The organism is Kribbella sp. NPDC002412 (genome assembly GCF_053592935.1).
Map to the genome: position 1 here is coordinate 1 of NZ_JBSFBL010000019.1, position 57,099 is coordinate 57,099.

Consider the following 57,099-nt stretch of genomic DNA (forward strand, 5'->3'; position numbering starts at 1 on the left):
GTCCCGGACTGCCTTGATCAGTGTCGTGGTGCCGCAGAACACGCCGCCGTCCGAGCGCGGCGCAGCCGCGCGATCGGCGGGGTGACGCAAGCTCGGGAGAGGTGGGGATCTGATGGGTGCGATTCAGATCCCAGCGCTGAGCTTGGTCGTGCTGGTTGGGGCTAGTGGGTCGGGGAAGTCGACGTTTGCGCGGAAGCACTTCCGAGGCACCGAGGTGCTTTCCAGTGACTTCTGCCGAGGGTTGGTCTCGGATAACGAGAACGATCAGGCGGCTTCCAGGGACGCGTTCGAGGTGTTGCACTTCATCGCGGGGAAACGGCTGGCGGCCGGGCGGCTGACGGTGATCGACGCGACGAACGTGCAACCCGAGGCGCGCAAGGAGCTGGTCGCGCTGGCCCGGGAGTACGACGTGCTGCCAGTGGCGATCGTCCTGGACCCGCCCGAGCGCGTCTGCATCGAGCGCAACGATCAGCGGCCGGACCGGCAGTTCGGCGCGAAGGTGATCACCCGGCAACGGTCGCAGCTGAAGCGCGGCCTGCGCAGCCTGAAGCGCGAGGGCTTCCGCACCGTGCACATCCTGGACAGCGTCGAGCAGATCGATGCCGTCAGCATCGAACGCACGCGGCTGTTCAACGACCTGACCGACCAGACCGGCCCGTTCGACATCGTCGGCGACATCCACGGCTGTCGCGCCGAGCTCGAGCAACTGCTCACCGACCTCGGCTACAACCTCGTCCGCGACGACACCGGCCGCCCGATCGACGCCGTACACCCGGATCGCCGGGCGATCTTCGTCGGCGACCTGGTCGACCGCGGTCCGGACAGCCCCGGCGTGCTGCGGCTCGTCATGGGGATGGTGGCCAACGGCCACGCCTACTGCGTGCCCGGCAACCACGAAGAGAAGTTGCTCAAGGCCATCAGAGGCCGCAACGTCAAGATCAGCCACGGTCTCGAGACGACGCTGGAGCAGCTCGCCACGGAGCCGCCGGAGTTCCGCGAGACCGTCGAGACCTTCATCGACGGCCTGATCTCGCACTACGTGCTCGACGGCGGCCGGCTGGTCGTCTCGCACGCCGGCCTGGTCGAGCGGATGCACGGCCGTGCCTCCGGCCGGGTCCGTTCGTTCTGCCTGTACGGCGAGACGACCGGCGAGACCGACGAGTTCGGCCTGCCGCTGCGCTACCCGTGGGCGAACGAGTACCGCGGTCGCGCGATGGTCGTCTACGGACACACCCCGACGCCCGAGCCGGAGTGGATCAACAACACGATCTGCCTCGACACCGGCTGCGTGTTCGGCGGATCGCTCACAGCACTGCGCTACCCGGAGCGTGAGCTGGTCGCGGTCCAGGCCGCCGAGGAGTACTACGCACCTGCCAAACCGTTGCATGTGGCAACCGCACCGGCCCGCGAGCCCGACGTACTCGAGCTGACCGACGTCACCGGGCGCCGGGTGATCGAGACGGCCACGCACGGGCGGCTCAGCGTCCGGGCCGAGCAGGCGGGTGCTGCGCTGGAGGTGATGAGCCGGTTCGCGATCGATCCGCGCTTCCTGCTGTACCTGCCGCCGACGATGAGCCCGGTCGCCACCTCGCCGGAGCCCGGGGTGCTCGAGCATCCGCTGCAGGCCTTCGAGACGTATCGCGCGCAGGGTGTCACCGAGCTCGTGTGCGAGGAGAAGCACATGGGGTCGCGCGCGGTCGTGCTGCTGACCCGTGACGACGACGTCGCGGAGAAGCGCTTCGGCCTCGCCGGACGTGGAGCGATCCACACCCGCACCGGGCGCTCGTTCTTCGACGGATCGCTGACTGACGAGCTGCTCGCCCGACTCCGGTCGGTCGCCTTGTCCGCTGGGATCTTCGACGAGCTCGACACGTCGTGGCTGCTGCTCGACGCGGAGCTGCTGCCGTGGAGCGCCAAGGCCGAGGACCTGCTGCGGAACCAGTACGCCTCGGTTGGCGCAGCCGCGCGTACGTCGTTGCCCGCAGCAACCGCCGCGCTGGAAGCGGCCGTCGCGGCGGGTCTCGACGTGGGGGACCAGCTGGCCCGGATCCGTCGCCGTGCTGAGAACGCTTCGCTGTTCATCGAGGCGTACCGGCGGTACTGCTGGCCGACTGACGGGGTCGACGGCGTGCGGCTGGCGCCGTTCCAGGTGCTCGCTTCGGAGGGTACGACGTACCACGAAAGGCCGCACGCCTGGCACCTCGGGATCGCGGACCGGCTGGTCGAAGCGGACCCATCTGTGATCACGACGACGCGCCGGCTGTTCGTCGACGCCGGCAACTGGGACGCCGGGGTGGCGTGGTGGGAGGAGCTCACCGCCGCGGGTGGTGAGGGGATGGTGGTGAAGCCGGCCGCGAACCTGACCCGGACCGCGAAGGGTCTCGCCCAGCCGGGACTGAAGGTGCGGGGCCGGGAGTACCTGCGCCTGATCTACGGCCCCGACTACACCGAGCCGGCCAACTTCGACCGCCTCCGTGACCGCAACCTCGGCCACAAGCGCTCGCTCGCACTCCGCGAGTACGCCCTCGGCCTGGAAGCCCTCGACCGCGCCGCCCGCGGCGAACCCCTCTGGCGGATCCACGAATGCGTCTTCGCCGTCCTCGCCCTCGAGTCCGAGCCAGTCGACCCCCGGCTCTAACGCAACCGCCGGATCACGACGAACGCGGCCGAACCGACGAGCATCAGCGCGGGGAGAGCCGCCCAGCTGGATTCGACGACGACGATCGCGCCCACTGCGCACGATGGGAGGAGGGCGAGCAGCACGGGGACGACGGATCGGGGGTCGGCACGGTGGACGCCGCGGAGCACCAAGGGAGCGGCGATCCACAGGAAGTAGAGCGGGACGAGCCAGCCAGCGCCGCTGCCGGAGATCACCGGGACCCACGCGCCGAGTGACAGTGCTACGACCCCGGCCGACACCGGGATGTAGCGGAGGACCGCGGTCGGGCGGGCCAGGACGAGGTAGATCGCGATTGCCGTCAGTTCGACGCAGCCGGTGGCGACGACGGCTCGGAAGACCGCGCCGTACTCGGGGATCGTGTCGATGCAGGGCACGATGCCCCGGCAGCGTGGTGGGCCGAACGGTCGCCAGGCGGTGAAGAGCCAGACGAGCGGCAGCGTCAGCGCCGTCACCACGACAGTGGCGCGGAACAGACCGGCCGCCGGTCGGCGGGTGGGGCGGCGGAGGTCGAACGGCGGGGCGGTCATGCCGAACACTGTGGCGTACGGGCGGAGGCACCTGTAGCCGGCGGTGAGGGGCAGATGCGGCCGGCGTCGCGAGGGCAGATGTGTCCGGCGTGTAAACGTCTTCCGGAATCTCTTGGCAAGGTGTGACATTGCACTTAGGGTCTGTGCAATGTCACACGGCACTGGAGAGGGCGAATGAGCGGCGTGGTGGGTCCGGTGGAGCGGGTGGAGCTGACAGGCGGGCTGCTGGGTGGGTGGCAGCGGCGGAACCGGGAGGCGACGATCCCGCACTCGATCGGCGAGCTGCGCAAGGCGGGGAACCTGGACAACCTGCGCCGGCTGGCCGACCCGTCGGTCGGCGGCTACCGCGGGCGGTACCCGTTCCTCGACACCGATCTGTACAAGACGCTCGAAGGGCTCGCCTACGAGCTCGGGCGGGACGACGCGCCGGCTGGGGCGAGGGAGTTCTTCGACGAGATGGTCGGGCTGCTCGAGCAGGCGCAGGCCGAGGACGGCTACCTGAACTCGTACTTCCAGGACCCGGACCAGCCCAAGCAGCCGTGGTCCGACCTCGGCTGGGGACACGAGCTCTACAACCTCGGGCACCTGATCCAGGCCGCCGTCGCGGCGAACCGCCGGCTGGGCGACGGCCGGCTGCTGACGATCGCGACCCGGTTCGCGGACCTCGTCGTCCGGAAGTTCGGCAAGGACGGCGAGGAGGTGGTCGACGGGCACCCCGAGGTCGAGATGGCGCTGGTCGAGTTGTATCGAGAAACCGGCACCGCGGACTACCTGACGCAGGCGCAGCTGTTCGTCGACCGGCGCGGCCGGGGCAAGCTGAAGCACACGATCTTCCCGGCCGAGTACTTCCAGGACAACGCGCCCTTCCGCGAGCTCCCGTCGGTCACCGGGCACGCCGTACGGATGGCGTACCTCGCCGCCGGCGCCGCGGACGTGCACCTCGAGACCGGCGACCCGACCCTGCTCGCGGCGCTCGAGCGGCTGTGGGACGACATGGTCGCGACCAAGCTGTACCTCACCGGGGGACTGGGCAGCCGGCACTCCGACGAGGCGATCGGCGACCGCTACGAGCTGCCGTCCGAACGCGCGTACGCCGAAACGTGTGCGGCGATCGCGACGATGCAGTGGGCCTGGCGGATGTTCCTCGCCACAGGCAAGGCGTCGTACCTCGACGTCTACGAGACCGTGCTCTACAACGCTTACGCCGTTGGGCTTTCGGCCGACGGTACGGCGTTCTTCTACGACAACCCGCTGCAGCGGCGGCCGGATCACGAGCAGCGGTCCGGAGCCGAGAGTGGTGGGGAACCGCTGCGGCGCTCGTGGTTCGGCTGCCCGTGCTGCCCGCCGAACATCATCCGCTGGATGTCCGAGCTCCAGGACCACGTCGCCGCGCAGACCGCGGACACCCTCTACCTCGGTGTGTACGCCGATGCGCACGTCTCCATCGACGACCTCGCCGTGTCGGTGCGGACCGACTATCCGTGGGACGGCGAGATCGTCGTCACTGTCGACAGAGCAGCCGACACTGAGCAGGCGATTGCGCTGCGCATCCCGTCGTGGGCGGTTGGCGCCCAGGTGGACGGAGTGGACGCCGCGCCGGGGTGGGCCGTGGTGCGGCGGCGATTCGTTGCCGGGGACACCATTCGGTTGAGTCTGCCGATGCGGCCGCGGGCGCACGGATCGCATCCATACCTGGATGCCACCCGGGGTGGGATCGCTGTCGCTCGTGGACCGCTTGTCTATTGCGTCGAGCAACAGGACGTGGACGCGAAGGTGGACGACTTGCTCGTCGCACCCGGGGTGGTGGGGGCGGCCTCGGCCCGGCCGGAGGCGATCGCCGGCGTCGAGGCCGTCGTACTCGAGGCAACCGCTGGTGTTGCGGCGGCTCCGGCGTACGAGCTGTATCCGGTGGTCACCGATCAGGCAGCACCGACCGCCGTCGACGAAGTGCCGGTGACGTTCGTCCCGTACTTCCTCTGGGGGAACCGTCAGGCACTGGCCATGCGTGTGTGGCTGCGCGCCGCGAACTGAAAGAAGGCACATGAAGAGATCGATGCTGGTGGGGCTCGTGCTGTCCGGCGTGCTGGCGCTGAGCGCCTGCTCCGGTGGTGGCGCGACCGGCGTGGCCGAGTCGGCCGGGCCAGGCGGCAAGGCCGCGCAGGGCGGTACACTCCAAGTGCTCGCGAACGCGGGCTTCTCGCACCTCGACCCTGCCCGGGGTTTCGACGGTGGCGTCAACAACTTCTACCGGCTGATCTACCGGACCCTGACCACCCAGGGCGCCGCGCCCGGCGCCGAGGGCACCAAGATCGTCCCCGACCTGGCGACCGACACCGGCAAGCCGTCCGACGGCGGCAAGACCTGGACATTCACCTTGAAGGACGGGCTGTTCTTCGAGACCGGTGCGCCGATCACCAGCGCGGACGTGAAGTGGGGTGTGTCCCGGGCGTGGGACCCGGAGCTCGGCATCGGGTCGCCGTACGCGAAGCAGCTCATCGACGCGCCGGCGACGTACCAGGGCCCGTACAAGTCGGGTGACCTGGCAAGTATCGGGACCCCGGACCCGAAGACCGTCGTCTTCCACCTGAAGAAGCCGTACGCCGACTTCGGCAGCGTGGTCGCGCAGAACTCGTTCGTCCCGGTGCCGAAGGGCCAGGGCGCGGGCAACCAGCTGGACAGCAAGCCGATCGCCTCCGGCCCGTACAAGCTCGCCGAGTACAAGCCGGGCGCGTCGCTCAAGCTGGTCCGCAACGACAAGTGGGACAAGAAGACCGACGATGTCCGGACCGCGAACCCGGACGCGTTCCAGTGGACGTTCGGGCTCGACCCGGCGACCATCGACGAGCGGATGATCGCCGGCCAGGGCACCGACGCCGACGCGATCGCGGGCACCATCCAGGCCGCCACCGTGGCCCGGATCCAGACCCCGCAGCTCAAGCAGCGCACGATGTCCGGCCTCGGCGGCTGTACGACGTACATGGGCCTGAACACCACGAAGAAGCCGCTGAACGACGTCCGCGTCCGGCAGGCGATCAACCTGGCGGTCAACAAGCAGACGGTGCGGGACGCCGCCGGTGGTTCGACGCTGGCCGACATCGCGACCAGCATCCAGCCGCCGACCGTGGCCGGCCGGGTGGACTACGACCCGTACCCGAGCCCGGACCACAAGGGTGACATCGAGAAGGCACGCGCGCTGCTCACCGAGGCAGGTGTCGCGAACGGGTTCACGCTGACCCTCGACACCCGGACGCAGCCGAAGCTGCAGGCGATGTCGGTCGCGGTCCAGCAAGCGCTGGAGCCGCTGAAGATCACCGTCAAGATCAACCCGATCGACACCTCGACGTACTACGAGGTGATCGGCACACCGTCGCAGCAGAAGGACATGGCGATCACCGGCTGGTGCCCGGACTGGCCGTCCGGCGCGACCTTCCTGCCGCCGCTGTTCGACGGCCGCAACATCACCGCCAAGGGCAACTCGAACCTGGCCCAGCTGAACGACAAGGGCGTCAACGCCAAGATCGACGAGATCGCCGAGCTGACCGACGTGACCGCGGCGAACCAGGCGTACGGCGAGCTGGACAAGCAGATCATGGAGCTCGCGCCGGTCGTCCCGCTGCTGTACGAGAAGGTGGTGATGGTGGTCGGCGGCAACATCGCCGGCGCCTACCTGCACGACGGCTTCTCCGGTGGGATCGACCTGGTCTCGGTCGGCCTCGCGGACGCCGGGAAGTAGCCGATGACCGCTACTTCGGTACTGCTCGAGGTCGAGGAGGTGGGGACCCCGGCTCCGGCCGCGGGTCCCCCCACCTCGGGCCGGCGGATCCTCACCACGATCACCCGGGACAAGGGCGCGCTGGCCTGCCTGGCGTTCCTGGCGATCGTCGTCCTGATGGCGGTCGCCGCGCCGCTGATCACCGAGCTCAGCGGCTGGGGGCCGTACGAGTTCGACTCGGCCGCGATCAACTCCGACCTCGGCGGCGTGCCGCACGGCGCGCTCGGCGGGATCAGCGCCGACCACTGGTTCGGGGTCGAGCCGCAGAACGGCCGCGACCTGTTCGCCCGGATCGTGTACGGCGCCCGGGTCTCGATCACCATCTCGCTGTCCGCGACCCTGCTGACCGGGATCCTCGGCGTCGTGCTCGGCATGCTGGCCGGGTTCTACCGCGGCTGGGTCGACCAGGTGATCTCCCGGCTGATGGACTTCCTGATGGCGTTCCCGGCGCTGATCTTCATGATCGCGATCCTGTCCTCGCTGCCGGCCGGGAACCGCCCGGTGCTGCTGGTGGTCGTGATCAGCGTGTTCGGCTGGCCGTACCTGGCCCGGGTGATCCGCGGGCAGACGATGACGCTGGCCAACCGGGAGTTCGTCGAGGCAGCCCGGGCGTCCGGGGCGAAGGACTCCGCGGTGGTGTTCCGCGAGATCCTGCCGAACCTGCGCGGCTCGATCATCGTGATGACGACGCTCGCGATCCCGGGCTACATCGGCACCGAGGCCGGGCTGTCCTTCCTCGGCGTCGGCGTCTCGCCGCCGACCGCGTCCTGGGGCCAGATGATCTCGAGCTCGGTGAGCTGGTACTCGGTCGACCCGATGTTCTTCGCGATCCCGGGCACGTTCCTGTTCCTCACCGTGCTGTCGCTGACCGTGCTCGGCGACAAGATCCGCTCGGTGGTCGACCAGGGGGAGGCCGCCGCGTGACGCGTTACGTGCTGGGCCGGCTCGGCGGAGTGGTGCTCATCCTGCTGGCCGTCTGCCTGTTCACCTACCTGATCTTCTTCAAGCTCTCCCCGGATCCCGCGGTGATGATCTGCGGCAAGACCTGCACACCGGAACGCATCGACTCGATCCGCGCCGTGCTCGGTCTCAACCAGCCCATCCTGACCCAGTTCTGGGAGTTCCTGCAGGGCATCTTCGCCGGCCGCGACTACGGGTCCGTGCACTGCTCGGCGCCCTGTCTCGGGTACAGCTTCCAGACCAACGAGTCGGTGTGGACGATGATCACCGCGCGGCTCCCGGTCAGCATCACAGTCGCTGTCGGCGCCGCCGTACTGTGGCTGCTCGCCGGTGTGGTCGGCGGTCTGATCAGTGCGATCAAGCAAGGCACGTGGTGGGACCGTACGGCGATGGCGCTCGCGCTCGGCGGGGTGAGTGTGCCGAACTACGTGCTGGCGCTGGTGCTCCAGTTCGTGCTGGTGGTGAAGCTGCAGATCCTGCCGTTCCCGTCGGCGCCGGCGTTCGCGGACAACCCGATGCTGTGGTTCGAGTCGTACCTGATGCCGTGGACCGTGCTCGCGGTCGGCTACGCCTGTCTGTACGCGCGGCTGACCCGGGCCAACGTGATCGACACCCTCGGCGAGAACTACTACCGGACCGCGCGGGCCAAAGGGCTGAGGCGGCCGCTGATCCTGCGCAGACACGCGCTGCGCCCGGCGCTGACGCCGATCACCACGATCTTCGGGATGGACTTCGCCGGCCTGCTCGGCGGGGCGCTGATCACCGAGACCGTGTTCGGGCTGAACGGCATCGGCAAGATGGCCGCCGACTCGATCGCCAAGAACGACCAGCCGGTGATCATGGCGGTCACCCTGCTGGCCGCGTTCTTCGTTGTCGTCGGCAACGTCGTGGTCGACCTGGTGTACACCGCCCTCGACCCTCGCGTGAGAGTGACGTCGTCATGACCGATTTGTTCGTGGTGGAAGACCTCACCGTCACGCTGCCGACCAGCCGGGGTCCGGTGGACGTGGTCAAGAACGTGTCGTTCACGGTCGGCCGGGACGAGACGCTCGGCATCGTGGGCGAGTCCGGGTCCGGCAAGTCGATGACGGCACTCGCCGTACTCGGGCTGCTGCCAAGAGGCGCGCGGACGACTGGCAGCATCCGGCTCGACGGAGCCGAGTTGCTCGGGCGGACCGAGCGGGAGCTGCAGTCGGTGCGTGGCAACTCGATCGCGATGGTGTTCCAGGATCCGTTGTCGTCGCTGAATCCCTACTACACCGTCGGTCTGCAGATCGCGGAGATGTACCGGGCGCACCGCGGTGGCTCGGGCCGGGCGGCGCGGAGGGTGGCGACCGAGGCGCTGGAACGGGTCGGCATCCCGGGCCGGCGGGTCGACCACTACCCGCACCAGTTCTCCGGTGGCCAGCGGCAACGGATCATGATCGCGATGGCGTTGTGCTGCTCGCCGTCGCTGCTGATCGCGGACGAGCCGACGACCGCGCTCGACGTCACCGTGCAGGCGCAGATCCTGCGGCTGATGGCCGAGCTGCAGTCGACCACCGGGACCGGGCTGATCTTCATCACCCACGACCTGGCGGTGATCAGCTCGATCGCCCAGCGGGTGCTGGTGATGTGCGCCGGCGACGCGGTCGAGTACGGCGCCGCCGAGCAGGTGTTCTCGGACCCGCGGCACGAGTACACGCGCACGCTGCTGGACGCCGTACCGAGAATCGACGACGAGGTGGCGTTGTGAGCTTGCTCGAGATCCGGGGTGTGACCAAGCAGTTCGTCTCCCGGGGCGACGGGGTGATGGGCCGCAGGGCGGTGTTCACCGCGGTCGACGACGTCAGCTTCGACGTCGAGCTGGGCGAGACGCTGGCGATCGTGGGGGAGTCGGGCAGTGGGAAGTCCACCACCGCTCGGATCGCGGCCCGGTTGCTGGAGCCGACGCGGGGGACTGTGACGTTCGACGGGCAGGACGTGACCCGGGCCAAGGGTAACGAGCTGGCCAGGTTCCGGAACAACGTGCAGGTGGTGTTCCAGGACCCGTTCTCGTCGTTGAACCCGCGGTACACCGTCGAGCGGATCGTGACCGCGCCACTGACCTACCAGGGCATCGCGCCGAAGGGCGGCCGGCGGGCGTTCGCGCAGGAGCTGATGGAGCGGGTCGGTCTGAACCCGGACCACTGCCAACGCTACCCGGCGCAGTTCTCCGGCGGCCAGGCGCAGCGGATCGGGATCGCCCGGGCGCTCGCGGTCGGCCCGAAGCTGGTGATCTGCGACGAGGCGGTGTCCGCGCTCGACGTGTCGATCCAGGCCCAGGTGCTGGAGCTGCTGATGCGGCTGCAGCGGGAGAGTGGGTTCAGCTACGTCTTCATCGCGCACGACCTGGCCGTGGTCCGGCAGATCTCGCAGCGGGTCGCGGTGATGAACAAGGGCAGAATCGTGGAGCTGGGATCCCGCGACCAGGTGTTCGGCGAGCCCCGCGACGAGTACACGAAGACGCTGCTGGCCGCCGTACCCCGGATCAACCCGGAGTGGGACCGGCGGCGGCGGGCGAAGGAGGCTTCATGATCAGCTACACGATCCCGGGGATGCACGTCCGGGAGCACAGCGTCGAGGTGCCGCTGGACTGGTCGGATCCGGGCGAGACGATCACGCTCTTCGCGCGCGAGCTCGTCGACCCGATGCGCCAGGACGACGACCTGCCGTGCCTGCTGTTCCTGCAGGGTGGACCGGGTGGCAAGGGCCCGCGTCCGGTCGAGCCGTCCGGATGGATCGGGCAGGCGCTGAAGACCTACCGGGTCGTCCTGATGGACCAGCGGGGCACCGGTCGCAGTACGCCGATCTCCGGCCGGCGGATGGCGTCCTTCGGCACCGCCGAGGAGGGCGCGGACTACCTGGCCTGCTTCCGGGCGGATTCGATCGTGCGCGACGCCGAGCACTTGCGTACGACAGTCTTCGGCGGCGGCAAGTGGTCGACACTGGGCCAGAGCTACGGCGGGTTCCTCACGCTGACCTACCTCTCCCAAGCCCCCGAGGCTCTGACGGCCTGCTACGTGACCGGCGGACTGGCCTCGATCGATCCGTCGGCGGCCGAGGTGTACCGCCGTACCTATCCCCGGGTGGCCACGAAGAACCGCGAGTTCTACAAGCGGTACTCGCACCATGTCGAGACGGTCGGCGCGATCGCGGACCGGCTGACGGCGTCCGACGTACGGCTGCCGGACGGCGACCGGCTGACGGTACGGCGGCTGCAGTCGCTCGGCATCGACTTCGGGATGAAGCCCGGGTACGAGCGCATGCACTGGCTGCTCGACGAGGCGTTCGACGGTGACGAGCTCTCGGACACGTTCCTGAGCCAGGTGATGGACCGGTCGTCCTATGCGCACGGGCCGCTGTTCGCGGCGCTGCAGGAGAGCATCTACGGGTCGGGCGCCGGCGCGACGGCCTGGGCGGCCGAGGCGGAGCGGGCGCTGCACCCGGAGTTCGCGGAGGACGCCCGGCCGCTGCTGTTCACCGGCGAGATGATGTACCCCTGGATGTTCGAGGAGATCCGGATCCTGCGGCCCTTCCAGGCGGCGGTCGAGGCGCTCGCGTCGCGTCCGCAGTGGTCGCCGCTGTACGACCTGGACCGGCTGGCGGCGAACGACGTGCCGGTGGCGGCCGCGGTGTACTTCGACGACATGTACGTCGACTCCGGGCTGCAGCTGGACACCGCCTCGCGGGTGGGGAACCTGCAGGCCTGGGTGACCAACGAGTACGAGCACGACGGGCTGTCTGCCGAGCGGGTGTTCAACCGCTTGACCGAGTTGGTGCGTTCGGTGGGCGGCGGCGTCCGGGCGGGTTGAGCGGCCCGTTCGAGGCTCGGTGCTTCAGAATGGGGCCGACGATGCGGGCGAGGGAGGTGAGCGGATGTCGGCCGACTCGATCGGGCCGTTGCCGAGTGTGCGGCGGCTGGCGCAGCGGGAGAACCTGCGCGACAGCGTGGCGAACGCGCTGCGGGCCGCGGTGATCTCCGGCGAGCTGGTGCCGGGGGAGGTGTACTCGGCGCCGATGCTTGGCGCGCGGTTCGGGGTGTCCGCGACGCCGGTGCGCGAGGCGATGCTGGACCTGGTCCGCGAGGGCCTGGTGACCTCGCTGCGGAACAAGGGCTTCCGGGTCACCGAGGTGTCCGACGCGGACCTGGACAACCTGGCGTCGCTGCGGCAGCTGATCGAGCCGCCGACGATCCGGGACGTCGTACCGGTGATCCCGGAGGCGGATTTCCCACGGTTGCGGGAGCTGGCCGAGGCGATCGTGGTCGCGGCCGAGGCGGGGGACCTGATCGCCTACATCGAGGCGGACCGGGTCTTCCACGTCACCCTGCTCGCGTACTCCGGCAACCAGAAGCTGGTCGACGTCGTGTCGGACCTGCGCTCCCAGACCCGCCTGCTCGGGCTCACGCCCCTGGTCGAGAGCGGCCGCCTGGTCCAGTCGGCGGCCGAGCACCACGAGCTGATGGACCTGGTCGAGGCCCGCGACGGCGGGGGCGCCGAGCAGCTCATGCGCCGCCACATCGGCCACGTGCGCGGCCTGTGGGCCCGCTGATGGCAGCATGCGGACAGTAAGGAGATAGGTACGGCGCTACGCGGCAGTCTGCTCGTATGAGTTACGCGCGGTGGTCAGCTGTCGTCCTGGTAGCGCTCGTCCTGGCAGGGTGTGGCGGTCAGAACGAGCCGTCCCAGGCCGGTCCGGCCGTGGAGTCGTCGACCCCGACGCCCGCGCCTTCCCCACCCCCGACTTCGGCGCCGACGCCCACCCCGACGCCGAAACCCAAGCCGACTCCGACGAAGGCGCCGGTCCCGATGCCCGACTGCTCGGGGTCGTTCAAGAACGGCCGGTTCACGTTGTCCGGCAGCAACATCTTCATCAGCGATCAAGGCTTCCGCTGTGGGGGCGGCGAGCTGATCGGGTATGAGCGCCGGAAGAGCAGCGTGCGCTTCTACTACGGCGCGAAGACCGTGACGCTCGGACCGAAGAAGTCCGCGAAGCTCGGCAGCTACCGGATCAGGGTCGGCCTGGCGAACAGCAAGCAGGCGACCTTCACCGTCGACGTGCTCAAGACAGCTTGAGCGCCGCCGCGGTGGCGGCCGCGGCCGGAGCGCCGTACGCGGTGGCGAGGCGCTCCAGGAAGCTCGGCCGGTCCAGGGTGTACTCCTGGGTGCCGACCGTCTCGAGGACCGTGGTGGCCAGCGTGCAGCCGACCTGCGCGGCGGCCTCGTGGTCCAGGCCCGCGGCACGGCCGGTGAGGTAGCCGGCCCGGAACGCGTCACCGCCACCGGTGGGGTCCACCAGGCCCGGGGTCGGGACGGCCGGGACCTTGGCCAGGATGCCGCCGGTGTTCTCGATCACCACGCCGTCGCCGCCGTGGGTGGTGACGCGGACGCCGACCCGCTCGAGGATCTCGTCGTGGCTCCAGCCGGTCTTCTGCGCCATCAGGCCGGACTCGTACTCGTTGCTGAACAGGTACTCCGCGCCGTCGATGAGCCGCTTGATGTCGTCGCCCTCCATGCGGGCCAGCTGCTGCGACGGGTCCGCGGCGATCGCGATCCCGTTCTCCTTGGCCAGCGTGGTGTGCTTGAGCATGCCTTCCGGGTCGTCCGCGCCGATCAGGACCAGGTCGATCCCGCCGACGGCCGCGTGGATCGCGCCGAGGTCGAGCTCGCGCGCCTCGGCCATCGCGCCGGTGTAGAAGGAGGCGATCTGGTTCGCGTCCAGGTCCGTCGTACAGGTGAACCGGGCGGTGTGCACGTTCTCGCAGACGCGGACGTGGGACACGTCCACACCGGCCTCGGTGAGCGCCGCGCCGTACTCGGCGAAGTCGGCGCCGACCGAGCCGACCAGCAGCGACGGCTGGCCGAGCTGGGCCATCCCGTAGCAGATGTTCGCGCCCACGCCGCCGCGGTGGACGACCAGCTCGTCCACCAGGAACGACAGGGAGACCTTGTGCATCTGCTCCTCGAGGAACTGGTCCTTGAACCGGCCCGGGAACGTCATCAGGATGTCGGTCGCGATCGAACCGGCGACGGCGATGCGCATACGGGGTGCTCCTCGGTGGGGTGGGTGCGCGGCGTTTCGGCAACCCATAGAGACTACAGGCGACCGATCTAATACACCGAAGGCAGGATTTCGATGGGTAATCAGGTTCTGGTGACCGACGAGCTACACGACTACATGGTCGCCCACGGGATGCCGCTGGACGAGATCGCCGCCGACCTGGTGGCCGAGACCCGGCAGCTCGGCGAGGTCTCCGGCATGCTCACCACCGCCGACCAGGCGGCGCTGCTGACCACGCTGACCCGGCTGATCTCCGCCCGCCGGGCAGTCGAGATCGGCACCTTCACCGGGTTCTCCGCGCTGGCCATCTCCCGCGGGCTGCCGGACGACGGGCAACTGATCTGCCTGGACGTCAGCGACGAGTGGACCTCGATCGGGCGGCGCTACTGGGAGCGGGCCGGGGTCGCGGACAAGATCGACCTGCGGATCGGCGACGCGCACCAGTCCGCGGCCGAGCTGGACGGCTCGTTCGACCTGGCCTTCGTGGACGCCGACAAGCCCGGGTACATCGACTACTTCGAGCGCCTGGTCGAGCTGGTCCGGCCGAACGGGCTGATGCTGTTCGACAACACGCTGGCCCGCGGTCACGTGGTCGGGCAGCACTCGGACGACCCGGTCGACCGCAAGGAGTTCAACGCCCACATCGCCAAGGACGACCGGGTCGACGTGGTCATCCTCGGCATCGGCGACGGGCTCACGCTGGTCCGCAAGAAGTGAGCAACGCCGCGGCGCGGTTGAGCGTCAAGGAGTTGCAGCACAAGTACGGCGACCGGCCGGTGATCGAGGGCCTGACCTTCACGCTCTCGGCCGGTCAGGCGATCGCGCTGGTCGGCCCGAACGGCGCCGGCAAGACCACGGTGCTCAAGTGCATCGTCGGCTCGGCCGAACCGGCGGCGGGCACGATCCTGCTCGACGGTCTCCCGATCGACGAGCGCGCGGACGCCGTACGGCGGGACGTCGCCACGCTGCTGGACGACCTCGACTTCTTCCCGGACCTGACCGCGGCCGAACACCTCGACCTGCTCGCGCGGGCGCACGGCAACCCGTCGCCGGAGGACCTGGTCGACACCACGCTCGACGACATCGGCCTGCTGCCGGCCGCCGACCAGTTGCCCGGATCGCTGTCCTCGGGTCAGCGCCGTCGCCTCGCGCTGGCGACGGCGCTGGTCCGGCCGCGCAAACTGATGGTCCTCGACGAGCCGGAGGCTCGGCTGGACACCGACGGCGTGCAGTGGTTGTCGAACCGGCTCATCGAGGAGAAGAAGTCCGGCACGTCGATCCTGTTCGCCAGCCACGACCCGGCGCTGGTCGAAGCCGTCGCGGACTCCGTCGTCACGCTGACTCCGCTGCCATGAGCTCTGCAGACGGGCCGGTTGTCTTCGACCCGGCCGACTTCGGCGCGATCCCGTCGCCGCGCTCGCTGCGGTCGTGGATGCGCAAGACCCGGCGGCGCCGGGCGGACCGGTCGTTCTGGCAGGTCTTCGAGGACGTCTACCTGGTTCTCTTCACGCTGGCGATGGCGGGTGCGTCCGGCGGGAACGTCGTACGGCAGCTGAACGAGAACGCCGCGCAGTGCAGGGCATGGTCCTGCGCCGAGCTGACGTTCTGGATGCCGTGGATCGTGCTGCCGTTGCTGGTGGCAACCACGCTGCGGGTGTCGCTGAGTGTGGGGCCGGTGTCGGCGTCCCGGGCCGGCGGCTTCTGGCTGCTTGCGTCGCCGGTGAACCGGTCCGGCTTGCTGCGTCCGGCGTACTGGGTGGTCATCGCGGTGGTTGCGGTGGCGGGGTTCCTGGCGTCGGCGCTGGTGTGGGCGTTGCTGGGGTCGATGTGGACGGAGGTGGTGTCGGCATCGCTCGTGATCGCGGCGCTGCTGGTCTGCACCGCATGTGTGGCGGTCTGGGTGCAGCAGACGGCGCGGCGGTCCCGATGGGCGCTGCGGGTCGCGGACGTGCTGCTCGTCGCCGCGGTGGTTCCAGCACTGTTGCTGGCTGTTCAAGAGCCGCAGCAGACCACGCTGAGCGCGGAGTTCGTCGGCTTCTCGACCATCGGGCCCTATACAGAGCCTCCGCTGCTGACTACTGCGGAGACCCACCTGCTGCTCGTCTTCGTGGTCGCGGTGATCCTCACCGTGGTGCTGGTCGTCGTCACGGCGCAGACGCTCGACAAGCTCAGCCGGACCAGCGTGATCGCGGGTGGCGAGCTGCTCGCCGGACTGGCCGGTGCGGCCAGCAGCCTCGACATCAGCATGCTGGCCGACGTGGTCGCCGGGCGGCACTGGCGGCTGAAGGGACGCGTGCGGTCGCGGCGGGGTCGCGGGTCGCGTGGCGGAGCGCTGGTCTACCGGGAGTTCCTGCGGATCCTGCGCTGGCCGCGGCGGCTGGTGATCGCGTTCGCCCTGCTCGTCGTCCCGTACGCCGTGGCGGGCACCGGGTTCGACGGGGTCGTGCCGATCGCCGCCGGGTTCGCCGGGTTCGTCGCCGTACGCCCGATGATGGACGGGTTGCGCTCGGTGTGCCGCTCGACCGGGCTGGCGCGGGCGCTCGCCATGGACCTCCGCGAGCTTCGCGTCCTCATGGCCGTCGTCCCTGGCCTGTTCGCCGCGCTGTGGGCGTTGCTGGCCCTCCCTGCCCTGGGCAGTGGTCCGGTGGCGTTCGCGGTTTCCGCCGGCGTCATCTCCGGCGCCGTCCGCCAGGCCTCGGCCCGCCCGCCGTCGTACGCAGGCCCGCTGGTCGCCTCCCCGATGGGCGCCATCCCACCCGGCATGTTCTCCCAGCCGATCCGGGGCTTCGACCTCCTGCTCCTCTGCCTGGCCCCCACCCTCTTCGACCTCAGCTCCACCTGGATCCTGGCCATCCCCACCTTCGTCCTCGTGGTGATGTTCGCCGTCCGCCCCAAGACGGACTAGGCCATCCGGTCGGTGAGACGGCCAATCTGTAGTAGATCAGGTGGAATACAGTCCTTTGGGTCGGTCGTCTGCCTGGAGGGTTCTGATGAGTGTCGAGACGCTGTGGTACATCCCGAATCAGGTCGATCCCGGGCATCGCGGGGACGATGCCGTGGAGGGGCACAACAGTCTTGAGCGGTTGACGGAGCTGGCTCGGCTGACCGAGGACCACGGGTGGGGCGGGGCGCTGCTCGGGACGGGCTGGGGGCGGCCGGACACGTTCACGGTGGCTTCGGCGCTGGCCGCGCGTACGACGTCCTTCCAGCCGCTGATCGCGATCCGGCCGGGGTACTGGCAGCCGGCGCACTTCGCGTCGGCCGCGTCGACGCTCGACCAGCTGTCCGGCGGGCGGGTGCTGGTCAACATCGTGTCCGGGCAGGACAACCTGGCCGCGTACGGCGACTCCGAGGGCGATCAGGCGCAGCGGTACGCGCGGACCAAGGAGTTCCTCCAGCTGGTACGGCGGTTGTGGACCGAGGAGGACGTGACGTTCGCCGGCGAGCACTTCTCGGTCAGCGGATCCACGGTCGCGACGCGTCCCGTCGTACGCGAAGGAAGGGCGCACCCGCGGCTGTACTTCGGCGGTGCGTCCGACGCCGCCCAGCGGGTCGCGGCGACCGAGGCGGACGTGCAGCTGTTCTGGGGTGAGCCGCTGGACGGGGTCGCCGAGCGGATCAGCAAGCTGCGGGCGCTGGAGTCCAAGTTCGGGCGTGAGCACGCGCCGCTCGAGTTCGGGTTGCGGATCACCACGCTCGTTCGCGACACGACCGAGGAGGCCTGGGCTGATGCGGAGGCGAAGGTCGCGAAGATGGCGGAGGCCCACGGCGCCACCCCGCGCGACCGGCGCTGGTTCAAGGCGGTCGGCCAGCAGCGGTTGCTCGACCTGGCCGAGCGCGGCGAGGTCCTCGACGACAACCTCTACACCGCGCCCGGCAAGTACGGCGGCGGTGGCGCCGGCACGACCTGGCTGGTCGGCTCGGCGGAAGACGTCGCCAAGTCGCTTCGCAAGTACCAGGACCTCGGCATCACCCACTTCGTCCTCTCCGACACGCCGTACCGCGAGGAGATCGTCCGCGTCGGCGACCAGCTCCTCCCACTGCTCCGGAACTGAGGACTGCCCCCTTGGGCTGATGGGATGGACCCGGTGTGCCAGGCCGGTGTGAATCACTTGACGATCGCATGCCGATTGTGATCGGTTGATTACCGAGCGCCAGTGGCGGGTAGGGGTGCTCAGTGAGGCAAGTGAGGGAGCACTGATGGTCGAATACTTACCGCGGTCCGCCTGGAACGCGCGGCCGCCGAACGGCGGCCCCGGGAACCTGACGGTCTCGCGGGTCCAGGGCGCGGTGATCCACTGGCCCGGAACCGGGACCACCACCGGCATCCACAGCAAGGCGGCGGTCGCGTCCGCGCTCCGCGGCTGGCAGAACTACCACATGGACAGCCGGGGCTGGTCGGACATCGCGTACCAGGTCGCGGTCGACCAGGCCGGCCGCGCCTGGACGCTGCGCGGGCTGCGCGTCCAGTCCGGTGCCAATGGCAACAATGATCTGAACGAGCGGTACGGCGCGGTGCTGCTGATCCTGGTCACCGGCGAGCAGCCGACCGCCGCGATGAAGGCGACCACCCGCGGGGTGATCGCCGACTTCCGCCGGATCTTTCCCGGCGGCACCGCGATCCGGCCGCACTCCGCGGTCCGGCCGGACGGCACCGACTGCCCCGGCCCGGCCGCCCGCGCCGCGATCGCCCGCGGCGACTTCACCCCGACTTCCTCGGAGGACGACATGACCCCCGCCCAGATGCAGGAACTGAAGAACTTCATCGAGGCCCGCAGCCAGGCCTACGCGCTCTGGGTGCACCGCCAGCTGCGCAAGGACCTGTCGGCGGTGGTGAAGGCGTACGCGCTCGACATCAAGAACTACGAGCGCCAGACCGACGCCGCCGACGCCCAGCGCGCCGCGGCCGCCGTCTGGGCCACCGCGCCGGACAACCTGGTCAGCGACCCGAAGCCCGCCCCGGACCCAGAACCGGAACCCGAGCCCGGCACCGAGCCCTACCTCCTCCTGCCCGAGCCCGATCCCATGCCCACCGTCGACACCGCCCCGGAAGCCGAGACCGCCCCGGACGGCCAGCCCTCGACGGACGGCCACCCCTCGACGGACGGCCAGCCGGAGGCCGGCGCCAACCCAGAGCCCAACCCGGCGCCGCAGCAATAGACGGCCTCACCGTCAGCGCCCTGCGGCCGCGAGCACTCGCAGGGCGTTGAGGGTGATCATCTCGTTCGGCCCGCTCCGCCCCCAGTCGACGACCTCGGGCAACCGGGCGCTGCCCGGCGGGTTCCACCACTGCCGCCCGGCGTACCACCGACCATCCGCGTGCCGCTGCCCTTCCAGTTCGTCGAGCGCGTCACCGGCCCGCTCGTCGGCGATCATCCCGAGCCGCGACAACACCAGCAACGCCTGCAGGATGTCGTAGTGCCAGTACGCCGGATAGCTCGGCTGCAACCACCTCTTGTCGATGACCTCGCCGGTCGACAGGCTGCGAAACACCCGGTGCTCCAGAAACAACTCCCCGGCCCGTACGGCGCCGTCACGCGCAGCGGTGTCGCCGGTCGCGCGGTGGTACTCATGCAGCCCCCACGCGGCCGCAAGCGTCTCGTGAAACGACGAGCGCCGACCTGACGCCTTGCGGTCGCAGTTCCACCCGCCGTCCGGCCACTGCCACTCCAGCAACCCCTCGGCCAGTTGCTGAACTCGCGGATCGCCGGCCATCCCCAGCCGGCTGCAGGCTCCGAGCGTATTCCCTTCGATCGAGCCACACCGCCGTACGAGTCCGTCCACGACAGTCACGCCGTACCGCAGCGCCCGGGTCCGCTCGGCCAGGTCGTACTCCGCCGCAGCCACGGCGCGCGGTTCCCCGGGTGGCACCTCCAACTCCACCAGCGACACAATCCGCCAGTGCGCCCCGGTCCACTTGTTGTACGCCCGCCCATTCCCGCAGGCGTCGGTCAGCAGGGCCGTCACCTTGGCCCCACTCAGCACATCCTCGCCATGCGGCTCGCCCACGAGCTCCCGCCGAGCGATGCCTCGCACCGCCGGCTCCGCGGACTCCAGCAACCACTCGACCGCGTCCATCCGCTCATTCTGTGTCGGTGCGTGGTGGTTGGGTAGGCGGGTGGATATTGCGGAGTTGTCGGAGCGGTTGGAGAAGTTGTCGGTGCGGTACGGCGAGGTGCTTGGCTTCGAGCGGGATCCGGACTGGTTCCTGCTGAAGCTGCAGGAGGAGATGGGGGAGCTGACGCAGGCGTACCTCCAGCACACCGGTCGCGCCCGGGCGAAGGGCCAGACCGCCGACCAGATCCGCGCGACCTTCCACCAGGAGTTCGCCGACGTCTTCTGCCAACTCCTCCTGCTCGCCCGCCAGCACGACGTCGACCTCCCACGCGAGATCGAGCACAAGTGGCTCGCCCGAGAGGTCTAGCCGTGGTCTGGTGAAACCGGCGGCGGTGGTGGGTGGACGCTGGCCTCATGGTTGCTGAGCAGGGGAGTGCCGCGGAGCGGGCAGCCCGCGGGAAGGCGGTGCGGAGCTATCGCGAGGCGATCCGCGGGTTCGCGGCTCAGCCGATCCTCGCTGTCTGGTACGCGCGGCTGGCCGACGTACTCGACCAGCTGCGGCAGCTGGTCGCGGACTATCGCGACACGCTGCAGGCGGATCGACGGCGGCTGCTCGATCACTTCCGGCTCGTCGACGTCGGGCACAAAGTGGTCGGTGTCGGCAGCGTCGGCACCCGGGCGTGGATCCTGCTGATGGCGTCGACGATCGAGGACGAATTCCTTGTCCTGCAGGCGAAACAGGCTGGACCTTCGGTCCTGAGCGAGTACGCCGGTCCCTCGGAGCACGGCCATCAGGGCGAGCGCGTGGTGGCCGGTCAGCGCCTGATGCAGGCCGCCAGCGACATCTTCCTCGGGTGGCTGCGCGCCGAGGCCGCGGACGGCGTGCAGGACTACTACGTCCGCCAACTCCGGGACTGGAAGCTCTCCGTCGACGTCGAGAACATGAACCCCGAAGGCATGGAGCTGTATGCCCGCCTTTGTGGCTGGACGCTGGCCCGGGCCCATGCTCGCTCCGGGGACCGCTTCGCGATCGCGGGGTACCTGGGCAAGTCCGACCGCCTCGACGAGGCGGTCGCCGGCTTCGCCGCGACGTACGCGGACCAGAACGAGCGCGATCGCGCGGCGCTCGCCGCGGCCGTCGAGTCCGGCCGGGTCGCCGCGCGCCATTGACATCGTTGTCTGGTACGACGACGATACTGCCGCGAGATCCGATGAAACGTTTCCAACCTCGGTCAGCCGAGCCGCCCTGAAGCACTCGAGGAGATCCGATCATGAGTCGTTCGCGCGTTCTGTGCGCATTCCTGGCCGGCGCGGTCGCGCTGACCGTCGGGCTGGTGTCGCCACCGGCCGCCGGAGCCGATGCAGGGGTAGGTGCCGGCGGCCCGACGGCCACGGCACGGGCCCGGGTCGCAGCCGACGTACTGATGAGCTCGTACGAGCCGGTGAAGGCATGGTTCCCGTCCAGCTGGTGGAACTCCGCCGTCGCGTTGCAGACGATCGGCGACTACATGCAGCGCACCGGCGATCGCCGGTACCTGCAGCAGCTGGACAACACGTTCGAGAAGGACAAGGGCGTGTTCCCGGCCGGCTACCTGTCGGGTGATCCGCTGCTCGGCAACTTCACCAGCCGCGCCATCGACGACTCCGAGTGGTGGGCGCTGACCTGGATCCAGACCTACGACCTCACCAAGAACCCCAAGTACCTCGACATGGCGGTCACGATCGCGGAGTACGTCGAGGACTACTGGGACGACACCTGTGGGGGCGGTGTCTGGTGGGACGCCGAGCGGACGTACAAGAACGCCGTCACCAACGGGCTCTGGATCCGGCTCACCGCCGAGCTGCACAACCGGATCCCGGGTGACCGGCACTGGCTCGGCCGCGCGCAGGAAGGGTGGAACTGGTTCACCGGCAGCGGCATGATCAACTCTGCCGGTCTGGTGAACGACGGCCTGAACACCGGCACGTGCCAGAGCAACAACGACACGGTGTGGACCTACAACCAGGGCCTGGCGATCGGAGCCGGTCTCGAGCTCTACCGAGCGACCCGCAACCCGCAGCTGCTGACGACGGTACGGCGGCTGGCCGATTCGGCGATCGGCGCCGGGGGACTGGCCTCGAACGGCGTCCTGACCGAGTCCTGCGAGGCGCCGGGCCGGTCCTGCGACGACAACCAGAAGCAGTTCAAGGGCATCTTCCTGCGCTACTGGATGGATCTCACCGACACCACCCACGACGCCCGGTACGGCGCGTTCCTCGCCGAGCAGGCCGCCTCCGTCTGGGACAACGACCGCGATGCGGCCGGCCGGCTGGGCCTGCGATGGGCAGGAGGCAGCCCGAACGTCTTCGACTGGCGTACTCAGGCCAGTGCGCTCAGCGCCCTGATCGCCGCCGTACCGAAGCCGGCGCCGACGCATTCCCTGTCGGCGACCGTGACGCCGGCCCAGCCGGTGGTGATGCCCGCGACGGGCAGTGCGACGCATGTCGAACTCGAGGCCGGACTCCAGGCCACCGCGCCGGCGGGACAGACGATCACGGCCGACGTGCGCGCCTCGGGTCCCGCCGGGTGGACAGTGACGCCGAGCCGGAAGACCGTGACGCTCCGGCCGAAGGGGAACGCCGTACCCGCTCGGGCGGCGGTTGACCTGGACGTGGCGATTCCCGCCGGTACGCCGGACGGCCGCTACCAGGTGACCGTGACCGCGACGTCCGGTCCGTTGCTGTCGTTCACCACGCAGGCCGAGATCCTGGTGGCGCACACCGTGGACTTCGACACCGGTACGGCGGCCGAGAACCCGTGGCTGTGGGACGCGGACGGCTCCCAGAGCAACGGAGTCCAGAACCGCTTCGCCGACGGCAACTCGTACTTCGTCTACCGCTTCCCGTTCCCGTCCGACACCACGTCGGCCTCGGTGACGCTGACGATCGACAACGAGTACGTCGTCCAGGCCAGCGGCGACGGGCAGCAGTGGACCACGGTCGGGATCGAGACCCAGCAGATCCACGACGGCCAGAACAAGGCGGCCCGGACGTACGACCTCACGCCGTACCTCGGCCCGGACAAGACCGGCTACGTCCGCATCGCCGACTCGTTCCCCAACGACGGCTGGGGCGGCCGCGTCTACCACGTCACCGCGACCTACACCGGCTGACACCACCAAAAGACGGCCGGCCCGGGACTCGCGTTCCGGGCCGGCCGTTTGGTGCGGAGAAACTCAGACGTCGTAGTAGAGCTCGAACTCGTGCGGGTGCGGGCGGAGCTGGATCGGGGCGATCTCCTGCTCGCGCTTGAGGTCGATCCAGGTCTCGATCAGGTCCTCGGTGAAGACGCCACCCTCGAGCAGGAAGTCGTGGTCGGCCTCGAGGGAGTCGATCACGGCCGGCAGCGAGGTCGGCACCTGCGGGATGCCCGCGTGCTCCTCCGGCGGCAGCTCGTAGAGGTCCTTGTCGACCGGGTCGACCGGCTCGATCTTGTTGCGGACGCCGTCCAGGCCGGCCAGCAGCTGGGCCGAGAAGGCCAGGTACGGGTTCGCCGACGGGTCGGGGCAGCGGAACTCGATCCGCTTCGCCTTCGGGTTCGACCCGGTGATCGGGATCCGGATGCAGGCCGAGCGGTTGCGCTGCGAGTACACCAGGTTGACCGGCGCCTCGAAGCCCGGCACCAGGCGGTGGTAGGAGTTCACCGTCGGGTTGGTGAAGGCCAGCAGCGACGGGGCGTGCTTGAGCAGGCCGCCGATGTACCAGCGGGCGATGTCGGACAGGCCGCCGTACCCGGACTCGTCGTAGAACAGCGGGTCGCCGCCGTTCCACAGCGACTGGTGGCAGTGCATGCCGGAGCCGTTGTCACCGAAGATCGGCTTCGGCATGAAGGTCGCGGTCTTGCCGGCCGCCCAGGCGGTGTTCTTGACGATGTACTTGAACTTCATCACGTTGTCGGCGGACTTCAGCAGCTCGTCGAAGCGGAAGTTGATCTCCGCCTGGCCCGCGGTGCCGACCTCGTGGTGGGCGCGCTCGACGATCAGGCCGGACCGCTCCAGGGCCAGCGTGATGTCGTCGCGCAGGTCGCCGAAGTGGTCGGTCGGCGCGACCGGGAAGTAGCCACCCTTGTAGCGGACCTTGTAGCCGCGGTTGCCGCCGTCCTCGACCCGGCCGGTGTTCCAGGCGCCGGCGATCGAGTCGATCGAGTAGTACCCGGTGTTCTGCTTCGTCTCGAACCGGACGTCGTCGAACATGTAGAACTCGGCCTCGGGCGCGAAGAACGCGGTGTCCGCGATACCGGTCGACTTCAGGTACTCCTGCGCCTTGCGGGCGATGTTGCGCGGGTCCCGGCTGTACGCCTCGCCGGTCAGCGGGTCGTGCACGAAGAAGTTGATCGCCAGCGTCTTGGTGCCGCGGTACTCGTCGATGAACGCGCTGGTCGGGTCGGGCAGCAGCATCATGTCCGACTCGTGGATCTGCTGGAAACCGCGCACGGACGAACCGTCGAACGCCAGGCCCTCCTCGAAGACCTCGGGACCGAACGACGACACCGGGACGGTGAAGTGCTGCATGATGCCCGGCAGGTCGCAGAACCGGACGTCGACGATCTCGACGCCCTCGTCCTTGACGTAGGCGAGCAGCTCCTCAGCGCTGGAAAACATTCGTACTCCTCGGGGTGGCTCAGAGATTGCATCTGAACGTAGGGCCCCCCGGTTTCCCGGCGGTGACCCTGATGTTTCGCGGATGTTACGCCCAGCGTGTCCGCGCTGACCCACTGGTGTACGGCGGTTACGCCCTGAGATATCCCGGTCCGCTGTGACCGGTGCCCGGACGTGTCCGTAGGCTAGCCATCATGGCACCATCCGCGCAGCCCGGCACAGGACCCACCGAAGAATTCCGGTTTCCGGGCAACCGCCTGGGCCTGCCCGAGGACGGCCCGGGCGCGGTCGCGGGCTGGGGCCGCCGGGTGCTCGCGCTGTTCGTGGACTGGCTGATCGCCGGGCTGGTCGCGTCCGCGATCACGTCCAAGCCGATGTGGGCGGGCGGCAACGACTACAACACCTCGCACCTGCTCACGTTCTTCGCGATGACCGCGATTCTGTCCGGCCTGCTCGGCTACACGATCGGGCACCGGATCTGCGGCATCCGGGTCGCGCCGGTCCGCGGCAACAAGACCCACCCCGGGCCGCCCGGGCTCGTGGCTGGGCTGATCCGCGCCTTCCTGCTCTGCCTGCTCATCCCCGCCGTCGTCTACGACCGCGACCGCCGCGGCCTCCACGACCGCGCTGCCAGCACTGTCGTCGTACGGCGGTAGGACTCAGCGCCTGGTCAGCCGGAGCTGCACGTCGTCGAGGTACCCGGTGCGGAAGCCGGCCTCGGAGTACGCCAGGTAGAACTCCCACATCCGCCGGAACGTGTCGTCGAACCCGAGCCGGGCGATCTCCGGCCAGCGCTCGATGAACCGGTTCCGCCAGATCCGCAGCGTCCGGGCGTAGTCGGCGCCCAGGTGCCGGAGCACCTGGGGGCGGAGCCCGGTGTGCTGGGCGGTGACGTCCTCGATCACCTTGATCGACGGGATCAGGCCGCCGGGGAAGATGTACTTCTGCACCCAGGTGAAGGTGTTCCGGGTGGCCAGCATCCGCTCGTGCGGCATCACGATCGCCTGCACCACGGCCACCCCGCCGGGCGCCAGCCGGCGCTCGATCGCGTCGAAGTAGACCGGCCAGTACTTCTCGCCGACCGCCTCGATCATCTCCACGCTCAGGACGGCGTCGAACTCGCCGATCTGGTCGCGGTAGTCACGCAGCGCGACCTGCACCCGGTCGCCGACCCCGGCCTCGGCGATCTTGCGCTGCGCCAGCAACGCCTGCTGTGAAGCGATGGTGATCGCCGTCACCCAGGCGCCGCGCTGGGCGGCGCGGATCGCGAGACTCGCCCAGCCGCAGCCGATGTCGAGCACCCGGGACCCGGACACCACTCCGGCGGCGTCGAGGATCGCGTCCAGCTTGTGCAGTTGCGCCTGGGTGAGCTCGTCGTACGACGCCGTCGCGAGATCGGCCGCGGACGTGCCGAGGCCCGGGTTGCCGAAGTACGCCGCCGAGTAGGTCAGGGTCGGGTCGAGGAACTCGGAGAACATCGCGTTGCTCAGGTCATAGTGCCGGCTGACGTTCTGCCGGGCGCCGGCCCGGTCGTTCTCCTGGTCGCCGGGCTGGGACCGGGTGACCAGCCAGCGCAGCGACTGGGCCCACTTCGGCAGCAGGTGCCGGGTCTCCTCGTTGCTGAACCGCTCCGCGAACGGGACCAGCAGGTCGGCCAGGTCGGTCCCCGGCTCGGGGTCCCAGTCGCCGGCCAGGTAGGCCTCACCGAACCCGGACCCGGCGTCGTGCCCGAGCCGGTCCAGGAACGCCGACGTCCGGTGCACGCGCATCGCCGGGCCGCCCAGTCCGTACGAGCGGTTGCTGTCCAGGTGGATCGTGGCCGGCAGGTCCTTCGCGATCATCCGGATCGCGGCCGCCGCTCCGGCCCGGCGGACCGGGTTCGACCGCGGGCGGGCCAGTGTGGGCCACGTCTCGGTCGCCGGCTGGTGCACAGCCGCCGGCAGGAGATCCGTCATGGTCGTCAACCTCGTGTCCTCGATCCGTCCTGGTCGCACCTTAAGGCCAACCAGCCACCCCACAGCGCAACACGAAGGCACACTCGTGCCACGTCACGACAGATCAACTGCTGAGCGGCTGCCGAGTTACCGGCATCTCACCCAGAGAGAGCCCCCCGGCCCCTCGTCAGCGCCGGTTCAGCGCCCCTTCATCGCCTGGCGGGCGCCCTTCAGGCTGGTCGGAACCGGGCCCTTCGGCATCGGCACCTGCGGGCGGACGGCGTCCAGCGCCTTGAGCCGCTGCAGCAGGTCGGTGATCTCCGACGGCTGCAGCGCGGCCGGCAGCTTCATCACGTGCTTGGTCAGCTTGCGGATGTCGATCTCGTCCTCGCCCTGACCGGCCACGATCTGGATCACCGGCGCGCCGCCGGCCACCCGGGCGTGCTTCTTGCCCTCGGCCTGTAGCAGGTTCTTCACCCGGCTCGCCTGGCCCTCGCCGACCAGCACGATGCCCGGCCGGCCGACCACGCGGTGCACGATGTCGGCGTTCTTGGTGACCGCGACCGCGGGCGTCACGTTCCAGCCGCGGCGCAGCGTCTGCAGCGCGGACGCGGCCGCGCCGGCCTGGCCCTCGATCTGGCTGTACGCCGCCTTCTCGACCCGGCGGCCGAAGATGATCGTGGTGGCCAGGAACGCGAGCGCGACCCCCAGCGGCAGCCAGACCAGCAGCGGCCCGACGAAGACGGCGAGCGCCACGAACACGGCGACGATGCCGAGGAAGATCCCGGCGAGCACCAGTCCGATCTTCGGGTCGGACTTCTTGGTCAGCTGGTACGCCGACCGGATCTGCTTGAGCCGGCTGGTCTTCTCGGCGGGCGCGTCGTTCTTGGCCATCTCTCCCGGATCCCTGTTTTAAGCGTTCGGTGCGGCATTCTGGGCCGCGGAGCTCATCCGCGACTCCACAGCCTGACGGTACAGCCGACCGGCCCGGTACGACGAACGCACGAGCGGACCGGACATGACGCCGACGAAACCGATGGCCTCCGCCTCGGCCTGCAGTTCGACGAACTCCTCGGGCCTGACCCAGCGCTCGACCGGGTGGTGGCGCACCGAGGGGCGCAGGTACTGGGTGATGGTGATGATCTCGCAGCCGGCGGCGTGCAGGTCGCGCAGTGCCTGGCTGACCTCGTCGCGGGTCTCGCCCATGCCGAGGATCAGGTTCGACTTGGTCACCAGGCCGTAGTCGCGGGCCTGGGTGATGACGTCCAGCGAGCGCTCGTAGCGGAACCCGGGCCGGATCCGGCGGAAGATCCGCGGCACCGTCTCCACGTTGTGCGCGAACACCTCCGGCCGCGAGGAGAACACCTCGGCCAGCTGCTCGGGGACGGCGTTGAAGTCGGGCGCGAGCATCTCCACCCCGGTGCCGGGGTTCAGCTCGTGGATCTGGCGGATGGTCTCGGCGTACAGCCAGGCGCCGCCGTCGTCGAGGTCGTCGCGGGCCACGCCGGTCACGGTGGCGTAGCGCAGGCCCATGGTCCGGACCGACTCCGCGACCCGGCGCGGCTCGTCGCGGTCCAGCGCCTCGGGCTTGCCGGTGTCGATCTGGCAGAAGTCACAGCGCCGGGTGCACTGGTCGCCGCCGATCAGGAAGGTCGCCTCGCGGTCCTCCCAGCACTCGAAGATGTTCGGGCAGCCGGCCTCCTGGCACACCGTGTGCAGTTGCTCGGACTTCACCAGCTTCTGCAGCGCCTGATATTCCGGGCCCATCTTCGCCCGGGTCTTGATCCACTCGGGTTTGCGCTCGATCGGGGTCTCCGCGTTGCGCACCTCGAGCCTGAGCAGTTTCCGTCCTTCTGGGGCGATCGTCACGCCCTCCAGGGTACGCGGCCTATCCGGCCGGTTCGGCGTGCGGGCTGTGGTCGGCCTGGAGGTAGTCGCCGTGGCGGTGGACGATCCGCCATTCACCGTGCTCGCGACGGTAGATGTACGTGACGCGCAGGGTGTAGTCCTCGGCCGAGCCGGGGTCGAACGAGGTGTGTTCGTGGCCGACCGTGTAAGCCAGGTCACCGGACACGCCTGCCGCAAGGAGTTCGTAGCTGAACGAGCGGCACGGGATGACCGTGGACACCGCCCATCGAAAGTTCCGGGCGATCTCGTCGGCGCCGCTCGCGCATCTCCCGCCCGCGCCGAACAGGGTCACCGGATCCTGGGTCGACCACATCCCCAGCCGGGCCTCGAGGTCGCCGTGGTGCCAGGCCCTCTCGCGCTCGACCAGGCCGGGCAGCGTCCGGGTCAGGAAGTCGTCGAGCTCACTCATGTCTGTCTCCTCCCGTCGATCTGATGGTCCGAGGCTAGGCTGACGCACTATGTCCACCACGGCTGAGCGTCGCACCGACGAGGTGAAGGTGTCCGAGCCGGGGACGCCGCCGGCGACCGGGACGACCGTGCGTGGCTGGGTGCGGCCGGCGCCGACGGCCAAGGAGCAGAAGTACGACGTTCTGCTCGGGCTCGGCATGGCGGTGGCCGGCGTGATCGGGACCGAGCTGGCCCGCGGTGTCGCGCCGGACCCGGTCAGCATGGGCATCGGCGGGGTCGAGGCGTTCGTGCTGAGTGCCGCCGTCGCGCTGCCGCTGTGCTTCCGGCGCCGCTGGCCGATCCCGGTGCTGCTGATCGTGTCCGTGCTCTTCGTGGTCGCCGGTGAGCGGGCTACGTTCGCGTTCGCCAGCAACCTGGTCACCCAGGCGGCCCAGTTCATGGCGATCTATGCGGCCGTCGCCTGGTCGCGGGACCGGCGGCTGATGAAGGCCGCGGTCGCTCTGGTCTTCATCGGGATGTTCGGCTGGCTCGTGCTCAGCTTCGTCCAGGCGCTGCGGAACGACGACTTCAAAGGCGTCAACGACGGCGTGCTCTCGCCGTACGTCTCCGGGGTGATCCTCACCCTCGCCCTGAACGTCCTCTACTTCTTCGGCGCCTACTTCTGGGGGCGGACCGCGTGGGGGACGGCGCGGCAGCGGTACGAGCTGGAGCAGCAGGCGGCCGAGCTCGCCTCCCAGCAGGAGGCCAATGCCCGCCGCGCGGTGATCGACGAGCGGCTCCGGATCTCGCGGGAGCTGCACGACGTCGTCGCCCACCACATCAGCAGCATCGGCGTCCAGGCCGGGGGAGCGCGCCGGGTGATGGACGCCGACCCGGACGCGGCCAAGAACGCGCTCAGCGTGATCGAGAACTCCAGCCGTACGGCGGTCAACGAGATGCGCCAGCTGCTCGGCATGCTCCGCGCGGCCGACCCCGACCTCGACGTCGAGTCGCCGGCGGCCAAGGAACCGCAGGCCGGCGCCGACCGGCTGCCCGCGCTGATCGCGGACGTGAACGGCGAGGGCCTGTCGGTCGGGTTCCACCAGATCGGCGCGCCGGTCCAGCTGCCGGAGACGGTGTCGGTCTCGGTCTACCGGATCGCCCAGGAGGCGCTGACCAACGTACGGCGGCACTCGACCGCCCGGACCGCGCACATCACGCTGCGTTATCTCGGTGACTCGGTGGAGTTGGAGGTGATCGACGACGGCCGGCCGAAGCACGCGCCGGTCGGCAGCCGGCTCGGTCACGTCGGGATCCGTGAGAGGGTCGGACTCCTCGGTGGCGAGACCGAGATCGGACCGCGGCCGGTCGGCGGTTTCCGGGTCCGGGTCCGGATCCCGCTCGACCCGCAGAACCGCCCGTTGGCCAAGGAGGAGAACCCGGCATGACTGAGACCGCCGCCCCGATGCGCGTGCTGCTGGTGGACGACCAGGACCTGGTCCGCGCCGGGTTCCGGATGATCCTGTCGGTCGAGCCGGACATCGAGGTGGTCGGTGAGGCCTCCGACGGCGAGAAGGCGATCGAGCTCGCGCTGACATTGCGGCCGGACGTCGTACTGATGGATGTGCAGATGCCCGGGATGGACGGGATCACCGCGACCCAGCGGATCGTCGCGGCGGACGCCGGCAAGGTCGTCATCCTGACCACGTTCGACCGCGACGACTACCTGTTCGAGTCGCTCGGCGCCGGGGCCAGCGGGTTCCTGCTGAAGAACACCGCGCCGGAGGACCTGGTCGACGCGATCCAGGTGGTGCACTCCGGCCACGCGCTGCTCGCGCCCGAGGTGACCCGGCGCGTCATCAAGCGGTTCACCGGCGGCGGCGAGCGCGTCTACCGGCCGGACCTGCTCGAGGACCTGACCGACCGCGAGCGCGAGGTGCTCGGCCTGATCGCCCGCGGCCTCACCAACACCGAGATCGCATCCCAGTTGTACGTCGGCGAGGCCACGGTCAAGACGCACGTCTCCCGGGTCCTGCTCAAGCTCGGTCTCCGCGACCGCGTGCAGGCTGTCGTCTTCGCCTACGAGTGCGGACTGGTGACCCCGGGCGACGACGCCGGCTGACCCGCTCGGACCATCACCAGGGCGAGGAGCAGTACGGCGACACCCGCAACGGCAACCACCACGGCGACGGGCGGAAGCACCAGCGGAAGCAGCAGCACGAGCGCGACGCTGCTCAGGATCAGGGTCGGCGACGTGACCGGCGGGTCGATGATCGGCGCGTGCACCAGCCAGAGGGCGAGCAGGTAGACCGCGACCGGGATCGCGACGGCGAACCCGACCGTCGTCGACGTCGAGTGGTGCGCGGCCTCCTCGACCGCGACCTCGAGGCCGGCGCCGACCGCGGCCAGCGCGGCGAACAGGAAGAAGTGACCGTAGCCCCACCGGTACGAGGCGGCTCGTCGCTTGCTCAGGCCGTGGCCGGCGGGGTGCAGGAAGTACAGCCACCAGAGCGCGAAGAGCAGGACGAGCCCCGCACCCGCGACAAGGATGAACGAACTGCTGATGTCACCGGCCGCGAGCGCCCTCTGGACGCCGCGACTGGCCGCGAGCACGCTCTCGCCGAGCAGGATGATCACGAACAGGCCGTAGCGCTCCGCGATGTGGTGCGGGTGCCAGTTGGTGGCCCGCGGCCGCTCCGCCCACAGCGGTCCGGCGAGCTCCAGCACGACCAGTACGACGAACAGCCACAACGCCATGTGGGTCAGCAGCAGCGTCATGATCCAGCACGCGTTGAGGACCAGGATCCCGGTGCCGTAGCGGAACGCCGTACGTCGTCGCTCGGGATCTTCGTAGCCCGCCCGGAACCACAGCGCGGCCAGGCCGATCCGCATGATCAGGTAGCCGAACGGCACGGCGCGGTAGTCCGACTCGGCGATCGCGGCCGGGACTCCGGCGGCCAGCACGAGCACCCCGGCCATCTGCAGCATCGTGAGCAGCCGGTAGAGCACGTCGTCGGTGTCGTAGGAGGAGGCGAACCAGGTGAAGTTCATCCAGGCCCACCAGATGCAGAAGAACACCATCAGGAACTCGACCACCGCCGGGTGACCGTCGGCGATGCCGTGCGCGAACTCGGCGGTCACGGCGGCGACCGCGACCACGAAGGTGAGGTCGAAGAGCAGTTCCAGCGGGCTGGCGGTGCGGTGCGGTTCGTCGATCGGCCGGGCGGTCATCCGGATCCGGAAGCGGCTGGGTGCAGTGGGCAACGTTCTGGGTCCTCTCCGTCTCGAGCAAAGACAGCGCAGGCCCGCCGGTTGTGACCGTCACAAGCCGGCGGGCTGTCTTGTCATAGCTGGCGACCGGTCGCCAGCGGGGCGCCGGGGGACAGGAGAGTGGCTGTGAAGATCGTGGTGATCGGTGGCACGGGGCTGATCGGTTCGAAGGTGATACGGCGGTTCGAGGCCCACGGGCACGAGGCCGTCGCGGCGGCGCCGAACACCGGGGTGAACACCCTCACCGGCGAAGGCCTGGCCGACGCGCTGGCGGGCGCCTCGGTGGTTGTCGACCTGTCCAACTCGCCGTCGTTCGAGGCCAAGGCGGTGATGGACTTCTTCACCACGTCCACCTCGAACCTGCTCGCCGCGGAAGCCGAGGCCGGCGTGGGCCACCACGTCGCGTTGTCGATCGTGGGCACCGAGCGGATGCCGGAGAACGCCTACTTCGCCGCCAAGCTGGCGCAGGAGAAGCTGATCAAGGAGTCCGGGATCCCGTACTCGCTGGTGCACGCGACCCAGTTCTTCGAGTTCGTCAAGGCGATCGCGGACACCTCGGCGCAGGAGGACGGCGTCCACATCCCGCCGGTGGGCTGGCAGCCGATGGCCGGCGACGACGTCGCCGACCAGGTCGCCAAGACCGCCGTCGGCGAGCCGCTGAACGGGCGCCGGGACATCGCCGGACCGGACCGGTACCGGATGGACGAGTTCTTCCGCAAGGCGCTCGCCGAGCTGGGCGACCAGCGTGAGGTGATCACGGACCCGGACGGGACCTACTTCGGGTCCAAGGTGAAGGAGGACTCGCTGGTCCCGATCGGCGAGGCGACCCTCGGCCGGATCCACTACGGCGAGTGGAACCCGTCATGAGCGGTGACTTCCTCAACGAGCTCCAGCACGAGGTCGAGGCGGACCTGAGCATGGTCGAGGCCAGCCATCCGGAAGAGCAGGCCGCGCTGCCGCCGAGCGAGTGGATGACCGACCCGGCGGAGCTCGCCTACGAGCAGGCCGCCGAGCGCAGCCTGCTCGGCGCCGTGGAGACGATGGAGGGCGACACCACCGCCTGACCTCCCCCGGTCGGCCCCCACGTGGTGATGGCCAGGTCCGCCGTACGGATGACCTGCGTGATCACCCTGGGGGCCGACGTGTGTCAGGGCACCCGGTCACTAGCTTGGAGTTACTTCCGAGCGGAAGCGGTCAGGCGTGGGCCTGGCCGAGGGGCCGAGGTGACAGGAACGGTGACGGATGCTGAGGGTGGCTGGGCTGACCCGGCGATTCGGCGAGCAGCTGGCGCTGGACGACGTGAGTTTCGACGTCGTGCCAGGACGGATGACCGGGTTCGTCGGGGCGAACGGGGCCGGTAAGACGACGACGATGCGGATCATCCTCGGCGTGCTGGGCGCGACCGCGGGGACCGTGCACTGGCGCGACGAGCCGTTGACCAACGAGGTACGGCGTGACTTCGGCTACATGCCGGAGGAGCGCGGGCTGTACCCGAAGATGAAGATCCGCGACCAGCTGGTGTTCTTCGGCCGGCTGCACGGGCTCGACCTGGACCGGGCGGCCGAGCGAACCGACAAGCTGCTCGAGCGACTCGGGCTGGGGGAGCGGGCGACCGACATACTGGAGACCTTGTCGCTCGGCAACCAGCAGCGGGTGCAGATCGCCGCGGCGCTGGTGCACGAGCCGATCGCGCTGGTCCTGGACGAGCCGTTCAGCGGCCTCGACCCGCTCGCGGTCGACGCGATGGTGGACCTGCTCCGCGAGGAGGTCACCGCGGACGTGCCGGTGCTGTTCTCGAGCCACCAGCTCGAACTGGTCGAGCGGCTGTGCGACGACCTCGTCGTCCTGGCCCGCGGCAAGGTCGTTGCCGCCGGCCCCGTTGCCGAGCTGGCCGCCGGGCCGTCGCTGACCTACCGGCTCGTCGTCGACGGCGACGCCGGCTGGCTGCGCGACGTCCGCGGCGTCCAGGTGCGCGACGTGGCCGGCGGTACGGCGCTCTTCGACGTCGAGGACGACGGGGCGGCACAGCACGTTCTTCAGCAGGCGATCAGCCGCGGACCGGTCCTGGAGTTCGGGCCGGAGCGGGTGGCACTGAGCGACGTCTTCCGGGAGGCGACCCGATGAACGACCGGACTCTGGACCGGGCCTGGGTGCTGATCGCCGAGCGCGAGATCACCACCAAGCTGCGGGACAAGACCTTCCTCGGATCGACCGCGGTGATGCTGGTGCTGGTCCTGGCCGCGGTGATCATCCCCGCGCTCCTCGCCGGCAACGGCGGCCCAGACAAGATCGCCGTGATCGACGACGGCGGCGCGCGAGTGGTCCAGCAGGCGTCGACCACGAAGGGCGGCGACGGCTACGAGGTCACCCGGGCGGCCGATCGCCCAGCAGCGGAGCAGCTCGTCATCGACGGCGAGGCGGAGGCGGCGCTGTTGCCTGGCACCGACGGGTACGTCGTACTCGGCAAGGACCGGGTCGACTCCAGCCTCGAGAACGGCCTGCGTGAGGCAGCGGTGAACGTCGGGATGGAGGCCAACGCGGCCCGCGCCGGTCTGACGCCCGCTGAGCTGCGCGCTGGGACGAAGATCCAGCTGGAGCTGCTGAAACCGGGGCCGCTGCCCGATGTGGTCGCCGACTTCGTCAACATCGGCCTCGCGCTGGTGTTCTACATGACCGCGCTCGGGTTCGGCATGATGATCGCGCAGAGCGTCGTCCAGGAGAAGGAGAGCCGGGTCGTCGAGATCCTGGCCGCCGCTGTGCCGATCCGCTCGCTGCTGTGGGGCAAGGTGCTCGGCAACACCGCGCTGGCGCTGTCCCAGATCGTGGTGATCGCCGGCGCCTCGGTGATCGGCCTGGTGGCGACCGACCAGCTCGACATCCTGAAGGTGGTCGCGCCGGTGGCCGGTTGGTTCGTGGTGTTCTTCGTGCTCGGGTTCGTCGCCCTGGCCGGGCTGTGGGCGGTGGCCGGCTCGCTGGCCACCCGGCAGGAGGACCTCGGGTCGACCACGCTGCCGGGTCAGATGATCCTGATGATCCCGTTCTTCTTCTCGGTGTTCGCCGGGTCGTCGGCCAAGACCATCGCCTCGTTCGTGCCGATCGCGTCGTCGATGGCGATGCCCGGCCGGATGCTGACCGAGAACGTGCCGGTCTGGCAGCCGCTGGTCGCGATCGCGCTCCTGCTGGTCACCACGGTCCTGATCGTCCGCCTCGGCGCCCGGCTCTACGAGCGCACCCTGCTCCAAACCGGCCGCCGCCTCGGCTACCGAGAGGCACTAGCACTCAAGTCGTCCTGACCTATCGTGACAGCCGGGGCCGGCGTTACAGGTTTGGTCCCGGCTGAGACGAAACCGCAACACTGGGAAACTGTGTGCTGTGCGTGCACCTGGACTACGGTCTCAACGCATGAACGTCGAGCTGCGCCACCTGCGGGTGGTGGTCCTGGTGGCTGAAGCGGGGTCCGTCGGACGGGCCGCCCGTTGGCTGAAGGTCAGCCAGCCGAGCCTGACCGCGCAGCTCAAGCGGATCGAGGCCGCGTTCGGCGGTGAGCTGTTCGAGCGGTCCCGCACCGGCGTCACCCCGACCGCGCTCGGCCGGTACGCCGTCGACCGCGCCCGGGCGATCCTGGTCGACGTCGACCACCTGTCCGCGACCGTGTCGGCGATGACGGCGGTCGAGTCCAGCGCCGTACGGCTCGGTGGCTTCCCCACCGCGCCGATGTCCGGCATCGCCTCGCGGCTGCGCGACCACGGTGAGATCGAGCAGGTCAGCATCGAGGTCGAGTGGTCCACCAGCGTGCTGCTGCAGCAGCTGGAGAGCGGGCGGCTCGACTTCGCGCTGCTGCGGGAGTTCCCCGCGTTCGAGCTCCGGATGCCGAACGGTGTCGAAGCGTGCACGGTGGTCGAGTCCGAGTCGGCGTACGTCGTGATGGCTGCCGGCCACCCGCTCGCGATGGCGACGCGGCACCGCGGTGAGATCGAGCTCTCGGCGCTGTCCGGGGAGGAGTGGATCGGGGAGCCGCCGGACGACAGCGGGTTCCACGTGCTGTTCCGGGCCGCTTGTGAGCAGGCCGGCTTCCAGCCGAAGGTGGAGCACCACTCGGTGGACACGTCGGTGCTGATGGGGTTCGTGACGAGTGGTCAGGGCGTGGCGCTGATCTCGCCGACGTCGTACCGGATGCTGTCGAGTGACGTCACCACGCGGACGCTGGTCGGTGACCCGATCCACCGGCGGCTGATGCTGGCGTGGAGCACGGACTCACCGCGGGCGCAGATGGCGCCGGACGTGCTGAAGATGGCCACCGCGGCGTACGACGAAGCCTTCGCGGAACATGCCCGCCGCGACCAGGTCCAACGCATGCACGTGGCCTGATCGCGGCGGCTGCCTCTCCTACGCTCCGGCGGGCCGAATACTCACCTGCGAAGGATTCTCGAACGCACTGATGAACAACTCCCCAGTGTCCTCCGGATCCTCCATTCGCTCCCGATACTGCTGCCCCACCTGCTCCCGAGCAGCCGGCCCCACCTGAGCCGAGTTCTTCGACTCCTGCTGCTTCTGCTCCGCCTGCGACTCCGGCTTCGCCTGCTGCGTCGGCTCCTGCTGCGGCGCCGGCTGCTGAGCGCCCGGCTTCTGTTCGGCCGCCACGACGGTCTCGTCCTCAGCTGCCTTCACCGGCGCAGCCACAGTCGGCTGCTCATCCTCGGCGGCCGACGGCTGCTGCGGCTCAGCTGCTTGCGTCGGCTGTTCCGCCACCACAGTCTGCTCGTCATCCGCCGCCGTACCCGGCGCGACGGTCTCGTCGCCGTTCACCGGCGCGGCAGCAGTCGGCTGCTCCTCCGTCTTCACCGGGGCCGCGGCGACCGGCTGCTCCTGCTGTTGTGGGGGAGTGGGCTCGTCGACCGGGACCTGGGTGGTCTCGTCGCGGTCGGTCGGGACCAGCACCGTCTCGTCGGCGGACTCGTTGCTCCGGGCATCGTCCTCGACCCCCGGGAACTGCGCCGTCTGCTCCGCCCCGGACGTCGGGTACGTCGAGGTCTGCTCCTCCGCCTGACTCCGCGGCCGGACCGGCTCCGGGTCCTCGTCGAACAGATCGTCGTACCGGCTGCTGTTCCCGTACGCCCCGCCGTACCCGGCATCCGCCGGATAGGTGCTCCCGGCAACCGGGTAGACAGCCGCGGCCTCAGCCTCCTGCTGCGCCTGCGCGGCCTCCTGCTCCCGCTGCAGCCGCTCGGCCTCCACCCGCTCCCGCCGGCGGCGCCGCACGCTCTGCACGATCAGCTGGATGCCGTACACCAGCGAGATCACCGTCAGGATCGGTACGACGCCGTTCAGCGTGTACTGCTTCGACCCTTCGATCATCCCGGTGGTGACCCCGGGGACGTCGTTGAGGAAGTTCGTCGTCCGGTTCGGGATCCACAGCCAGCAGTAGACCAGCGTGCCGAACGCAGCGAACGCACCGAGCGCGCCGGCACCGGAGAAGTACGACACCACCGTCCAGAAGATCAGCGCGCCGATGCCGTAGGCAAGCGCCATCTCCTTCGTATTCAGCTCGATTCCACCGGGCGCCGCCAGCACTCCGAACACTGCCGGCCCAGCGAAAGCGACCGCCACCCCGAGCAAGAACCCAAGAAATTTGGACACACCACCACGGTAGCGGCGTTGTGCCGTCACACCCCGCAGACACTTCGCAACCGCTGCCGCCGACTCTTCGGGCCCCAGCGAACGGGCAATCGCTTGCCTAAGGTGGTGCCGTGAACCGCCCGAACATCCTGGTCGTCCTGTCCGACGAACACACCGCCTCCGCTGCGGGGTGGGCCGGACACCCGCAGGTACGAACGCCGCACCTCGACCGGCTCGCCGCGCAGAGCGTCTCGTTCGACCGCGCCTACACGAACAGCCCGATGTGCGTCCCGTCGCGGCTGTCGCTGATGACGGGGAAGTACGTCCACCAGATCGGGGCCTGGGACAACGGTGTCATTCCCGGCCCGGACTTCCGGTCGTGGGGACATCACCTGCGCGACTACCAGACCGTGATCGCGGGCCGCACGCATTTCAACGGGCCGGACCGGTTGCTCGGCTTCGACCGCCGGCTGACCGACGACCTGGACTGCTGGGTCGACCACAGCGGCCGTCCACCTCGCCGTACGGCGGAATGGCAACGGCCGACCAACTCGCACGTGACCGAGCACGGCGCCGGCGACCACGTCCACACCCGGCACGACGTCGCGGCGACCGACGCGGCCCTCGACTTCCTCAGCGACCCCGGGCCGCAGCCGTTTCTGCTCTACGTCGGGTACATGCACCCGCACTTCCCGCTGGTGGCGCCGCCGGACTTCCGTGACCTCTACGATCCGGCGGACGTCGAACTGCCGCCGACCTGGGATGAGCCGGCCGCTGCGCAGCATCCGGTGATTTCGCTGCTGCGGCACGGATTCCGCAACGACGAGCCGATCAGCGAGGAGCAGGTTCGGGAGGCGACGGTCTGCTACTGGGCGTTGATCAGTCATCTCGACCACCAGGTCGGGCGGCTGCTGGCCGCCGTACCGGACGACACGGTCGTCATCTACACGAGCGACCACGGGGAGATGGCCGGCCACCACGGGATCTGGCAGAAGCAGTGCTTCTACGAGCCGTCCGTCCGCATCCCCCTGCTCCTCCGGCACCCGTCGCTGACCCCAGCCCGGAACACCGCACACGTCAGCCTGATCGACATACTCCCGACTCTCCGCGACATCGCGGGGCTGCCCGCGGATCCATCTCTGCCCGGGCACTCCCTCCTCAACCCTGTCGACCGCCCCGTCCTCTCCGAGTACCACGCCCAGGGAATGCTCGACGGCGGCTACATGCTCAAGTCCGGCCGCTGGAAGTACTGCTACTACGGGGCTGCGCATCCACCGCAGGTCTTCGACATAGAGACCGATCCGCACGAGCTCCACGACCTTTCCGCCGATCAGTCGCTCGTAGACAAGCTCGACGCCGAGCTGAGGACGGTCCTGGATCCGGACCGCACCGACGCGCTGGCAAAGACCGACCAGGCCGCACGTGCGGCCCGTTGACTCGCTGACTCGCTGAGGAGAGGACCCGCCCGGTGGCTGCACCGAACATCCTGCTGATCGTGTCCGACGACCATGGGTACGCCGACCGGAGTGCGCTCGGTGTGCATCCGGACGTGCGGACACCCGCCCTGGATCGGCTTGCGGCCGAGGGCGTGAGCTGCACAGATGCGTACGTCACCGCGCCGATCTGCAGTCCGTCGCGTGCGGCGATCATCTCGGGGCGGTACCAGCAGCGGTGGGGTGGCCAGTGGTTCGACTCGGCCACCTTCCCGCCGGACGACGTACCGACGTTGGCGGAGATCCTGCGCGACCAGGGATATCGGACAGGGTACTTCGGCAAGGTGCACTACGGGAGTGAGTCGGTCGGGGAGCGGGCTTGTCCTCCGCATCATGGGTTCGAGGAGACGTTGTACGGGTTGGCGGGGCAGTCGTACGGGCGGCTGAACTACCTCCATCATTCGGATGCTGCGGTCTCGTCGTACGGACCGGCGTCGAGCTACATGGCGGTGCAACCGTTGCTGTCGGGGGACGAGCCGGTCGAGTACGAGGGCTTTCTGACTGCCGAGCTGGGGGGCGGGCGGCGTCGTTCATCGCGTCGACCGACGACCGGCCGTACTTCTGCATGCTCGCGTTCAACGCCGTCCACAACTTCTGCTGGCAGCTGCCCGAGTCCGAGCTGGCGGCGCGGGACCTGCCGGCCTTCCGCGACTGGTCGCCCGAGGTGAACGAGTCCTACACCGAGTGGTACGACGACGTGATCGTGCCGAACCTGCCGCACGGCCGCGAGTACTACCTCGCGCAGCTCGAACTGATGGATGCCGAGATCGGCAAGCTGCTGTCCCTCGTCGATGACAACACGATCGTCGTCTACACCACCGACAACGGCGGCTCGACCTGCAACTTCGGCGCCAACACCCCGCTTCGCGGCACGAAGTACACCCTGTGGGAAGGCGGGATCCGTGTCCCCATGCTGTGGCGCTGGCCTGCCCACTTCCCGCCCGGCCACCACACCGACGCCCTGATCAGCACCCTGGACCTGGTTCCGACCCTGGCCGCAGCCGCAGGCACCTCAGCACCCTCGGCAGACGGCCTGAACCTCCTACCGGTCCTGTCCGGAGAGCTCGACACCGCCCACGAGTCCCTCCACTGGGACTGTGGCTTCCAATGGTCCGTCAGATCCGGCCCCTGGAAACTCACCTGGGTAGCCGACGCTCCCGAGGTAGACCACCTCAGGTCCTACGAACACGCCCCCATGGGCACCGGCTGGTTCCTGGCAAACCTGTCCACCGACTCCACCGAACACCAGAACCACCTATAGACTGACCCATCTCAAGCAGCCCGCCTCCACACCTGCCACACCGACTGGCGCATCACCGTCGGCCTACCCCCACTCACTACGCCGCCGCCGTAACACCCGAACCCGGGCAGAACCTCAGACCGTCAGCCCGTAGGTGATCGCAGTTGGCGCCTCTTCGTGGCCGATGTCTGGCGTCCGCTCGTACTCATCCCACGCGAGCATCCGGCCAAGATGCCGCCGCACCGGGCCCAGCACCTCGGTCACCGGCACGTCCCGCCCGAGTTCCTTCGACAGCGTCGTCACGTCGGCATCCGAGATCCCGCACGGCACGATCCGGTCGAACCAGCCCAGATCGTTGTCGCAGTTCAGCGCGAACCCGTGCATCGTCACACCCTGCGCGACCCGGATCCCGATCGCCGCGATCTTCCGCTCCCGGCCGCGATCGTCGGCCGCCACCCACACCCCGCTGCGCCCCTTGACCCGCCCGGTCTTCACCCCGAGCTCGGCGCAGACCGCGATCAGCGCTTCCTCCAGGCGCCGTACGTAGTCCACGACGTACACGTGCGAGGCCAGCTTCACGATCGGGTAGCCCACCAGCTGCCCCGGACCGTGCCAGGTGATCTTCCCGCCGCGGTCGACGTCCACCACCGGCGTCCCGTCGAGCGGCCGCTCGTGCGGCTCGGTCCGCTTGCCCGCCGTGTACACCGGTGGGTGCTCGAGCAGGATGACCGTGTCCGAACCGGTGCCCGCGGCAACTTCCGCGTGCAGCCGCCGCTGCTCGGCCCACGCGGCCTCGTACTCCACCGCGCCGGCGCCGAACCCGGCCTCCACAAAGCTGATCTCCCTCACGCCCTCGAGTGTATGCGGCCCGCTCAGACGCCCGTACGCCGCCGTCCACAGCCCACCGCCGTACGGCGCTCACCCTGGGCCGCCTGTGGATAACTTCCGGGCCGCGGCCGGCGATTCGTGCACTCTCTAGGGCATGGCACTCGAAGACATCGCCGGCTACAGCCTGCGCCGCACGCTCGGGTCCGGATCGGCCGGCGCTGTCTGGCTGGTTCGGGACCGCGCTTCCGGCCGCAACGCCGTGCTCAAACGCATCCCGATCACCGCAATCTCAGACCCGGAGGAGTTCTGTGACCACCTCAAGATCCTGCAGCGCCTCGACCACCCGCACCTCGCCCGCCTCCACGACTTCCGCGAGACCGCCGACGACTGGCTCCTCATCAGCCGGTACGTCGCAGCCGGCACGCTCAGCGCCCTCCTCGGCCGCCGCGGACCGCTCGCCCCCGGTGAGCTCGTCACCCTCCTGACCCCACTCGCCGACGCTCTCACCTACCTCCACCGCACCGGCCTCACCCACGGCCGCGTAACCCCCACCAACATCCTCTTCGACACCGAAGGCCGCCCCGTCCTCACCGACCCCGCCCTGCACCCAGCCACCCCCGCCGACGACCTGAAGTCACTGGCAGACGTCGCCCATCAGTCCGGCGCCGACCCCACCCTGTTCACCCCCGACCGCATCACCGACCCTCAATCCCTCCTGACCATCGCCACCCCAGCTCCCATCAACCTCGCCTTCACCGAAGACCCCACCACCGCAGAATCCCCAACCAAGAAGCCCGCACCCCCAGACGACCCGGTCGAACACCCCCGCACACCGCTACCCCCACGCCCACCAAAGCCGACCGCCGCACCCACCATCAGCCCCAAACCACCCCAGGCACCCATGCCCAAACCTCTCGCACGCACCACCAAGCCAAGCCGCCGCAACCCCTCCCGCCCCAACCGAGCCCGGCCCTCCCCACCCAACCGACTCGACCGCCTGACCACCCCGACCGGAGCCGCCGACCATGCGACCCGCACCACAGACGACAAGCACCCAGGCACAAACCCCGTCTGGAACGACAGCGCCCAAAGATCGCCAATCGGCCTGGCTCGCCTGACACGTCGCCGCTCCCGTCACCGCCCCTGGCGTCGAAGTCACACCCGCTGGCGACGTCACCGGCGGCCCGTCGACCCCGCAGCCAGAATCCAGACAAGCAGCGCCTCCGGGACGACTCGACCACCAGCTCAGAAGCTCATCCACCACCCCGTCCGCCGTCACCCAGTTCTCCGCAACCCGGCGTACGGCGTCCTGGCCGCGGCTGCCCTGGGAGCAGTGGTCGTCCTCATCCTCGGCCTATTGACGGTAGGCGCCCTGGACAACAACCCAGCCGGCACAGCCGCCGCCACGAATCAAACCCCAACCCCAACCGACCCCACCCCACCTACGCCACCCGGAGATCCAGCGAAGTGGACCCGAACCCTCCAGGCTCTGGACACCCAACGAGCCAAGGCTTTCTGGACCCTGGACCCCACTCTTCTCGACACCGTCTACGTCCCCGGCACCGTCCCCTGGAAAGCCGACCAAGCCCTCCTCGCCACCTACCGCAAACACCAAATCCGAGTCCGCAACCTGAACATCCACATCTCGAACACCACCGTAGAAGCCGAAACCCCCACCAAAGTCGTCCTCCACATCACCGACCACCTCACCACCGCGCAAGCCATCACCCCCACCGGCACCACCACCAACCTCCCGCCCGCCACCCCCACCTCCCGCCGCCTGACCCTCACCAAAACCCCGACCACCCCTGCCTGGCGAATCACAGCCATAGCCCCTGCTTGACCGAGGGCAGGTCACCACACCTTTACGAGGTGAGGGCGGCGGAGATGGCTGCGGGGGCGGTGGGGTGGTGGAAGGTGAAGCCGGTGGATTGGAGGCGGGTGGGGAGGGCTCGGTTGCTGCCCAGGAGTTCCCAGGCGAACTCGCCCAGGACGGTTTTCATGAGGAAGGCGGGGATGGGGAAGAAGGCGGGGCGGTGCAGGGCGGTGGCCAGAGCCTCGGTGAACTCCTGATTGGTGGCGGGGTTGGGGAGGGTGACGTTGACGGGGCCGCTGACGGTGTCGTGTTCGGCGACGTGACGGACGGCGCGGAGCCAGTCGGTGAGCGAGACGACAGGGAAGTACTGCGTGCCCGGACCGAGGCGGCCGCCGAGGCCGAGGCGGAATGGAAGGGAGAGGAGTTGGAACGCGGGTGCCTTGCGGTCCAAGACGACGCCGGTGCGCAGGGAGGCGGTGCGGCTGCCGGCGGCGCGGGCTGGTTCGAGCGCGCCTTCCCACACCCGGACGACCTCGGCGAGGAAGCCGTCGCCGAGTTCGGAGTCTTCGGTGAGGATGCGGTCGCCGCAGTCGAGGCCGTAGCCGCCGACGCCGCTCTGCGTGATCACAACCGGGCGCCGGTCGAGCTGTGCGGCGGCCGCAGCCAGGGTGGACGTCGTACTGACGCGACTCTCGCGGAGCACCTTCCGGAACGCCGGGGTCCACGGGCGGCCGATGTTCGCGCCGGCCAGGTTGACGAGGACGTCGGGGTCGCCGAGCGCGGTCGGGTCGAGGTCTCCGCGGGCCGGGTCCCAGCGGATTTCGTCAGGTTTTGCGGGCGTACGGCGGACCAGGCGGAGGACCTGGTGTCCGTCGGCGGTGAGGTCGCGGGCGAGCGCCGTACCGAGGAAGCCGGAGGCGCCGGCCAGCACGTACTTCATCCTGCTGCTCCTTGAGGATCGTCCTGCCACCGCAGTACCCGACGGAAAACACGTCCGGGGTCAGACAGTAACCGGGCTGGTGCTCGCCACTTGCACTGGCTCTCCGACGCAACAGGAACGAGTCGGGTGCGCTGCACGCTTCCGACTCGGCGGGACCAGGAGCGGCTGGGCGCCACGGAGGGCCCAACGCGGGTTCGGGACCGATCGTCTCACTACGCGTCACTGTGGGCATCGCGTCTGCCGACTTACTTGTGACCGCCGTCAGGTTGGAAACCAAAGCGCCGGCCCGTCCAGAGGGACGAGCCGGCGCCAAGGCTTCTTCGAGGGATCAGACGTCGAACTGGGCCTCTTCGAGGCGCTGCTTGACGGCGGTGAGGTAGCGGGCGGCGTCGGCGCCGTCCACCAGGCGGTGGTCGTAGGTGAGAGCCAGGTAGACCATCTGGCGGATGGCGATGGTCTCGCCGAGCTCCGGGTGGGTGATGACGACCGGGCGCTTCACGACGGCGCCGGTGCCGAGCATGCCGACCTGGGGCTGGTTCAGGATCGGGGTGTCGAACAGGGCGCCGCGGCTGCCGGTGTTGGTGATGGTGAAGGTGCCGCCGGCCATCTCGTCCGGCAGCACCTTGTTGTTGCGGGTGCGGTCGGCCAGGTCGGCGATCTTCTTCGCCAGGCCCGCGATGTTCAGGTCACCGGCGTTGTGCACGACCGGGACCATCAGGCCCTTCTCCACGTCCACGGCGATACCGAGGTGCTCGGCGGCGTGGTAGGTGATCTCGCCCTTCTCCTCGTCGATCGAGGCGTTGAGCTTCGGGTACTGCTTCAGCGCGTCGACCGCGGCCTGGGCGAAGAACGGCAGGAAGGACAGCTTGACGCCCTCGCGGGCCTCGAACTCGGCCTTCTTCGCGTTCCGCAGCTTGGCGATCTCGGTGACGTCGACCTCGACCACGGTGGTCAGCTGGGCCGAGACCTTCAGCGAGTTCACCATGTGGCTGGCGATCGCCTTGCGGATCCGGCTCATCTTCTCGGTGGTGCCGCGGAGCGGGCTGATCGTCGCGGGCTTCGCGGCGGCTGCCGGGGCCGAGGCGGCGGGCGCGGCGGCGGGAGCTGCTGCCGCGGCCTTCTTGGCTTCGGCGGCGGCGATGACGTCCTGCTTGCGGATTCGGCCGCCAACGCCGGTGCCCTGTACGGCGTTGAGGTCTACCTGGTGCTCGGCCGCGAGCTTGCGGACCAGCGGGGTGACGTAGTTGGGGCCTTCCCCGTTGGGGGAGGCTGCCTGGGTTGGGGCCGGTGCCGATGCGGCCGGAGCGGCCTGAGCCGGGGCAGCCTGCGCAGCGGGGGCGGCCTGGGGCGCCGGGGCTGCTGCGGGCGGCTGGGCAGCGGGGGCCTGGGCCGGAGCCTGAGCCGGTGCTGCCGCCGGGGCCGGCGCGGCGGCCGGAGCCGGGGCCTGGGCCGCGGGCGCCTGGGCCGGGGCTTCCGCGGGAGCCTCAGCCGAGGCCGGCGCGGAGGAGGCGGGGGCCTCGGCCGGGGCCGGGGCGGAGGACGCGGGGGCCGCGTCGCCGGAGCCGACGATGGCCAGCTCGGCGCCGACCTCGACGGTTTCGTCCTCGGCGACCTTGATCTCGAGGAGCTTGCCGGCGACCGGGCTCGGGATCTCCGTGTCGACCTTGTCGGTGGAGACCTCGAGGAGGGGCTCGTCCACGGCAACGTCGTCGCCGACCTGCTTCAGCCAGCGGGTGACGGTGCCCTCGGTCACGCTCTCACCCAGCGCCGGCAGCGTGACCGGCGTACCGGAAGCTGCTCCGTTGGATGCGGCCGGCGCCTGCTCGGCGGGCGCGGCCTCAGCAGCGGGCGCCTCCTGAGCGGGAGCGGCCTCCGCGGCGGGCGCTTCCTGAGCCGGAGCTTCCTGTGCGGGCGCTTCCTGGGCAGGGGCCTCTTGAGCGGGGGCCTCCTGTGCAGGCGCCTCCTGCGCGGGCGCTTCCTGGGCTGGAGCGGCCTGCTCGGCTGGCGCGGAGCCGGAGGACTCGCCGGCGTCGCCGATGACGGCCAGTTCGGCGCCGACCTCTACGGTCTCGTCCTCGGCGGCCTTGATCTCGAGCAAGGTACCGGCCACGGGCGAGGGGATCTCGGTGTCGACCTTGTCGGTCGAGACCTCCAGCAGGGGCTCGTCGACGGCAACCGTGTCGCCGACCTGCTTGAGCCAGCGGGTGACGGTTCCTTCGGTGACGCTCTCCCCGAGGGCCGGCAGGGATACAGAGGTCGGCATGACGGTCGTTGCTCCTTCGTCAGATCGGTCGAGGTCAGCCTACGGTGCCGCCGGAACGAGCCGGATCCGGGTCAGCGGACCCAGCGCGCTCCCACGGGCTCAAACCTACTCGGACGGGCCAGTGGTCCGTCCGGGGATCTCAATCATGGAAATGCAGCGGCTTCCCGGCGAGCGCCAGGTGGGCCTCGCCGAGGGCCTCGTTCTGGGTGGGGTGGGCGTGCACGAGCGGCGCGACGTCGGCCGGGTAGGCCTCCCAGTTGTAGATCAGCTGGGCCTCGCCGATCAGCTCCCCGACACGGGAGCCGACCATGTGCAGCCCGACCACAGCGCCGTCCTTGGCCCGGACCAGCTTCACGAAGCCCTGGGTCTTCAGGATCTGGCTCTTGCCGTTGCCGCCGAGGTTGTAGTTGAGGATGTCGACGTCGCCGTACTTCTCCCGGGCCTGCTCCTCGGTCAGCCCGACCGAGGCGACCTCGGGCTCGGAGTACGTGACCCGCGGGATGCCGGCCTCGTCGATCGGGGCCGGCGATAGCCCGGCGATGTGCTCGGCGACGAAGATGCCCTGCTGGAAGCCGCGGTGCGCGAGTTGCAGGCCGGGGACGATGTCGCCGACCGCGTACACGCCGGGCACGCTGGTCTGCAGCGTCGAGTCGACGGTCACGAAGCCACGGTCGAGGGCGACCCCGACCTCCTCATACCCCAGACCCGACGTGTTGGGGCCACGGCCGACGGCGACCAGCAGCACCTCGGCTTCGATCACCTCACCGCCGGCGACGGTCACCCGGACGCCGTTGTCCACCACCTCGACGGACTCGAACGGCGTACCGGTCTTGAACGCGATCTTCCGCTTCCGGAACGCGCGCTCGAGCGTCTTGGAGCAGTCGGCGTCCTCGGCGGGCACCAGCCGCGGCAATGCCTCGACGATGGTGACCTTGGTGCCGAAGGAGGTCCACGCGGAGGCGAACTCGACCCCGATCACCCCGCCACCCAGCACGACGGCGGACTCGGGGACGCGGTCCAGCGTCAACGCGTGTTCACTCGCGATGACCCGGTGCCCGTCCAGCTCCAGCCCGGGCAGCGACCGCGAGTACGAGCCGGACGCCAGGATCACGTTGCGGCCGGTGTACGTCGTCCCGGCGACCTCGACCGTGGTCGGGGAGGTGAGGCGGCCTTCGCCCTCGATGACGGTGATGCCGCGGGCCTTCAGCTGGCCCTGCAGGCCCTTGAACAGCCGGTCGACGACGCCGTCCTTGTACTTGTTCACCCCGCCCATGTCGACACCCTCGAGCGTGGTGCGCACACCGAACTGCTCACCCTCGCGCGCCGAGTCGGCCACCTCCGCGGCGTGCAGCAGCGCCTTGGTCGGGATGCAGCCGCGGTGCAGACACGTCCCGCCGACCTTGTCCTTCTCCACCAGCGCCACCGACAACCCCAGCGTCGCGGCGCGCAAACCGGCGGCATATCCACCACTGCCGCCACCGAGTATCACCAGGTCGTACGTCGTACCACTCTCAGTCACAGGTTCCTCCGTGGGTCTGGTCGGCGGGCGGCCCGGATCGCGGGCAGGGCCCGGCGTCATCTTTTCACCGCTGCCGCCGGGTGCCACCCCCGGGCCACCCGGAACCGTTACCAACGATTTCGTGCCCTTGGTTGGGGAGATAGGGGACACTTGCCCCATGAAGTGGTTCGGTCGCCGGCAGAAGCCGGGCACGATACGCCGGTCGGACAACCCCGATCAGGCGCACCTGCGGGAGTTCGCCCAAACCCGCCAGGGCGTCGAGGGCTTCGTCGAGCCGCGGACGGCGGTGACGGAGTACACCCTGCTGCTGGTCGCCATCGACGGCGAGTGGACCCGGCGACGGGTCCCCTCGGTCGAGTGGGCGCACAACTTCGCCAACAAGCTGGGGATCCCGTCGTACGACGCCGCCGTGGTCGGCTACCCGCCTCGCATGCGCGAGTACAACGCCCGCATGAAGAAGAACGGCCTCGCCTAGAGACTGTGCCGGCCCTAGAGGATGGGGACGCGCTGCCGGACGGCAGCAGCCACGCCTGAGCGTCCGCAGCGCGCGCCCGCGTCAGCAGGTCCCACTGCTCATCCTTGCCCGGCCCCGCACCCCACGACGCCGGTACGACGACCAGCTCCGCACCCAGCCGCTCCAGCGCCGTGAACTGGTCCGCGAACCGCAGGTCGTGACAAGTCGCCAGCCCGGTGGTCAGCCGCCGTACCCGAACGTCACCAGCTCCATGCCCGGGGCAACGGTGTCGGACTCCCGCGACCCGAAGGCGTCGTACAGGTGGATCTTCCGGTCCAGACCCTGCGCTTCACCGGCCTGGGACTGACAGATGCCTGGCACCAGCTCAGGTGAGGTACCTGCTCGAGGGTGAGCTGGCTGATCTCACCCTCGAGACTCGGTGCTCAGCTTGCTGAGGCGGCTAGTTCTACCAGGGTGCGTACGGCGTAGCCGGTGCCGCCGGCTGGGGTGTAGCCGGAGGCGGAGCCCTCGTTGAAGGCCGGGCCGGCCACGTCCAGGTGCACCCAGTCGATGCCATCAGCAACGAAGTCGCCGAGGAACGCGGCCGCGGCCAGCGCGCCGCCCCACGGCTCGCCGGTGATGTTGGCCAGGTCGGCGACCTTGGAGTGCGACTTCAGCTTGTCCAGCATCTCGGCCGGGATCGGCAGCGGCCACATCGCCTCGCCGGCCGCGACCGCGGCGTCCACCACCCGGTCCCGGGCGGTGTCGGTGTTCGCGAACGCGCCGGCCACCTTGGTGCCCAGGGCAACGACGCAGGCGCCGGTCAGGGTGGCCACGTCGACGATCAGGTCGGGCTGGTCCTCGGACGCCCGGACCAGGGCGTCGCCGAGGACGAGCCGGCCCTCGGCGTCGGTGTTCAGCACCTCGACGGTCTTGCCGCCGTACATGGTCAGCACGTCGGACGGCCGGGCCGCCGAGCCGGACGGCATGTTCTCGGCCATCGCGGCGTACGTGGTCACCTGGACCGGCAGGCCGAGCCGGGCGATCGCGACGGTCGCGCCGATCACCGCGGCGGCGCCGGCCATGTCGGCCTTCATGCTGATCATCCCGCTGGCCGTCTTCAGCGACAGGCCGCCGGAGTCGAAGGTGATGCCCTTGCCGACGAACGCCAGGTGCGTGACCGGCTTCTTCGGGGTGTAGCTGATCCGGATCAGCCGCGGCGGGTTCGCCGACCCCTGGCCGACGCCGAGGATGCCGCCGTACCCGCCCTTGGTCAGCGCCTTCTCGTCCAGCACCTCGACCTTGACGCCGTGCTCCTTGCCGAGCTTGACCGCCTCGGCGGCGAAGTCGGCCGGGTTCAGGTCCGACGGCGGCGTGTTCACCCAGTCGCGCACCTGGCGGACCGCGTCGGCGGTCACCTCGGCGCGCTCGAGCGCGGTCCTGGCGTCCTTGTGCCGGGCCAGGTCGGTCAGCACGGTCAGGTTGCCGGGCGCCTCCGGGGCGGAGTCGTTGGACTTGTACGCCGTGAACGCGTACCGGCCGAGCAGGGCGCCCTCGGCGATCGCGCGGATGCAGTCGGCGTCCGGCGTCGGCAGCGCGAAGGCGACCGACTGGGACGCCTTGGCGGCCCGGATGCCGGCGCCGGCCGCCGTCCGCAGGTCCTCGGTCTTCAGCGCACCGTCAGGCGCCTCGCCGAGGCCGACCGCGATCAGGGTGGCCGACTTGCCCGGCTTCGGCCCGGGCACCTTGGTCACCTCGCCGGCCTTGCCGGTGGCGCCGAGACCGGACAGCACCTCCACCAGCTTCCCGCCGTACGCGGCGTTCAGCGACTCGGTGCCGGCCGGCAGGGTGACACCGCCGCCGACCTTGACCACGCCGATGACCACGGCGTCGGTCCGGACACCGGCTGCATCGGACTTGCTCAGGGTGATGGTGCTCACGAAAATCTCAGTCCTCCTTGACCGGCGGGCAGAGGGGCCGGTCGTGACGGTACGTGAATGCTGCCTCCGCATGCTACGCGTCGGGTAAGTTCCGCTCCATGACCACGTCTGCTTCATCGTCGCCTGAACTGAAGAAGCCCCCGCTCCACGAGCGCCATGTCGCCCTCGGCGCGAAGTTCGCCGAGTTCGGTGGGTGGGAGATGCCACTGGAGTACTCCGGGGTCGTCGCCGAGCACACCGCGGTGCGTTCCTCCGTCGGGGTTTTCGACGTGAGCCACCTCGGGAAGGCGACCGTGCAGGGCCCGGGCGCCGCGGCGTACGTGAACTCGTGCCTGACCAACGACCTGGGCAAGATCGCGCCCGGCCAGGCGCAGTACACGTTGTGCTGCAACGAGCGCGGGGGAGTGGTCGACGACCTGATCGCCTACCTGCACGCCGACGACGACGTGTTCCTGATCCCGAACGCGGCCAACACCGCCGAGGTGGTCCGGCTGCTGCAGGCCACCGCGCCGGACGGCGTCGTGGTCACCAACACGCACGACGACTACGCGATCCTCGCCGTCCAGGGCACCAACAGCGACGACGTGGTGAGCGCGATCGGGCTGCCGACCGGGCACGACTACATGTCGTTCGCGACCGCGGACTTCGCCGGTACGCCGGTCGTCGTCTGCCGGACCGGTTACACGGGTGAGCGCGGCTACGAGCTCGTCGTGCCGAACGCGGCCGCGGTCGCCGTGTTCGACGCGCTGCTCGAGGCCGGAGCGCAGTACGGGATCGTGCCGGCCGGGCTCGGGGCGCGGGACACGCTGCGGACCGAGATGGGGTACCCGCTGCACGGCCAGGACATCACGCCGGACATCACGCCGGTGCAGGCGCGGTCGGGCTGGGCGGTCGGCTGGACGAAGGAGCACTTCTGGGGCGACGAGGCGCTCCGGGCGGAGAAGGAGCGCGGCGCGGCCCGGATCCTGCGCGGCCTGCTCGCGGCGGGGCGGGGCATCCCGCGGCCGCACATGACGGTGCTCGACCAGTCCGGCACGGCGCTCGGTGAGGTGACGTCCGGCACGTTCTCGCCGACGCTGAAGAAGGGCATCGCGTTGGCGCTGCTGGACGCGACGGTCAAGGAAGGCGACCAGGTAGTCGTCGACATCCGGGGCCGCCAGGAGGCCTTCGACGTGGTCAAGCCGCCGTTCGTCACGGTGCACGTGCGGGAGAGCTGACCAGCGGCGGGGCGGCAGGTTTTCTGCCGCCCACCGCGTCACCACTCCCAGGTGGCCGCCTTCATTGGTCTCCTCGCATCGGCTGGGTCGATGCAGTGATGATGTGTGCGCGCTGTTACCAGGCGCTTACCACTAAGCTGGCGCCGTGGAGTTCCGGCTGCTCGGTCCAGTACAGATCTGGTCGAGTGGCACCCAGGTCGCGCTGAAACGACGCCAGGAACGCCTGCTGCTCGCCGTACTGCTGCTGGAGCCAGGCAAGGCGGTGCCTCCGGAGCGCCTGATCGACCTGCTGTGGCCGGATGCCATGCCGGACAACCCGAAGCGGGCGCTGCAGGTCTACATGTCCCGGCTGCGGTCCGTGCTGGCGGCCGACGTACGCCTGACCAGTGGCTCCGAGGGGTACGCCGTCCACGCGCCGCTGGGCCGGACCGACATCGAGCAGTTCAACGATCTGGTCGAGCAGGCCCGGCGTACGGACGACCTGGAGCACCGGTCCAAGCTGCTGGCGGATGCGCTGGCGTTGTGGCGCGGACCGGCGCTCGCGGACGTCACCAGCGACGACGTACGGCGGCGACTCTGTGCCGGCCTGGAAGAGTCGCGCTGGGCCGCCGAGGAGCTCCGGCTGACCACCGACCTCGCTCTCGGCCGGCATCAGGAACTGCTGCCTGAGCTGGCGCGCCTGACGACCGCCCAGCCGGCGCGGGAGACGTTCGCCGCGGCGACGATGCTCGCCCTCTACCGGTCCGGCCGGCAGGCGGATGCCCTGGCCGCGTACGCCGAGCTGGCCCGGCACCTGGACGAAGAGCTGGGCGTGGAGCTCGGCGCCGAGGTCCGGGACCTGCAGGTCGCGATCCTGCGACAGGACCCGTCACTCGACCTGGTGACCGGGTCGTCGGTGCCACGCGAACTTCCTGCGGACGTAAGCATCCTGGTCGGCCGGGACGACGTACTGCGGGAGCTGGCTGACGAGCTGCTGAGCGCAGGGCGGCCGTCCGGCGTACCGGCGGTGGTGTGTCTGTACGGCGCGGCCGGGACCGGAAAGTCCGCTGCAGCGGTGCGGTTGGCGCATCAGTTGGCCGAGCGGTATCCGGACGGTCAGTTGTTCGCGCGGCTGCAGGATGTCAACGGGCAGGGGATCTTGGCGCGGACTGTCCTTGCGCAGCTGCTGCGGTCGCTGGGTGTCGACGGTTCGGAGATCCCGGAGAGCCTGGAAGCCCGGTCGGCACTGCTGCGGAGCAGGCTGGCGGACAAGACTGCGCTGCTGGTGTTCGACGACGCCATCGACGCCGGCCAGCTGCGGTCGTTGCTGCCTGCAGGTGGTGGGTGTGGCGTGATCGTCACCTCGCGGCAGCCGATGCTCGGTCTTGAGGACGCAACGCACCGGGAGCTTCGGCCGTTGTCGGAGGAGACGAGTGCGGAGTTGCTCGGCGCACTGTCCGGTCTCGGGACTACCCGAGTCGCCGACGTGGTTCCACACTGCGCCGGACTGCCACTGGCGCTGCGCATCGTCGGTGCCCGATTGGCCTTGATCCATGAGGATGTCGCGGACGTCGTACAAACGTTGGCGGACGAGTCGCAGCGGCTCGACTACCTGGTTGCCGGCGATCGAGCCGTGCGGGCCAGCCTCGACCTGACGCTGAGCGTCGCGACCACACAGGCCCGGCAGCTCTTCGCGCGCCTTGCTCTGGTTGGCGCGGACGAGTTCGCGTCCTGGGTCGCGGCGCCGCTGCTGGACCTGGACGAGGACAGTGCGCAGCAAGTCCTCGATGGCCTTGTCTCGCTGGGCCTCGTGCAAACCCGACGCCTGCAACCACCCCGCTACGGCCTGCACGGCCTTGTCCGCTCGCTTGCTGTGGAGCTGTCCGGTACGACGGCCGACAGCGAGGTGGAGCGTCGTTACTTGAGCGCCGTACTTCGCTTGCTAACGATTGCAGACGAGCAAATCGATCATGCCGTGAGCAACATCGAACTCGATCGCGGCGAAGGCCGGGAGCTTCCGGAGGCCGAGGCAGCGGCAGCGGCCGGAGCGTCCTGGCTGGATGTCGAGGCGCCGGTGGTGCGTGCCGCCGTCGGCCTGGCGATCGAGGACTGGCCGCGGCTGGCCGGCACGCTTGCCCTGCGAATGAACGGGTTTCTCGCGATCCGCGACGTCCGCGACACCCGGCAAGAGGTCCTGCAGTCGGCCAGAGATGCGGTGGCCGGAGTCGACGAGGCCGAGCTCGAGGCAGAGCTCGACAGGTCCCTGTTCGGCGCCTTGGCGCAGGCCGGCACACCGCCGGAAAGCCTGCTGCAACAGGCGGAACGGGGACTCGCGTCGGCCGAACGGACCGGGCGCGTGGCCTTGCGTATCGCGGCGATGAACCAGGTCTCCTGGGCCGCGTCCGCGCGGGGAGACTTCCAGCGGTCGTTGCAGATTGCGCACGAGATGGTCGCGCTGGTGGACGCGGACCCCGAGGCCGAGTCTGCACGACCAAGGGCGATGGACCAGCTGGGCGGCGCGCTGGTGATGCTCGGCCGGATCCCGGAAGGCCAGGTGGCGCGCCGGGAGGCTTGTGCACTCAGTGCTCCGGGGACCCGGCTGCACGCGATCCGCCTGGTCATGCTTGCCGAGGCGCTGCTCGCCGACGTCGACCTCGGTGCGTCGCACGTGCCCGAGCTGACCGCGGTCCTGGGCGAGGCGCGCGAGATCGTCACCCGGATCGGCGACGAGCTCGGCACCGCGCACGTCGACAACACCGAAGCCCAGTTGCTGATCCTGACCGGAGATCCGGACGCCGCGGACACGCTGTTGCAGCGTGCGGCCGAGATCCTGACCCGTCGCCCGGACGCGTCCGGGGCGGCCGCCAACGCGATCGGCCGGGCCCGGCTGAGCGTCGCGCGCGGACGGCCCGCCGAAGCCCGCCGAATTCTCGAGACCGCGATCAGCGACGACCCGGGCGTCAGCCACGCGGTCCAGGAAATGCGGCACCAGCAAACGCTCCTCGGCCTCGGCTGAAACGCGCCGCCGGCCTGTTGAACAGGTCACATTCACCCGAAATTGCTACTCACCGTAGTGTCCACCCTCCGCGAGATTTGACTACGCTGCGTCAAAAGCTGGCACAAAATGGACGCTGGCGAGCCTGTGCCGACGCTATTCGCATTCGAATGACTGCGCAGCGTGAGTATTCGATGTAAAAGTTCGGTCGCTTTTGAAGTTCCGGTAACGATTCGTGCCTTCGAACCCAAGGCCGCTGGCAAGCGGTCGTCGGCGTCGGGCAGGCTAGCGCGCGGTTGCGGCGGGGTAGGTCGTCAAGTGAATTTGACGCGAACCCGCCATCGACCGAGGCTCTACCCCGATCTACAGATCGTGGCTGGATCCCCCTCCCCGAACGAAACCTGGCTGACAGAGCTGACGGAGCGCGAATGAGCATCGGTTCACCCGACTCGACAGTTGGTGTCGAGGACCACCCGGCATCCGCCGAGCCGGTTCGGGACTCCGCCGTACCGCACGGCAAATCTCCGACCCGGATCGCGATGGACCGGCTCCGCAAGGACAAGGTCGCCGTCACCTGCGCCGCCATCGTGCTGTTCTTCATCCTGGTGGCGGTGTTCGCGCCGTTGCTCACCAAGATCGAGGGCGCCGACATCGGCACCTTCCACCCTGAGCTGGTCGACGAGTACGGGTTCCCGACCATCGCCGTGAACGGCCAGCACTGGTTCGGCGTCGAGCCGAAGACCGGCCGGGACAACTTCGCCCGCTGGGTGTACGGCGCCCGCCCGTCGCTGATCGTGGCCTTCACCGCGACTGCCTTCGGCACCATCGTCGGTGTCGTGATGGGCCTGCTGGCCGGCTTCCTCGGCGGGTGGGTCGACCGGGTCATCTCCTGGGTGATCGACTTCGTGCTGAGCCTGCCGTACCTGCTGTTCGCGATCGCGATGGTGCCGATCGTGGAGAGCATGCGCGGCGGTTCCTTCAACCTGTCGCCCGGTGAGCAGGCCTCGACCCGGTTCTTCGTGCTGATCTTCGTGCTCTCGTTCTTCGGCTGGGCCGGCCTGGCCCGGATCATCCGCGGCGAGGTGCTGTCCCTGCGCGAGCGCGAGTTCGTGCTCGCGGCGAAGGCGATCGGCGTCCCCACCTCGCAGGTGCTGTTCAAGGAGCTGCTGCCGAACCTGGTCGCGCCGATCGTGATCTCGGCGTCGCTGGCGCTGCCGGCGTACGTGACCGCCGAGGCCGGCCTGTCCTTCCTCGGTGTCGGCCTGATCGAGCCGATCCCGTCCTGGGGTCAGACGATCGCCACCGCGACCAACTGGTTCAAGGCGGATCCGCTGTACCTGTGGTTGCCCGTGCTGGGCATCACGGCGCTGGTGCTGTCCCTCGCCCTGCTCGGAGACGCCGTCCGCGACGCCTTCGACCCCAAGACCCGCCGGTAGCCCGGCGTTGCCCCAGCGGCAGAAAAGGAGAAACACGACAAATGCAGTGGAAACGGATCACCGCCGTTGTGGCGACGGTCATGCTGGCCGCGGTGGCGTGCGGCAGCCCGTCGTCGAACAACAACAGTGACGCCAACACGGGCGACGCGGGAACGGCCCAGGAGAAGGCCACCGACGCGACGGCCAAGGGCCCGGCGAAGGAGCTCGAGGGCGCGAAGAAGGGCGGCACCATCACCGTCCTGTCCGACGTCACCCCGGACACGCTGGACCCGACGAACATCTACTTCACCGACGGGAACCAGATCGGCAAGCTGATGTACCGCGCGCTGACGCAGTACAAGCTCGACGAGAAGACCCAGAAGCCGACCCTGGTCCCGGACCTGGCCGAGGACCTCGGCACCAAGTCCGCCGACGGCCTGACCTGGACGTTCAAGCTCAAGCAGGGCATCAAGTACATGGACGGCACGCCGGTGAAGGCGGCCGACTACGCGTACGCGATCAAGCGCTCCTTCGCGCACGACCTGTACGACGCCGGACCGACGTACCAGAACGAGTACTTCAAGGACGGCAAGACCTACAAGGGCCCGTACGCCAGCGGCGACAACTACGCCGGGGTCGAGACGCCGGACGACAACACGCTGATCATCCACCTGGCGAAGAAGTTCGACGACCTGCCGTTCTACGCCGCCTTCCCGATGTTCACGCCGATCCCGAAGGCGAAGGACACCAAGAAGAGCTACGACCTGAAGCCGATGGCCACCGGTCCGTACATGGTCGACCTGTACAACCCGGGCACCGAGCTGAAGCTCAAGAAGAACCCGCACTGGGACCCGAACACCGACCCGGTGCGCTACCAGTACCCGGACGCCTGGGACTTCAAGTTCGGCCAGGACACCCTGAAGGTGCAGCGCCAGGTGCTGGCCAGCTCCGGTCCGGACGCGAACGCGATGAACTACTCCGACCTGGACGCCAGCCTCATCCCGGAGCTGAAGGACAAGAGCCAGATCGTGACCGGCGCGCAGCCGTGCACCCAGGTCTGGGGCCTCGACACCCGGAAGATCCCGATGGACGTCCGGCAGCTGATCGCCAAGGCCTACCCGTTCGACACCTACCGCAAGGTCGCCGGCCTGAGCCCGGAGAGCGCGATTCC

At 69.5% G+C, this 57,099-nt stretch carries 51 protein-coding genes and 1 pseudogene (1 of these 52 only partly in view); 35 read left to right on the forward strand and 17 right to left on the reverse strand.

Features of this window, described 5'->3' with window-relative positions:
- The first annotated feature begins 112 nt into the window (after positions 1-112).
- On the forward strand, positions 113-2,638 hold the full coding sequence (locus ACWCOV_RS17225) for a polynucleotide kinase-phosphatase (RefSeq protein ID WP_449830242.1): 2,526 nt from the start codon (positions 113-115) through the stop codon (positions 2,636-2,638).
- On the opposite strand, the gene ACWCOV_RS17230 is transcribed toward ACWCOV_RS17225, so the two are convergent.
- A complete protein-coding gene (locus ACWCOV_RS17230) occupies positions 2,635-3,207 on the reverse strand; it encodes a hypothetical protein (RefSeq protein WP_449830243.1) in 573 nt (190 codons plus the stop codon). The genes ACWCOV_RS17225 and ACWCOV_RS17230 overlap by 4 nt on opposite strands.
- A gap of 174 nt (positions 3,208-3,381) precedes the next feature.
- On the opposite strand from ACWCOV_RS17230, the gene ACWCOV_RS17235 reads away from it, so the two are divergent.
- The 9 genes from ACWCOV_RS17235 to ACWCOV_RS17275 all read left to right on the forward strand — a co-directional run bounded on the left by ACWCOV_RS17235 (position 3,382) and on the right by ACWCOV_RS17275 (position 13,035).
- Entirely contained in the window at positions 3,382-5,238 is a 1,857-nt protein-coding gene (locus tag ACWCOV_RS17235; RefSeq protein WP_449830244.1) for a glycoside hydrolase family 127 protein, read from the forward strand.
- A 10-nt stretch (positions 5,239-5,248) separates the two neighbouring features.
- Positions 5,249-6,940 carry an ABC transporter substrate-binding protein gene (locus ACWCOV_RS17240; RefSeq protein ID WP_449830245.1) on the forward strand — a complete coding sequence of 564 codons (1,692 nt, stop codon included), beginning with the start codon at positions 5,249-5,251 and terminating at the stop codon, positions 6,938-6,940.
- Between the two features lie 3 nt (positions 6,941-6,943).
- Positions 6,944-7,903 carry an ABC transporter permease gene (locus ACWCOV_RS17245; protein ID WP_449830246.1) on the forward strand — a complete coding sequence of 320 codons (960 nt, stop codon included), beginning with the start codon at positions 6,944-6,946 and terminating at the stop codon, positions 7,901-7,903.
- Positions 7,900-8,883: an ABC transporter permease gene (locus ACWCOV_RS17250; protein WP_449830247.1), complete on the forward strand. Its 984-nt coding sequence runs from the start codon at positions 7,900-7,902 to the stop codon at positions 8,881-8,883. Before ACWCOV_RS17245 ends, ACWCOV_RS17250 begins: the two co-directional genes overlap by 4 nt.
- A complete protein-coding gene (locus tag ACWCOV_RS17255) occupies positions 8,880-9,674 on the forward strand; it encodes an ABC transporter ATP-binding protein (protein WP_449830248.1) in 795 nt (264 codons plus the stop codon). The genes ACWCOV_RS17250 and ACWCOV_RS17255 overlap by 4 nt, the downstream gene beginning before the upstream one ends.
- Complete coding sequence (locus ACWCOV_RS17260; RefSeq protein ID WP_449830249.1) at positions 9,671-10,495, forward strand: ATP-binding cassette domain-containing protein; 825 nt, start codon at positions 9,671-9,673, stop codon at positions 10,493-10,495. The genes ACWCOV_RS17255 and ACWCOV_RS17260 overlap by 4 nt, the downstream gene beginning before the upstream one ends.
- Entirely contained in the window at positions 10,492-11,772 is a 1,281-nt protein-coding gene (locus tag ACWCOV_RS17265) for an alpha/beta fold hydrolase (protein WP_449830250.1), read from the forward strand. The genes ACWCOV_RS17260 and ACWCOV_RS17265 overlap by 4 nt, the downstream gene beginning before the upstream one ends.
- Positions 11,773-11,836: 64 nt before the next feature.
- The gene (locus ACWCOV_RS17270; protein ID WP_449830251.1) at positions 11,837-12,511 is read left to right on the forward strand and encodes a GntR family transcriptional regulator; all 675 of its coding nucleotides are present in this window, start codon (positions 11,837-11,839) and stop codon (positions 12,509-12,511) included.
- 56 nt (positions 12,512-12,567) lie between these two features.
- Complete coding sequence (locus tag ACWCOV_RS17275; protein WP_449830252.1) at positions 12,568-13,035, forward strand: hypothetical protein; 468 nt, start codon at positions 12,568-12,570, stop codon at positions 13,033-13,035.
- Here the strand turns inward: ACWCOV_RS17275 and ACWCOV_RS17280 are convergent.
- Positions 13,022-14,002, reverse strand: coding sequence for a carbohydrate kinase family protein (locus tag ACWCOV_RS17280; protein ID WP_449830253.1), 981 nt, complete (start codon positions 14,000-14,002; stop codon positions 13,022-13,024). The genes ACWCOV_RS17275 and ACWCOV_RS17280 overlap by 14 nt on opposite strands.
- 93 nt (positions 14,003-14,095) lie before the next feature.
- Here ACWCOV_RS17280 and ACWCOV_RS17285 point away from each other — a divergent pair, with 93 nt between their 5' ends.
- From ACWCOV_RS17285 to ACWCOV_RS17305, 5 genes are all read left to right on the forward strand, one after another.
- Positions 14,096-14,737, forward strand: a complete 642-nt coding sequence (locus ACWCOV_RS17285) for an O-methyltransferase (protein WP_449830254.1) — start codon at positions 14,096-14,098, stop codon at positions 14,735-14,737.
- On the forward strand, positions 14,734-15,375 hold the full coding sequence (locus tag ACWCOV_RS17290; protein ID WP_449830255.1) for an ABC transporter ATP-binding protein: 642 nt from the start codon (positions 14,734-14,736) through the stop codon (positions 15,373-15,375). Before ACWCOV_RS17285 ends, ACWCOV_RS17290 begins: the two co-directional genes overlap by 4 nt.
- A complete protein-coding gene (locus tag ACWCOV_RS17295; protein ID WP_449830256.1) occupies positions 15,372-16,925 on the forward strand; it encodes a DUF6297 family protein in 1,554 nt (517 codons plus the stop codon). Before ACWCOV_RS17290 ends, ACWCOV_RS17295 begins: the two co-directional genes overlap by 4 nt.
- An 85-nt stretch (positions 16,926-17,010) precedes the next feature.
- Positions 17,011-18,075, forward strand: coding sequence for an LLM class flavin-dependent oxidoreductase (locus ACWCOV_RS17300; RefSeq protein ID WP_449830257.1), 1,065 nt, complete (start codon positions 17,011-17,013; stop codon positions 18,073-18,075).
- A gap of 145 nt (positions 18,076-18,220) precedes the next feature.
- Complete coding sequence (locus ACWCOV_RS17305; protein ID WP_449830258.1) at positions 18,221-19,180, forward strand: hypothetical protein; 960 nt, start codon at positions 18,221-18,223, stop codon at positions 19,178-19,180.
- A 12-nt stretch (positions 19,181-19,192) separates the two neighbouring features.
- Here the strand turns inward: ACWCOV_RS17305 and ACWCOV_RS17310 are convergent, their stop codons facing one another.
- Entirely contained in the window at positions 19,193-20,098 is a 906-nt protein-coding gene (locus ACWCOV_RS17310) for a hypothetical protein (RefSeq protein ID WP_449830259.1), read from the reverse strand.
- Positions 20,099-20,138: 40 nt separating this feature from the next.
- On the opposite strand from ACWCOV_RS17310, the gene ACWCOV_RS17315 reads away from it, so the two are divergent.
- The 3 genes from ACWCOV_RS17315 (at position 20,139) to ACWCOV_RS17325 (ending at position 23,229) form a co-directional block, all read left to right on the forward strand.
- Positions 20,139-20,444, forward strand: coding sequence for a pyrophosphatase (locus ACWCOV_RS17315; RefSeq protein WP_449830260.1), 306 nt, complete (start codon positions 20,139-20,141; stop codon positions 20,442-20,444).
- A gap of 47 nt (positions 20,445-20,491) precedes the next feature.
- Complete coding sequence (locus tag ACWCOV_RS17320) at positions 20,492-21,247, forward strand: DUF2252 family protein (protein ID WP_449830261.1); 756 nt, start codon at positions 20,492-20,494, stop codon at positions 21,245-21,247.
- A gap of 101 nt (positions 21,248-21,348) precedes the next feature.
- On the forward strand, positions 21,349-23,229 hold the full coding sequence (locus tag ACWCOV_RS17325) for a glycoside hydrolase family 76 protein (RefSeq protein ID WP_449830262.1): 1,881 nt from the start codon (positions 21,349-21,351) through the stop codon (positions 23,227-23,229).
- 63 nt (positions 23,230-23,292) lie between these two features.
- Here the strand turns inward: ACWCOV_RS17325 and glnA are convergent, their stop codons facing one another.
- Positions 23,293-24,717 carry a type I glutamate--ammonia ligase gene (gene glnA / locus ACWCOV_RS17330; protein ID WP_449830263.1) on the reverse strand — a complete coding sequence of 475 codons (1,425 nt, stop codon included), beginning with the start codon at positions 24,715-24,717 and terminating at the stop codon, positions 23,293-23,295.
- Between the two features lie 191 nt (positions 24,718-24,908).
- Between glnA and ACWCOV_RS17335 the strand changes: the two genes are divergently transcribed.
- Positions 24,909-25,370, forward strand: coding sequence for an RDD family protein (locus ACWCOV_RS17335; protein ID WP_449830264.1), 462 nt, complete (start codon positions 24,909-24,911; stop codon positions 25,368-25,370).
- A 3-nt stretch (positions 25,371-25,373) separates the two neighbouring features.
- On the opposite strand, the gene ACWCOV_RS17340 is transcribed toward ACWCOV_RS17335, so the two are convergent.
- The 4 genes from ACWCOV_RS17340 to ACWCOV_RS17355 form a co-directional block, all read right to left on the reverse strand.
- Positions 25,374-26,669 carry a class I SAM-dependent methyltransferase gene (locus ACWCOV_RS17340; RefSeq protein ID WP_449830265.1) on the reverse strand — a complete coding sequence of 432 codons (1,296 nt, stop codon included), beginning with the start codon at positions 26,667-26,669 and terminating at the stop codon, positions 25,374-25,376.
- 177 nt (positions 26,670-26,846) lie between these two features.
- Positions 26,847-27,542, reverse strand: coding sequence for a DUF4191 domain-containing protein (locus ACWCOV_RS17345; RefSeq protein WP_449830266.1), 696 nt, complete (start codon positions 27,540-27,542; stop codon positions 26,847-26,849).
- 18 nt (positions 27,543-27,560) lie between these two features.
- Positions 27,561-28,517, reverse strand: a complete 957-nt coding sequence (lipA, locus tag ACWCOV_RS17350) for a lipoyl synthase (RefSeq protein ID WP_449830267.1) — start codon at positions 28,515-28,517, stop codon at positions 27,561-27,563.
- Between the two features lie 19 nt (positions 28,518-28,536).
- Positions 28,537-28,965, reverse strand: coding sequence for a YybH family protein (locus ACWCOV_RS17355; protein ID WP_449830268.1), 429 nt, complete (start codon positions 28,963-28,965; stop codon positions 28,537-28,539).
- A gap of 49 nt (positions 28,966-29,014) precedes the next feature.
- Here ACWCOV_RS17355 and ACWCOV_RS17360 point away from each other — a divergent pair, with 49 nt between their 5' ends.
- Both ACWCOV_RS17360 and ACWCOV_RS17365 read left to right on the forward strand, forming a co-directional pair.
- Positions 29,015-30,391 (forward strand): sensor histidine kinase, encoded by a 1,377-nt coding sequence (locus ACWCOV_RS17360; protein ID WP_449830269.1) that lies wholly within the window; start codon positions 29,015-29,017, stop codon positions 30,389-30,391.
- A complete protein-coding gene (locus ACWCOV_RS17365; RefSeq protein ID WP_449830270.1) occupies positions 30,388-31,065 on the forward strand; it encodes a response regulator in 678 nt (225 codons plus the stop codon). Before ACWCOV_RS17360 ends, ACWCOV_RS17365 begins: the two co-directional genes overlap by 4 nt.
- Here ACWCOV_RS17365 and ACWCOV_RS17370 read toward each other — a convergent pair.
- The gene (locus ACWCOV_RS17370) at positions 31,023-32,207 is read right to left on the reverse strand and encodes a low temperature requirement protein A (RefSeq protein ID WP_449830271.1); all 1,185 of its coding nucleotides are present in this window, start codon (positions 32,205-32,207) and stop codon (positions 31,023-31,025) included. The genes ACWCOV_RS17365 and ACWCOV_RS17370 overlap by 43 nt on opposite strands.
- A 132-nt stretch (positions 32,208-32,339) precedes the next feature.
- Between ACWCOV_RS17370 and ACWCOV_RS17375 the strand changes: the two genes are divergently transcribed.
- The 5 genes from ACWCOV_RS17375 (at position 32,340) to ACWCOV_RS17395 (ending at position 36,581) form a co-directional block, all read left to right on the forward strand.
- Entirely contained in the window at positions 32,340-33,080 is a 741-nt protein-coding gene (locus tag ACWCOV_RS17375) for an SDR family oxidoreductase (RefSeq protein ID WP_449830272.1), read from the forward strand.
- The gene (locus ACWCOV_RS17380; protein ID WP_449830273.1) at positions 33,077-33,277 is read left to right on the forward strand and encodes a hypothetical protein; all 201 of its coding nucleotides are present in this window, start codon (positions 33,077-33,079) and stop codon (positions 33,275-33,277) included. The genes ACWCOV_RS17375 and ACWCOV_RS17380 overlap by 4 nt, the downstream gene beginning before the upstream one ends.
- A 178-nt stretch (positions 33,278-33,455) precedes the next feature.
- Entirely contained in the window at positions 33,456-34,337 is an 882-nt protein-coding gene (locus ACWCOV_RS17385; RefSeq protein WP_449830274.1) for an ABC transporter ATP-binding protein, read from the forward strand.
- The gene (locus ACWCOV_RS17390) at positions 34,334-35,506 is read left to right on the forward strand and encodes an ABC transporter permease (protein WP_449830275.1); all 1,173 of its coding nucleotides are present in this window, start codon (positions 34,334-34,336) and stop codon (positions 35,504-35,506) included. Before ACWCOV_RS17385 ends, ACWCOV_RS17390 begins: the two co-directional genes overlap by 4 nt.
- A gap of 109 nt (positions 35,507-35,615) precedes the next feature.
- Entirely contained in the window at positions 35,616-36,581 is a 966-nt protein-coding gene (locus ACWCOV_RS17395; RefSeq protein WP_449830276.1) for a LysR substrate-binding domain-containing protein, read from the forward strand.
- Between the two features lie 18 nt (positions 36,582-36,599).
- Here ACWCOV_RS17395 and ACWCOV_RS17400 read toward each other — a convergent pair whose 3' ends face one another.
- Positions 36,600-37,850, reverse strand: a complete 1,251-nt coding sequence (locus ACWCOV_RS17400; protein WP_449830277.1) for a hypothetical protein — start codon at positions 37,848-37,850, stop codon at positions 36,600-36,602.
- Positions 37,851-37,960: 110 nt separating this feature from the next.
- Between ACWCOV_RS17400 and ACWCOV_RS17405 the strand changes: the two genes are divergently transcribed.
- From ACWCOV_RS17405 to ACWCOV_RS17415, 3 genes are read left to right on the forward strand one after another with little or no spacing between them, the layout of a single operon-like run.
- Positions 37,961-39,265, forward strand: coding sequence for a sulfatase-like hydrolase/transferase (locus ACWCOV_RS17405; protein WP_449830278.1), 1,305 nt, complete (start codon positions 37,961-37,963; stop codon positions 39,263-39,265).
- A gap of 32 nt (positions 39,266-39,297) precedes the next feature.
- Positions 39,298-39,990: a sulfatase-like hydrolase/transferase gene (locus ACWCOV_RS17410; RefSeq protein ID WP_449830279.1), complete on the forward strand. Its 693-nt coding sequence runs from the start codon at positions 39,298-39,300 to the stop codon at positions 39,988-39,990.
- Positions 39,888-40,583 (forward strand): sulfatase family protein, encoded by a 696-nt coding sequence (locus ACWCOV_RS17415; RefSeq protein ID WP_449830280.1) that lies wholly within the window; start codon positions 39,888-39,890, stop codon positions 40,581-40,583. The genes ACWCOV_RS17410 and ACWCOV_RS17415 overlap by 103 nt, the downstream gene beginning before the upstream one ends.
- Positions 40,584-40,697: 114 nt before the next feature.
- Here the strand turns inward: ACWCOV_RS17415 and lipB are convergent, their stop codons facing one another.
- The gene (gene lipB / locus ACWCOV_RS17420) at positions 40,698-41,411 is read right to left on the reverse strand and encodes a lipoyl(octanoyl) transferase LipB (protein WP_449830281.1); all 714 of its coding nucleotides are present in this window, start codon (positions 41,409-41,411) and stop codon (positions 40,698-40,700) included.
- A gap of 133 nt (positions 41,412-41,544) precedes the next feature.
- Here lipB and ACWCOV_RS17425 point away from each other — a divergent pair, with 133 nt between their 5' ends.
- Positions 41,545-43,233: a protein kinase domain-containing protein gene (locus ACWCOV_RS17425; protein WP_449830282.1), complete on the forward strand. Its 1,689-nt coding sequence runs from the start codon at positions 41,545-41,547 to the stop codon at positions 43,231-43,233.
- Between the two features lie 22 nt (positions 43,234-43,255).
- Here ACWCOV_RS17425 and ACWCOV_RS17430 read toward each other — a convergent pair whose 3' ends face one another.
- From ACWCOV_RS17430 to lpdA, 3 genes are all read right to left on the reverse strand, one after another.
- Positions 43,256-44,146 carry a TIGR01777 family oxidoreductase gene (locus tag ACWCOV_RS17430; RefSeq protein WP_449830283.1) on the reverse strand — a complete coding sequence of 297 codons (891 nt, stop codon included), beginning with the start codon at positions 44,144-44,146 and terminating at the stop codon, positions 43,256-43,258.
- Positions 44,147-44,474: 328 nt separating this feature from the next.
- Positions 44,475-46,409 carry a 2-oxoglutarate dehydrogenase, E2 component, dihydrolipoamide succinyltransferase gene (gene sucB, locus ACWCOV_RS17435; RefSeq protein ID WP_449830284.1) on the reverse strand — a complete coding sequence of 645 codons (1,935 nt, stop codon included), beginning with the start codon at positions 46,407-46,409 and terminating at the stop codon, positions 44,475-44,477.
- Positions 46,410-46,548: 139 nt separating this feature from the next.
- Positions 46,549-47,928 carry a dihydrolipoyl dehydrogenase gene (lpdA, locus tag ACWCOV_RS17440; RefSeq protein WP_449830285.1) on the reverse strand — a complete coding sequence of 460 codons (1,380 nt, stop codon included), beginning with the start codon at positions 47,926-47,928 and terminating at the stop codon, positions 46,549-46,551.
- A gap of 157 nt (positions 47,929-48,085) precedes the next feature.
- Between lpdA and ACWCOV_RS17445 the strand changes: the two genes are divergently transcribed.
- Positions 48,086-48,403 (forward strand): hypothetical protein, encoded by a 318-nt coding sequence (locus ACWCOV_RS17445; RefSeq protein ID WP_449830286.1) that lies wholly within the window; start codon positions 48,086-48,088, stop codon positions 48,401-48,403.
- Between the two features lie 88 nt (positions 48,404-48,491).
- Here ACWCOV_RS17445 and ACWCOV_RS17450 read toward each other — a convergent pair.
- The 3 genes and pseudogenes from ACWCOV_RS17450 to ACWCOV_RS17460 form a co-directional block, all read right to left on the reverse strand.
- Positions 48,492-48,626 (reverse strand): annotated as a pseudogene (locus ACWCOV_RS17450) (carbon-nitrogen hydrolase family protein); the annotation flags it as partial.
- Entirely contained in the window at positions 48,623-48,763 is a 141-nt protein-coding gene (locus ACWCOV_RS17455) for a hypothetical protein (RefSeq protein WP_449830287.1), read from the reverse strand. The gene ACWCOV_RS17455 and the pseudogene ACWCOV_RS17450, both read right to left, overlap by 4 nt.
- A gap of 62 nt (positions 48,764-48,825) precedes the next feature.
- Positions 48,826-50,322, reverse strand: a complete 1,497-nt coding sequence (locus ACWCOV_RS17460) for a leucyl aminopeptidase (protein ID WP_449830288.1) — start codon at positions 50,320-50,322, stop codon at positions 48,826-48,828.
- Between the two features lie 98 nt (positions 50,323-50,420).
- Here ACWCOV_RS17460 and gcvT point away from each other — a divergent pair, with 98 nt between their 5' ends.
- The 4 genes from gcvT to ACWCOV_RS17480 form a co-directional block, all read left to right on the forward strand.
- Positions 50,421-51,539 (forward strand): glycine cleavage system aminomethyltransferase GcvT, encoded by a 1,119-nt coding sequence (gene gcvT / locus ACWCOV_RS17465; protein ID WP_449830289.1) that lies wholly within the window; start codon positions 50,421-50,423, stop codon positions 51,537-51,539.
- Positions 51,540-51,684: 145 nt separating this feature from the next.
- A complete protein-coding gene (locus ACWCOV_RS17470) occupies positions 51,685-54,534 on the forward strand; it encodes a BTAD domain-containing putative transcriptional regulator (RefSeq protein WP_449830290.1) in 2,850 nt (949 codons plus the stop codon).
- A 407-nt stretch (positions 54,535-54,941) separates the two neighbouring features.
- Positions 54,942-55,949, forward strand: a complete 1,008-nt coding sequence (locus tag ACWCOV_RS17475) for an ABC transporter permease (protein WP_449830291.1) — start codon at positions 54,942-54,944, stop codon at positions 55,947-55,949.
- Positions 55,950-55,990: 41 nt separating this feature from the next.
- Positions 55,991-57,099, forward strand: the 5' portion of a protein-coding gene (locus ACWCOV_RS17480) for an ABC transporter substrate-binding protein (protein ID WP_449830292.1). 646 nt of this gene lie beyond the right edge of the window; only the first 1,109 of its 1,755 coding nucleotides appear in the window; the start codon lies at positions 55,991-55,993; its stop codon lies off the right edge, out of view.

Bases quoted from the DNA above. Each gene is read 5' to 3' on its own strand.
- ACWCOV_RS17365 (WP_449830270.1), top strand. From the start codon at position 30,388: ATGACTGAGACCGCCGCCCCGATGCGCGTGCTGCTGGTGGACGACCAG.
- ACWCOV_RS17245 (WP_449830246.1), top strand. From the start codon at position 6,944: ATGACCGCTACTTCGGTACTGCTCGAGGTCGAGGAGGTGGGGACCCCG.
- ACWCOV_RS17305 (WP_449830258.1), top strand. From the start codon at position 18,221: ATGGTCGAATACTTACCGCGGTCCGCCTGGAACGCGCGGCCGCCGAAC.
- ACWCOV_RS17430 (WP_449830283.1), bottom strand. From the start codon at position 44,146: ATGAAGTACGTGCTGGCCGGCGCCTCCGGCTTCCTCGGTACGGCGCTC.
- ACWCOV_RS17255 (WP_449830248.1), top strand. From the start codon at position 8,880: ATGACCGATTTGTTCGTGGTGGAAGACCTCACCGTCACGCTGCCGACC.
- ACWCOV_RS17395 (WP_449830276.1), top strand. From the start codon at position 35,616: ATGAACGTCGAGCTGCGCCACCTGCGGGTGGTGGTCCTGGTGGCTGAA.
- ACWCOV_RS17325 (WP_449830262.1), top strand. From the start codon at position 21,349: ATGAGTCGTTCGCGCGTTCTGTGCGCATTCCTGGCCGGCGCGGTCGCG.
- ACWCOV_RS17295 (WP_449830256.1), top strand. From the start codon at position 15,372: ATGAGCTCTGCAGACGGGCCGGTTGTCTTCGACCCGGCCGACTTCGGC.
- ACWCOV_RS17320 (WP_449830261.1), top strand. From the start codon at position 20,492: ATGGTTGCTGAGCAGGGGAGTGCCGCGGAGCGGGCAGCCCGCGGGAAG.
- ACWCOV_RS17380 (WP_449830273.1), top strand. From the start codon at position 33,077: ATGAGCGGTGACTTCCTCAACGAGCTCCAGCACGAGGTCGAGGCGGAC.
- ACWCOV_RS17355 (WP_449830268.1), bottom strand. From the start codon at position 28,965: ATGAGTGAGCTCGACGACTTCCTGACCCGGACGCTGCCCGGCCTGGTC.
- ACWCOV_RS17275 (WP_449830252.1), top strand. From the start codon at position 12,568: ATGAGTTACGCGCGGTGGTCAGCTGTCGTCCTGGTAGCGCTCGTCCTG.
- ACWCOV_RS17360 (WP_449830269.1), top strand. From the start codon at position 29,015: ATGTCCACCACGGCTGAGCGTCGCACCGACGAGGTGAAGGTGTCCGAG.
- ACWCOV_RS17235 (WP_449830244.1), top strand. From the start codon at position 3,382: ATGAGCGGCGTGGTGGGTCCGGTGGAGCGGGTGGAGCTGACAGGCGGG.
- ACWCOV_RS17280 (WP_449830253.1), bottom strand. From the start codon at position 14,002: ATGCGCATCGCCGTCGCCGGTTCGATCGCGACCGACATCCTGATGACG.
- glnA (WP_449830263.1), bottom strand. From the start codon at position 24,717: ATGTTTTCCAGCGCTGAGGAGCTGCTCGCCTACGTCAAGGACGAGGGC.
- ACWCOV_RS17265 (WP_449830250.1), top strand. From the start codon at position 10,492: ATGATCAGCTACACGATCCCGGGGATGCACGTCCGGGAGCACAGCGTC.
- ACWCOV_RS17270 (WP_449830251.1), top strand. From the start codon at position 11,837: ATGTCGGCCGACTCGATCGGGCCGTTGCCGAGTGTGCGGCGGCTGGCG.
- ACWCOV_RS17425 (WP_449830282.1), top strand. From the start codon at position 41,545: ATGGCACTCGAAGACATCGCCGGCTACAGCCTGCGCCGCACGCTCGGG.
- ACWCOV_RS17230 (WP_449830243.1), bottom strand. From the start codon at position 3,207: ATGACCGCCCCGCCGTTCGACCTCCGCCGCCCCACCCGCCGACCGGCG.
- ACWCOV_RS17340 (WP_449830265.1), bottom strand. From the start codon at position 26,669: ATGACGGATCTCCTGCCGGCGGCTGTGCACCAGCCGGCGACCGAGACG.
- ACWCOV_RS17335 (WP_449830264.1), top strand. From the start codon at position 24,909: ATGGCACCATCCGCGCAGCCCGGCACAGGACCCACCGAAGAATTCCGG.
- ACWCOV_RS17385 (WP_449830274.1), top strand. From the start codon at position 33,456: ATGCTGAGGGTGGCTGGGCTGACCCGGCGATTCGGCGAGCAGCTGGCG.
- ACWCOV_RS17240 (WP_449830245.1), top strand. From the start codon at position 5,249: ATGAAGAGATCGATGCTGGTGGGGCTCGTGCTGTCCGGCGTGCTGGCG.
- ACWCOV_RS17390 (WP_449830275.1), top strand. From the start codon at position 34,334: ATGAACGACCGGACTCTGGACCGGGCCTGGGTGCTGATCGCCGAGCGC.
- ACWCOV_RS17225 (WP_449830242.1), top strand. From the start codon at position 113: ATGGGTGCGATTCAGATCCCAGCGCTGAGCTTGGTCGTGCTGGTTGGG.
- gcvT (WP_449830289.1), top strand. From the start codon at position 50,421: ATGACCACGTCTGCTTCATCGTCGCCTGAACTGAAGAAGCCCCCGCTC.
- ACWCOV_RS17345 (WP_449830266.1), bottom strand. From the start codon at position 27,542: ATGGCCAAGAACGACGCGCCCGCCGAGAAGACCAGCCGGCTCAAGCAG.
- ACWCOV_RS17475 (WP_449830291.1), top strand. From the start codon at position 54,942: ATGAGCATCGGTTCACCCGACTCGACAGTTGGTGTCGAGGACCACCCG.
- ACWCOV_RS17310 (WP_449830259.1), bottom strand. From the start codon at position 20,098: ATGGACGCGGTCGAGTGGTTGCTGGAGTCCGCGGAGCCGGCGGTGCGA.
- ACWCOV_RS17415 (WP_449830280.1), top strand. From the start codon at position 39,888: ATGCTCGCGTTCAACGCCGTCCACAACTTCTGCTGGCAGCTGCCCGAG.
- sucB (WP_449830284.1), bottom strand. From the start codon at position 46,409: ATGCCGACCTCTGTATCCCTGCCGGCCCTCGGGGAGAGCGTCACCGAA.
- ACWCOV_RS17300 (WP_449830257.1), top strand. From the start codon at position 17,011: ATGAGTGTCGAGACGCTGTGGTACATCCCGAATCAGGTCGATCCCGGG.
- ACWCOV_RS17445 (WP_449830286.1), top strand. From the start codon at position 48,086: ATGAAGTGGTTCGGTCGCCGGCAGAAGCCGGGCACGATACGCCGGTCG.
- ACWCOV_RS17285 (WP_449830254.1), top strand. From the start codon at position 14,096: ATGGGTAATCAGGTTCTGGTGACCGACGAGCTACACGACTACATGGTC.